This window comes from Roseateles sp. GW821-FHT09B06 (assembly GCF_059418245.1).
On record NZ_JBWKPM010000013.1, the window covers coordinates 1 to 53,571 of the forward strand.

The 53,571-nt window shown below is 67.8% G+C and carries 55 protein-coding genes, 2 tRNA genes and 2 pseudogenes (1 of these 59 only partly in view); 27 read left to right on the forward strand and 32 right to left on the reverse strand.

Annotated features, from left to right (window positions below):
- Window positions 1-87 precede the first annotated feature (87 nt).
- Both AC07OQ_RS13035 and AC07OQ_RS13040 read left to right on the forward strand, forming a co-directional pair.
- Window positions 88-177, forward strand: a pseudogene (locus AC07OQ_RS13035) (alpha/beta hydrolase); the annotation flags it as partial.
- 124 nt (window positions 178-301) lie between these two features.
- Window positions 302-1,246: a GlxA family transcriptional regulator gene (locus tag AC07OQ_RS13040; RefSeq protein ID WP_495053555.1), complete on the forward strand. Its 945-nt coding sequence runs from the start codon at window positions 302-304 to the stop codon at window positions 1,244-1,246.
- 453 nt (window positions 1,247-1,699) lie between these two features.
- On the opposite strand, the gene AC07OQ_RS13045 is transcribed toward AC07OQ_RS13040, so the two are convergent.
- Window positions 1,700-2,545: a class I SAM-dependent methyltransferase gene (locus AC07OQ_RS13045; RefSeq protein WP_495053556.1), complete on the reverse strand. Its 846-nt coding sequence runs from the start codon at window positions 2,543-2,545 to the stop codon at window positions 1,700-1,702.
- Window positions 2,546-2,685: 140 nt separating this feature from the next.
- Window positions 2,686-5,514, reverse strand: coding sequence for a phosphoenolpyruvate carboxylase (gene ppc, locus AC07OQ_RS13050; RefSeq protein ID WP_495053557.1), 2,829 nt, complete (start codon window positions 5,512-5,514; stop codon window positions 2,686-2,688).
- Window positions 5,515-5,635: 121 nt separating this feature from the next.
- Here ppc and hemC point away from each other — a divergent pair, with 121 nt between their 5' ends.
- The 6 genes from hemC to AC07OQ_RS13080 all read left to right on the forward strand — a co-directional run bounded on the left by hemC (window position 5,636) and on the right by AC07OQ_RS13080 (window position 10,063).
- Window positions 5,636-6,574 (forward strand): hydroxymethylbilane synthase, encoded by a 939-nt coding sequence (hemC, locus tag AC07OQ_RS13055; RefSeq protein ID WP_495053558.1) that lies wholly within the window; start codon window positions 5,636-5,638, stop codon window positions 6,572-6,574.
- Between the two features lies 1 nt (window position 6,575).
- Window positions 6,576-7,355: a uroporphyrinogen-III synthase gene (locus tag AC07OQ_RS13060; RefSeq protein ID WP_495053559.1), complete on the forward strand. Its 780-nt coding sequence runs from the start codon at window positions 6,576-6,578 to the stop codon at window positions 7,353-7,355.
- Window positions 7,356-7,380: 25 nt separating this feature from the next.
- On the forward strand, window positions 7,381-8,508 hold the full coding sequence (locus AC07OQ_RS13065) for a uroporphyrinogen-III C-methyltransferase (protein ID WP_495053560.1): 1,128 nt from the start codon (window positions 7,381-7,383) through the stop codon (window positions 8,506-8,508).
- A gap of 18 nt (window positions 8,509-8,526) precedes the next feature.
- On the forward strand, window positions 8,527-9,771 hold the full coding sequence (locus AC07OQ_RS13070; protein WP_495053561.1) for a heme biosynthesis HemY N-terminal domain-containing protein: 1,245 nt from the start codon (window positions 8,527-8,529) through the stop codon (window positions 9,769-9,771).
- Window positions 9,772-9,843: 72 nt separating this feature from the next.
- Window positions 9,844-9,920, forward strand: a tRNA-Arg gene (locus AC07OQ_RS13075).
- A 66-nt stretch (window positions 9,921-9,986) separates the two neighbouring features.
- Window positions 9,987-10,063: transfer RNA gene (locus tag AC07OQ_RS13080), tRNA-Arg, on the forward strand.
- Between the two features lie 39 nt (window positions 10,064-10,102).
- Here AC07OQ_RS13080 and AC07OQ_RS13085 read toward each other — a convergent pair.
- Window positions 10,103-10,417 carry a tyrosine-type recombinase/integrase gene (locus AC07OQ_RS13085; protein ID WP_495053562.1) on the reverse strand — a complete coding sequence of 105 codons (315 nt, stop codon included), beginning with the start codon at window positions 10,415-10,417 and terminating at the stop codon, window positions 10,103-10,105.
- A 234-nt stretch (window positions 10,418-10,651) separates the two neighbouring features.
- On the opposite strand from AC07OQ_RS13085, the pseudogene AC07OQ_RS13090 reads away from it, so the two are divergent.
- The 3 genes and pseudogenes from AC07OQ_RS13090 to AC07OQ_RS13100 all read left to right on the forward strand — a co-directional run bounded on the left by AC07OQ_RS13090 (window position 10,652) and on the right by AC07OQ_RS13100 (window position 15,205).
- Window positions 10,652-11,763 (forward strand): annotated as a pseudogene (locus AC07OQ_RS13090) (IS3 family transposase).
- Between the two features lie 371 nt (window positions 11,764-12,134).
- The gene (locus AC07OQ_RS13095; RefSeq protein ID WP_495053563.1) at window positions 12,135-13,673 is read left to right on the forward strand and encodes an FG-GAP repeat domain-containing protein; all 1,539 of its coding nucleotides are present in this window, start codon (window positions 12,135-12,137) and stop codon (window positions 13,671-13,673) included.
- A gap of 146 nt (window positions 13,674-13,819) precedes the next feature.
- Window positions 13,820-15,205, forward strand: a complete 1,386-nt coding sequence (locus AC07OQ_RS13100; protein WP_495053564.1) for a right-handed parallel beta-helix repeat-containing protein — start codon at window positions 13,820-13,822, stop codon at window positions 15,203-15,205.
- A 303-nt stretch (window positions 15,206-15,508) separates the two neighbouring features.
- Here the strand turns inward: AC07OQ_RS13100 and AC07OQ_RS13105 are convergent.
- From AC07OQ_RS13105 to AC07OQ_RS13120, 4 genes are all read right to left on the reverse strand, one after another.
- Window positions 15,509-16,635, reverse strand: a protein-coding gene (locus AC07OQ_RS13105) for an IS3 family transposase (RefSeq protein ID WP_495053565.1) whose coding sequence is annotated in 2 segments (ribosomal slippage) — window positions 15,509-16,392 and window positions 16,392-16,635 — 1,128 coding nt in all. Because the reading frame shifts where the segments join, the coding sequence is not laid out codon by codon here.
- Window positions 16,636-16,665: 30 nt separating this feature from the next.
- Window positions 16,666-17,139: an alpha/beta fold hydrolase gene (locus AC07OQ_RS13110; protein WP_495053566.1), complete on the reverse strand. Its 474-nt coding sequence runs from the start codon at window positions 17,137-17,139 to the stop codon at window positions 16,666-16,668.
- Between the two features lie 195 nt (window positions 17,140-17,334).
- Window positions 17,335-17,649, reverse strand: a complete 315-nt coding sequence (locus AC07OQ_RS13115) for a DUF2917 domain-containing protein (RefSeq protein WP_495053567.1) — start codon at window positions 17,647-17,649, stop codon at window positions 17,335-17,337.
- A gap of 179 nt (window positions 17,650-17,828) precedes the next feature.
- Entirely contained in the window at window positions 17,829-18,956 is a 1,128-nt protein-coding gene (locus AC07OQ_RS13120) for a CaiB/BaiF CoA transferase family protein (protein WP_495053568.1), read from the reverse strand.
- Window positions 18,957-19,002: 46 nt separating this feature from the next.
- Between AC07OQ_RS13120 and greB the strand changes: the two genes are divergently transcribed.
- Complete coding sequence (greB, locus tag AC07OQ_RS13125) at window positions 19,003-19,569, forward strand: transcription elongation factor GreB (RefSeq protein ID WP_495053569.1); 567 nt, start codon at window positions 19,003-19,005, stop codon at window positions 19,567-19,569.
- 10 nt (window positions 19,570-19,579) lie between these two features.
- Here greB and AC07OQ_RS13130 read toward each other — a convergent pair whose 3' ends face one another.
- The 3 genes from AC07OQ_RS13130 to gmk form a co-directional block, all read right to left on the reverse strand.
- Window positions 19,580-21,862, reverse strand: a complete 2,283-nt coding sequence (locus AC07OQ_RS13130; RefSeq protein ID WP_495053570.1) for a RelA/SpoT family protein — start codon at window positions 21,860-21,862, stop codon at window positions 19,580-19,582.
- A 123-nt stretch (window positions 21,863-21,985) separates the two neighbouring features.
- On the reverse strand, window positions 21,986-22,189 hold the full coding sequence (gene rpoZ, locus AC07OQ_RS13135) for a DNA-directed RNA polymerase subunit omega (protein ID WP_077036989.1): 204 nt from the start codon (window positions 22,187-22,189) through the stop codon (window positions 21,986-21,988).
- A 22-nt stretch (window positions 22,190-22,211) separates the two neighbouring features.
- Window positions 22,212-22,832, reverse strand: a complete 621-nt coding sequence (gmk, locus tag AC07OQ_RS13140) for a guanylate kinase (RefSeq protein WP_495053667.1) — start codon at window positions 22,830-22,832, stop codon at window positions 22,212-22,214.
- Between the two features lie 382 nt (window positions 22,833-23,214).
- On the opposite strand from gmk, the gene AC07OQ_RS13145 reads away from it, so the two are divergent.
- Window positions 23,215-24,486 carry an AI-2E family transporter gene (locus tag AC07OQ_RS13145; RefSeq protein WP_495053571.1) on the forward strand — a complete coding sequence of 424 codons (1,272 nt, stop codon included), beginning with the start codon at window positions 23,215-23,217 and terminating at the stop codon, window positions 24,484-24,486.
- A 152-nt stretch (window positions 24,487-24,638) separates the two neighbouring features.
- Here AC07OQ_RS13145 and AC07OQ_RS13150 read toward each other — a convergent pair whose 3' ends face one another.
- From AC07OQ_RS13150 to AC07OQ_RS13165, 4 genes are all read right to left on the reverse strand, one after another.
- Window positions 24,639-25,889 (reverse strand): M14 family zinc carboxypeptidase, encoded by a 1,251-nt coding sequence (locus AC07OQ_RS13150; RefSeq protein WP_495053572.1) that lies wholly within the window; start codon window positions 25,887-25,889, stop codon window positions 24,639-24,641.
- A 418-nt stretch (window positions 25,890-26,307) separates the two neighbouring features.
- Entirely contained in the window at window positions 26,308-26,538 is a 231-nt protein-coding gene (locus tag AC07OQ_RS13155) for a GDCCVxC domain-containing (seleno)protein (protein ID WP_495053573.1), read from the reverse strand.
- Window positions 26,535-26,816 (reverse strand): cation transporter, encoded by a 282-nt coding sequence (locus AC07OQ_RS13160; protein WP_495053574.1) that lies wholly within the window; start codon window positions 26,814-26,816, stop codon window positions 26,535-26,537. Before AC07OQ_RS13160 ends, AC07OQ_RS13155 begins: the two co-directional genes overlap by 4 nt.
- Before the next feature lie 8 nt (window positions 26,817-26,824).
- Window positions 26,825-27,172, reverse strand: a complete 348-nt coding sequence (locus AC07OQ_RS13165) for a mercuric transporter MerT family protein (RefSeq protein ID WP_495053575.1) — start codon at window positions 27,170-27,172, stop codon at window positions 26,825-26,827.
- A 72-nt stretch (window positions 27,173-27,244) separates the two neighbouring features.
- Between AC07OQ_RS13165 and merR the strand changes: the two genes are divergently transcribed.
- Window positions 27,245-27,643 carry a mercury resistance transcriptional regulator MerR gene (gene merR, locus AC07OQ_RS13170; protein WP_495053576.1) on the forward strand — a complete coding sequence of 133 codons (399 nt, stop codon included), beginning with the start codon at window positions 27,245-27,247 and terminating at the stop codon, window positions 27,641-27,643.
- 162 nt (window positions 27,644-27,805) lie between these two features.
- Here the strand turns inward: merR and pdxR are convergent, their stop codons facing one another.
- Window positions 27,806-29,281: a MocR-like pyridoxine biosynthesis transcription factor PdxR gene (gene pdxR / locus AC07OQ_RS13175; protein ID WP_495053577.1), complete on the reverse strand. Its 1,476-nt coding sequence runs from the start codon at window positions 29,279-29,281 to the stop codon at window positions 27,806-27,808.
- Window positions 29,282-29,369: 88 nt separating this feature from the next.
- Here pdxR and AC07OQ_RS13180 point away from each other — a divergent pair, with 88 nt between their 5' ends.
- The gene (locus tag AC07OQ_RS13180; protein WP_495053578.1) at window positions 29,370-29,993 is read left to right on the forward strand and encodes an FMN-binding negative transcriptional regulator; all 624 of its coding nucleotides are present in this window, start codon (window positions 29,370-29,372) and stop codon (window positions 29,991-29,993) included.
- Window positions 29,990-30,433, forward strand: coding sequence for a GNAT family N-acetyltransferase (locus tag AC07OQ_RS13185; protein WP_495053579.1), 444 nt, complete (start codon window positions 29,990-29,992; stop codon window positions 30,431-30,433). The genes AC07OQ_RS13180 and AC07OQ_RS13185 overlap by 4 nt, the downstream gene beginning before the upstream one ends.
- 12 nt (window positions 30,434-30,445) lie before the next feature.
- On the opposite strand, the gene AC07OQ_RS13190 is transcribed toward AC07OQ_RS13185, so the two are convergent.
- From AC07OQ_RS13190 to AC07OQ_RS13205, 4 genes are all read right to left on the reverse strand, one after another.
- A complete protein-coding gene (locus AC07OQ_RS13190; protein WP_495053580.1) occupies window positions 30,446-30,772 on the reverse strand; it encodes an alpha/beta hydrolase family protein in 327 nt (108 codons plus the stop codon).
- Between the two features lie 213 nt (window positions 30,773-30,985).
- On the reverse strand, window positions 30,986-32,671 hold the full coding sequence (locus AC07OQ_RS13195) for an electron transfer flavoprotein-ubiquinone oxidoreductase (protein ID WP_495053581.1): 1,686 nt from the start codon (window positions 32,669-32,671) through the stop codon (window positions 30,986-30,988).
- A gap of 124 nt (window positions 32,672-32,795) precedes the next feature.
- The gene (locus AC07OQ_RS13200; protein ID WP_495053582.1) at window positions 32,796-33,167 is read right to left on the reverse strand and encodes an NIPSNAP family protein; all 372 of its coding nucleotides are present in this window, start codon (window positions 33,165-33,167) and stop codon (window positions 32,796-32,798) included.
- Between the two features lie 32 nt (window positions 33,168-33,199).
- The gene (locus AC07OQ_RS13205; protein WP_495053583.1) at window positions 33,200-33,619 is read right to left on the reverse strand and encodes a hypothetical protein; all 420 of its coding nucleotides are present in this window, start codon (window positions 33,617-33,619) and stop codon (window positions 33,200-33,202) included.
- Between the two features lie 228 nt (window positions 33,620-33,847).
- Here AC07OQ_RS13205 and AC07OQ_RS13210 point away from each other — a divergent pair, with 228 nt between their 5' ends.
- The 4 genes from AC07OQ_RS13210 to AC07OQ_RS13225 all read left to right on the forward strand — a co-directional run bounded on the left by AC07OQ_RS13210 (window position 33,848) and on the right by AC07OQ_RS13225 (window position 36,931).
- On the forward strand, window positions 33,848-34,630 hold the full coding sequence (locus AC07OQ_RS13210; RefSeq protein WP_495053584.1) for an SDR family oxidoreductase: 783 nt from the start codon (window positions 33,848-33,850) through the stop codon (window positions 34,628-34,630).
- Window positions 34,630-35,262 carry a YceH family protein gene (locus AC07OQ_RS13215; RefSeq protein WP_495053585.1) on the forward strand — a complete coding sequence of 211 codons (633 nt, stop codon included), beginning with the start codon at window positions 34,630-34,632 and terminating at the stop codon, window positions 35,260-35,262. The genes AC07OQ_RS13210 and AC07OQ_RS13215 overlap by 1 nt, the downstream gene beginning before the upstream one ends.
- Window positions 35,259-35,678, forward strand: coding sequence for an acyl-CoA thioesterase (locus tag AC07OQ_RS13220; protein ID WP_495053586.1), 420 nt, complete (start codon window positions 35,259-35,261; stop codon window positions 35,676-35,678). Before AC07OQ_RS13215 ends, AC07OQ_RS13220 begins: the two co-directional genes overlap by 4 nt.
- A 65-nt stretch (window positions 35,679-35,743) precedes the next feature.
- Window positions 35,744-36,931, forward strand: coding sequence for a cyanophycinase (locus tag AC07OQ_RS13225; protein ID WP_495053587.1), 1,188 nt, complete (start codon window positions 35,744-35,746; stop codon window positions 36,929-36,931).
- Here the strand turns inward: AC07OQ_RS13225 and AC07OQ_RS13230 are convergent.
- A complete protein-coding gene (locus AC07OQ_RS13230; protein WP_495053588.1) occupies window positions 36,928-37,809 on the reverse strand; it encodes an MBL fold metallo-hydrolase in 882 nt (293 codons plus the stop codon). The two genes, AC07OQ_RS13225 and AC07OQ_RS13230, sit on opposite strands and share 4 nt — an antisense overlap.
- A 54-nt stretch (window positions 37,810-37,863) precedes the next feature.
- Between AC07OQ_RS13230 and AC07OQ_RS13235 the strand changes: the two genes are divergently transcribed.
- Genes AC07OQ_RS13235 through AC07OQ_RS13245 form a run of 3 tightly spaced genes read left to right on the forward strand, consistent with a single transcriptional unit; the run spans window position 37,864 to window position 39,076 of the window.
- Window positions 37,864-38,217, forward strand: coding sequence for an ArsR/SmtB family transcription factor (locus AC07OQ_RS13235; protein WP_495053589.1), 354 nt, complete (start codon window positions 37,864-37,866; stop codon window positions 38,215-38,217).
- On the forward strand, window positions 38,214-38,648 hold the full coding sequence (locus AC07OQ_RS13240; RefSeq protein ID WP_495053590.1) for a YeeE/YedE family protein: 435 nt from the start codon (window positions 38,214-38,216) through the stop codon (window positions 38,646-38,648). Before AC07OQ_RS13235 ends, AC07OQ_RS13240 begins: the two co-directional genes overlap by 4 nt.
- Window positions 38,645-39,076, forward strand: coding sequence for a DUF6691 family protein (locus tag AC07OQ_RS13245; RefSeq protein WP_495053591.1), 432 nt, complete (start codon window positions 38,645-38,647; stop codon window positions 39,074-39,076). Before AC07OQ_RS13240 ends, AC07OQ_RS13245 begins: the two co-directional genes overlap by 4 nt.
- A gap of 45 nt (window positions 39,077-39,121) precedes the next feature.
- On the opposite strand, the gene AC07OQ_RS13250 is transcribed toward AC07OQ_RS13245, so the two are convergent.
- The 4 genes from AC07OQ_RS13250 to AC07OQ_RS13265 all read right to left on the reverse strand — a co-directional run bounded on the left by AC07OQ_RS13250 (window position 39,122) and on the right by AC07OQ_RS13265 (window position 44,319).
- Complete coding sequence (locus AC07OQ_RS13250) at window positions 39,122-42,253, reverse strand: S8 family peptidase (RefSeq protein ID WP_495053592.1); 3,132 nt, start codon at window positions 42,251-42,253, stop codon at window positions 39,122-39,124.
- A gap of 22 nt (window positions 42,254-42,275) precedes the next feature.
- On the reverse strand, window positions 42,276-42,989 hold the full coding sequence (locus tag AC07OQ_RS13255) for a PEP-CTERM sorting domain-containing protein (protein WP_495053593.1): 714 nt from the start codon (window positions 42,987-42,989) through the stop codon (window positions 42,276-42,278).
- 376 nt (window positions 42,990-43,365) lie between these two features.
- Window positions 43,366-43,908 carry a LuxR C-terminal-related transcriptional regulator gene (locus tag AC07OQ_RS13260; RefSeq protein WP_495053594.1) on the reverse strand — a complete coding sequence of 181 codons (543 nt, stop codon included), beginning with the start codon at window positions 43,906-43,908 and terminating at the stop codon, window positions 43,366-43,368.
- Between the two features lie 3 nt (window positions 43,909-43,911).
- Entirely contained in the window at window positions 43,912-44,319 is a 408-nt protein-coding gene (locus AC07OQ_RS13265) for a PaaI family thioesterase (RefSeq protein WP_495053595.1), read from the reverse strand.
- A 107-nt stretch (window positions 44,320-44,426) separates the two neighbouring features.
- On the opposite strand from AC07OQ_RS13265, the gene AC07OQ_RS13270 reads away from it, so the two are divergent.
- The 4 genes from AC07OQ_RS13270 (at window position 44,427) to AC07OQ_RS13285 (ending at window position 49,085) form a co-directional block, all read left to right on the forward strand.
- Window positions 44,427-45,134, forward strand: coding sequence for a CoA transferase subunit A (locus AC07OQ_RS13270; RefSeq protein WP_495053596.1), 708 nt, complete (start codon window positions 44,427-44,429; stop codon window positions 45,132-45,134).
- 2 nt (window positions 45,135-45,136) lie between these two features.
- Complete coding sequence (locus AC07OQ_RS13275) at window positions 45,137-45,775, forward strand: CoA transferase subunit B (RefSeq protein WP_495053597.1); 639 nt, start codon at window positions 45,137-45,139, stop codon at window positions 45,773-45,775.
- 204 nt (window positions 45,776-45,979) lie between these two features.
- Complete coding sequence (locus AC07OQ_RS13280) at window positions 45,980-47,689, forward strand: DUF1800 domain-containing protein (protein ID WP_495053598.1); 1,710 nt, start codon at window positions 45,980-45,982, stop codon at window positions 47,687-47,689.
- 4 nt (window positions 47,690-47,693) lie between these two features.
- Window positions 47,694-49,085 carry a DUF1501 domain-containing protein gene (locus tag AC07OQ_RS13285; RefSeq protein WP_495053599.1) on the forward strand — a complete coding sequence of 464 codons (1,392 nt, stop codon included), beginning with the start codon at window positions 47,694-47,696 and terminating at the stop codon, window positions 49,083-49,085.
- Window positions 49,086-49,176: 91 nt separating this feature from the next.
- Here AC07OQ_RS13285 and ubiM read toward each other — a convergent pair whose 3' ends face one another.
- The 8 genes from ubiM to AC07OQ_RS13325 all read right to left on the reverse strand — a co-directional run.
- Complete coding sequence (gene ubiM, locus AC07OQ_RS13290; RefSeq protein WP_495053600.1) at window positions 49,177-50,349, reverse strand: 5-demethoxyubiquinol-8 5-hydroxylase UbiM; 1,173 nt, start codon at window positions 50,347-50,349, stop codon at window positions 49,177-49,179.
- Window positions 50,350-50,395: 46 nt separating this feature from the next.
- Entirely contained in the window at window positions 50,396-50,887 is a 492-nt protein-coding gene (locus tag AC07OQ_RS13295) for a disulfide bond formation protein B (protein WP_495053601.1), read from the reverse strand.
- Window positions 50,887-51,360 (reverse strand): RidA family protein, encoded by a 474-nt coding sequence (locus tag AC07OQ_RS13300; RefSeq protein WP_495053602.1) that lies wholly within the window; start codon window positions 51,358-51,360, stop codon window positions 50,887-50,889. The genes AC07OQ_RS13295 and AC07OQ_RS13300 overlap by 1 nt, the downstream gene beginning before the upstream one ends.
- A 132-nt stretch (window positions 51,361-51,492) precedes the next feature.
- Window positions 51,493-52,050 carry a hypothetical protein gene (locus AC07OQ_RS13305; RefSeq protein ID WP_495053603.1) on the reverse strand — a complete coding sequence of 186 codons (558 nt, stop codon included), beginning with the start codon at window positions 52,048-52,050 and terminating at the stop codon, window positions 51,493-51,495.
- Between the two features lie 33 nt (window positions 52,051-52,083).
- Window positions 52,084-52,494: a BON domain-containing protein gene (locus tag AC07OQ_RS13310; protein ID WP_495053604.1), complete on the reverse strand. Its 411-nt coding sequence runs from the start codon at window positions 52,492-52,494 to the stop codon at window positions 52,084-52,086.
- Between the two features lie 55 nt (window positions 52,495-52,549).
- The gene (locus AC07OQ_RS13315; RefSeq protein ID WP_495053605.1) at window positions 52,550-52,765 is read right to left on the reverse strand and encodes a CsbD family protein; all 216 of its coding nucleotides are present in this window, start codon (window positions 52,763-52,765) and stop codon (window positions 52,550-52,552) included.
- Window positions 52,766-52,809: 44 nt separating this feature from the next.
- Complete coding sequence (locus AC07OQ_RS13320; RefSeq protein ID WP_495053606.1) at window positions 52,810-53,127, reverse strand: BON domain-containing protein; 318 nt, start codon at window positions 53,125-53,127, stop codon at window positions 52,810-52,812.
- A 146-nt stretch (window positions 53,128-53,273) separates the two neighbouring features.
- Window positions 53,274-53,571, reverse strand: the 3' end of a protein-coding gene (locus AC07OQ_RS13325; protein ID WP_495053607.1) for a phospholipase D-like domain-containing protein. 1,157 nt of this gene lie beyond the right edge of the window; the window shows 298 of its 1,455 coding nt (coding positions 1,158-1,455); the start codon falls outside the window, past its right edge; the stop codon is at window positions 53,274-53,276.

Below are 53,571 nucleotides of genomic sequence, written 5' to 3' on the forward strand. Positions count from 1 at the left end.
CGCCGCCTGGGCTTCAAGACGCCGAGCGAAGTCTTTGCTCGGTCCTAGCGGTGTTGCACTTCAAAGTTGACTTCAAGCTTCTCCGCCAAGCTCGACAAGGGCGGCCATTTCGCGGCCTGGGAAGAGCCACTGCTGTTCGCCGCCGAGTTGCGCGCGGCGTTCGGGACGCTGCGCTAGGGCGTACGACCCACGCCCACAAAGGTTGGGCGCGCAGGCTGGCGGCTTCGAGCCCCTGCAGCCTGCGTGGATGCGGTCCGCCGCTATGCTTGGCAGGCACCAACGAATTCATCCGAGGCATCACGTGAAGACTGTCGCTCTGTTGCTCTACCCCGGCTTCGAAATCCTCGACCTCGCCGTCATCACCGTGTTCGAGCTGGCCAACCGGGAGCTCGGCCATGAGGCCTACCGACTGGCGCGGCTGTCGGAAGAGGGCGGGCCGGTCGCCAGCTACTCGGGTGCGACGGTGGACTCATGCAAGTTTCGAGAGGCGCGCTACGACACGCTGCTTGTCTTTGGCTGCTCGATTCAGCTGCCGACCGCGACCCCGCGGATGAAGGCGTACCTGAGGCGCGCCCAGCAAGCCTGCAGGCGGGTCGGCAGCCTCTGCACCGGCGCGTTCATCCTGGCCGAGGCGGGCTTGCTCGACGGACGCCGCGCCACGACGCACTGGTTCGCGGCACAGGAGCTCCAGACGCGCCACCCCGAGGTGAAGGTGCTACCGGACCGGATCTTCACGAGCGACGGCGGCGTCTGGACGTCGGCCGGGATGACCTCGTGCATCGATCTGGCTCTGGCGATGGTCGAGGAGGACCATGGCGTGGAAATCGCCAAGGCGATCGCGAAGAGGATGGTGGTCTACCACCGGCGAACCAGCGGCCAGTCTCAGTTCTCGGCGCTACTGGAACTGCAGCCCCGGTCCGATCGCATCCAGAAGACGCTGTCCTTCGCCCGCGCCAATCTGGGCAAGGACCTGTCGCTGGAGGAACTGGCGGCCGTCGCGCATGTCAGCGTCAGGCAACTGAGCCGCATCTTCAAGCTCGAGATCGGCCAATCTCCGGCGCACGCGGTGAAGAAGCTGCGTGTCGATGCGGCCCGCAGCCTCATCGACGCCGGCGAGCTTTCGCTGTCCGTGATTGCCAGGGAGACCGGCTTCGGCGACGCCGAGAGTATGCGCAGGGCATTCATCCGGACGCTGCACCAACCGCCACGAACGATCCGCCGCGCTGCCAGGCAGCAGGCCGCCTAGCGGGCCGTTGACATTCGCCCCGACGCAGTGACGGCGACGGTCTGCGCGGGTTGGAATCGGCATTCGCGGTCATGGTCGACAGCCTGCTGGGCGCTCCTTGCGCAAGGTTCAGCGACCCCGGGGAATTCGATTCGGGCGACAGGAATGCAAGCGCTTTGACCACGAAGTCGGCATGGAACTGGAACACCGCGCCGTGTGGAACAGGAACTGCTTCGGATCTTGCCCAGTGAGCAAACCTCGGATCATGTCCAAGTACGTTATTCGGGCCAGCTTGCTGATGCCTTCGCCAGACCCGGCGATGGAATTTCGGCTTCGGGATCCGGTGCCAGAGTTCATGGGAGTCTGCAGGACTAGGAGTGAATAGGCTCATTTGATCTTGATGACCACCTTGCTCTTGCCGCGGCCGTACACCCCGAGTGGAATTCAGCGCGCCGGAAGCGGGCGCGCAAGGTTTTACGGGAGCGGCCCGCGCGGGCCGCTCGATGGAGATACGGGCATCGCCGATGCGGTGGCGCGCACCGCCCATGCCCTCGCGACCAGGGACAGGGACCCGTCGGCCTGAACCGGCAACAGTTCCTGTAGCCGGTCTCTCAGTCGGCCTCTTGCCGCTGCCGTCAGCGACATTGCATAGGCGGGCGCCGGACCTTGACCGCCCAGAAAGGGCTCCCAATAGTCCTGGAAGCTGGGGAAGGGCGTCGGGACATCGATGGCGGTCACCTCCGCGTTGTGGAATCCGGCCTCGCCGACTCGCGCGCGCAACGCGTCCGGCTGACACAGGGGAAAGCGAACCCCCTCGTCGAACTCGGCGGCCGAGGGGTCGAGGGCGACCGCGGCATCCCAGAAGTAGCGGATGAGTTCCATCTTTCCCGCGTAGTCCCAGACATAGGCCCCGAGGGTCGCCCCCTCGCTGGCGACCCTGGCCATCTCTTTGAGGGCGGCGCCCAGATCCGGGATGAAGTTCAGGACCAGCCCGGACACCACGACGTCGACCGAGGCGTCGGTCAGCGGCAGGGACGCCGCATCGCCCCGACACAGGTTCACCGGGCTCGGGAGGGTTTCCCGCGCTAGCTTGAGAAAGCCTTCGGAGGGTTCAACGCCGGTCAGGGACGCCGGTGCATGGTGCTCCGCGATCGCGCCGCAAAGCGCCCCCGTACCGCACCCGACGTCCAGCCAGCGCCTGCCCGCGGGGATGTCGAGCCAGGCGAGAAAGGCCGGCGCGACGCGTCGGCTCCAGCGCCCAACGTAGCGTTCATAGGGATTCCCGAGTTGCCAGTTGTCGGACGGCCGCGGCGTTTGCATGGGCAGAGCTCTCGGTGGGTTGATCGATGCCTAGCTGCACTCTATACAGCTTTCCTGCCGCCGCTCGGGCCAGGTGTACCGAGCGCCCCGTAAAGCGCCACGCCCGACGCGGTCTGCCGCCGTCTGCCGACATTTCGCACTCAACCCGTGTTCCGCAAGCCCGCCGCGATGCCGTTGATCGACAGGTGGATGCCGCGCTGCACCCGTTCCATCGACGGGTCCTCGGTGCGCTTGTCGGCCGGCACCGCGCGGTAGCGCCGCATCAGCTCGACCTGCAGGTGGTGCAGCGGGTCGATGTAGGGGAAGCGGTGCTCGATCGAGCGGGCCAGCGCCGGGTTGGCTGCCAGGCGCTGCTGCTCGCCGGTGATCAGGGTCAGCGCCTCCTGCGTGCGCTCGAACTCGGCCTGGATGGCGGCAAAGATCTTCTTGCCCAGGCGCTTGTCCTCGACCAGCTCCACATAGCGCTGCGCGATCGACAGGTCGGTCTTGGCCAGCACCATGTCCAGATTGGACAGGAGGGTGCGGAAGAAGGGCCATTGCTTGACCATGCGGCGCAAGAGGGTCAGGTTTTGCGCGCGCTGCTCGCCCTCGCCATGTTCCCCATTGATGAACGCCAGCACGCCCGAACCGAAGCCGCACCAGCCGGGCAAGGTGACGCGGGCCTGGCCCCAGCTGAAGCCCCAGGGGATGGCGCGCAGGTCCTCGATCGCGCGGGTGGCCTTGCGCGAGGCGGGCCGCGAACCGATGTTGAGTTCGGCGATCTCGCGGATCGGCGTCGCCGCGAAGAAGTAGTCGGCGAAGCCCTTGGTGTCGTAGACCAGGCCGCGGTAGGCGCCGAAGCAGGCGTCCGACAGGGTCTGGGCGGCGTCCAGGAAGGCCTTGGGCGCATTCTTGGTGGGGTGCAGCAGGGAGGCTTCCAGCGTGGCGGCCACCAGGGTTTCCAGGTTGCGCCGGCCGATCTCGGGGTTGGCGTACTTGGAGGCGATCACCTCGCCCTGCTCGGTCAGGCGGATCTGGCCGTTCACCGTGCCGGGGGGCTGGGCCAGGATGGCCTGGTAGCTGGGGCCGCCGCCGCGGCCCACCGTGCCGCCGCGGCCGTGGAACAGGCGCAAGGTGATCGGGTGCCTGGGATCGTGCTGCTTGAGCGCCTCGAACAGCTCGACCAGGGCGATCTCGGCGCGGTAGAGCTCCCAGCTGCTGGTGAACACGCCGCCGTCCTTGTTGGAGTCGGAGTAGCCCAGCATGATGTCCTGCTCGCCGCCCGAGCGCTGCACCAGGGCGCGGATGCCCGGCAGCGCATAGAACTCGCGCATGATGTTGGACGCCTCGCGCAGATCGCCGATGGTCTCGAACAGCGGCACGACGATCAGGTCGCTCAGCGCGGGGCCGTCCAGGGTGCCGCGCATCAGCCCGACCTCCTTCAGCAGCAGCAGCACCTCGAGCAGATCGCTGACGGTCTCGGTGTGCGAGATGATGTAGTGGCGCAGGGCCTCGCGGCCGAAGCGCGACAGGGCCTCGCGGGCGGCCTCGAAGATGGCCAGTTCGGCCAGGGTCTGCTCGCTGTAGGCCGCGCCGATCACGCGCAGCGGGCGGGCGTCGCCCAGCAGCTGCAGCAGCAGCTCGCGGCGCTCGGCCTCGCCGAGCCGTGCATAGTCCGGCGCGATGCGGGCCGCGACCAGCAGCTCGGCGACCACCAGCTCATGCTGGTCGGAGCTCTGGCGCAGGTCCAGGGTGGCCAGGTGGAAACCGAACACCTGCACCGCGCGCATCAGCGGCCGCAGGCGCGGCGCGATCAGGGCCTCGGCGTGATGGCTCCTCAGCGAGGCCTCGATGATGCCCAGGTCGGCCAGCAGCTCGTCGGGCGAGCGGTAGGGGTCCTGCGGCGCCACCGCGTGGCGCAGGGCCTCGGTGCCGGTCAGCTCGTGCAGGGTGGCGGCCAGGCGCGCGTACATGCCGGTCAGCGCGCGCCGGTAGGGTTCGTCCAGGCGGTGTTCGTTGCGGTCCGGGCTGCGCTCGGCGAGCAACTGCATCGCGGGGCTGACCTGGGCCAGCAGGGCCGAGATCGACAGCTCGGCGCCCAGCTCGTGCAGCTCGGTCAGGTAATGGCGCAGCGCCACCTCGCTCTGGCGCTTCAGCGCATGGCGCAGGGTGTCGGCCGACACATTGGGGTTGCCGTCGCGGTCGCCGCCGATCCAGTGGCCCATGCGCAGGAAGCTGTTCAGCTCATGGCCGGGCAGGGCCTGCTCCAGCTCGGTGTAGAGGCGCGGGATCTGGCGCAGGAAGGTGGCGTGGTAGTAGGAGAGGGCGTTCTCGATCTCGTCGGCCACGGTCAGCTTGGAGTAGCGCAGCATGCGCGTCTGCCACAGCTGGGTGACGCGGGCGCGGATCAGTGCCTCGTTGGCCAACTTCTCGCGCTCGGTGTGCAGGCCGTCGCGCTGCTCCACAAGCTCGGCGATGGCGCGCTCGGCGTCCAGGATGCTCTTGCGCTGCACCTCGGTCGGGTGGGCGGTCAGCACCGGCGAGATGAAGCCATGCTGCAGGGTCCGGGCGATCTCGGTGGGGCGCACGCCGGCCTCGTGCAGGCGTTCCAGCGCGAAGGTCAGCGAACCCTCGGCCAGGCTGCCGGCGCGGTCATGGATCTCGCGGCGGCGCACATGGTGGCGGTCCTCGGCGATATTGGCCAGGTGCGAGAAATAGCTGAAGGCGCGGATCACGCTGACGGCCTGGTCGCCGGACAGGCTCTTCAGCAGCTTGTCGAAGCTCTTGCCGGCCTGCGCATCGCGCTTCAGGCGGAAGGCCACCGAGAGCTTGCGGATGCGTTCCACCAGCTCGTAGGCCTCGCGGCCCTCCTGTTCGCGGATCACCTCGCCGAGGATGCGCCCCAGCAGGCGGATGTCCTCCATCAGGGGCAGGTTCTTGTCGTCTCGGGCGGTCTTGCGGGTCTTCTGTGCGGCGGGTCTTGCGGGCATGGCAGGGCTCGTCAGGGTTGATGCGAACAGGAGGGGATGAAGAGGGGGTTATGTAACGAAGTTACTCGATTCCGACTGTAGCAGTTTCTCTTGCTGCGCCGCACTGCGCTAGCATGCGGGCATGACGGAAACATTGAAGACGCCGGTGGTGATCGCCACCCGCGAGAGCCGCCTGGCGCTGTGGCAGGCCGAGCATGTGAAGGCCCTGCTGGAACGCCAGGGTCTGACGGTGGCGCTGCTGGGCATGACGACGCGCGGCGACCAGATCCTCGACCGCACCCTCTCCAAGGTGGGCGGCAAGGGCCTGTTCGTGAAGGAGCTGGAAACGGCGCTGGAGGAGGGGCGGGCCCAGCTGGCCGTGCATTCGCTGAAGGACATGCCGATGGAGCTGCCCGAGGGCTTCGAGCTCACGGCCATTCTGCAGCGCGAGGACCCGCGCGACGCCTTCGTCTCGAACCGCTACGCCAGCCTGGCCGAGCTGCCGCAGGGCGCGCTGGTCGGCACCTCGTCGCTGCGCCGCGTGGTGCAGCTGAAGGCGCTGCGGCCCGATCTGCGCGTGGAGCCGGTGCGCGGCAATCTGGATACGCGCCTGCGCAAACTGGACGAGGGCGGCTATGACGCCATCGTGCTGGCTGCAGCGGGACTGAAGCGCCTGGGCCTGGGCGGGCGCATCCGCGCCTGCTTCTCCGAGGACGAGATGATCCCCTGTGCCGGCCAGGGCGCGCTGGGCCTGGAGGTGCGCGCCGACGCGACCGTCCTGAAGGCGGCGCTGGCGCCGCTGAGCGACGCCCCCACCTGGCTGGCCACCCAGGCCGAGCGCGCGGTGTCGCGCAGCCTGGGCGGCAGTTGCAGCATGCCCTTGGCCGCGCATGGGCGCTGGCAGGGCGGCGAGCTGCGCCTGGACGTGGCGCTGGGCCATGCCGAGGACCATGGCCGCCCGCTGCTGAAGGCCAGCCTGAGCGCGCCGGTGGCCGACGAGGCCCAGGCCCGCGCCCTGGGCGGGCGGGCCGCGGCCCTGTTGCACGAGCGCGGCGCGCAGGCCTACCTGCCGCCGCAGTGATGTGACGAGCGAGCGCACGCTGCTGGTGACCCGGCCGCAGGCCCAGGCGGCGGACTGGCTGCAGCGGCTGGCGCGGCAGGGCGTGGACGCGGGCCGGCTCCGGGCCTTGCCTCTGATCGAGATCGCCCCGGCCGCGGACGGCGGCCAGGCCGTCGCCCAGGCCTGGGCGGCGCTGCCCGAGGCGCGCCTGGCCATGTTTGTCAGCCCCAATGCGGTGAGCGCCTTCTTCGCCGCGCGCCCGGCGCGGGCGCCCTGGCCGGGCGGCACCCTGGCGGCCACGGTCGGCCCGGGCAGCGCCCAGGCGCTGCGCGCGGCCGGCGTGCCCGAGGCGCTGCTGGTGCAGCCGCCGCCCGAGGCGGCCAGCCTGGATTCCGAACATCTGTGGCCGCAGCTGGCGGGCGAGGACTGGCAGGGGCGCCTGGCGCTGATCCTGCGCGGCGATGGCGGCCGCGACTGGCTGGCCCGGCGCCTGCTCGAGCGTGGCGCCGAGGTGCGGCAGTACGGCCTCTACAGCCGCCGCTGCCCGCGGCCCGACGCGGCCGGCCGGGCCTTGCTGCAGGCCGCGCTGGCGCGGCCGGCCGGTTATGTTTGGCTGTTCAGCAGCGCGGAAGCCATCGATCATTTGCAAGCCCTGGCCGGCGCCGCTGCCGACTGGTCGCACGGCCTGGCCATCGCCACCCATGCCCGCATCGCGGCGCGGGCCGAGCGCCTGGGCCTGGCGCATGTGGTTTTGACGCGACCGGATGCCGCGGCCGTTGCCGAGGCCTTCTGCGCGCTCTGAGGCGACCCCTACAATCATTTTGATCGTGAGCGACAACATCTCCCCCCCCGCCATGGCCGAAGCGTCCGAAGTTCCGGCCGGCCCCAAATCCCCGCCCTGGCTGCCCGCGCTGGCCGTCGGGATGGCCGTGCTGTCGGTGGCCGCCCTGGTGCTGGCCTGGCATGGCCAGACCCGGCTCAAGGAGCTGGAGCAGGAGCTGGTGCGGCGCCAGACCGACAGCCAGAGCGAGGCCAGCGAGGCCCGTGCGCTGGCGCGGCAGGCGCAAGACCTGACCCGCGACACCGCCGCCAAGACCGCGCTGCTGGAGGCGCGTCTGGCCGAGGTGGCGCTGCAGCGCGGCCAGCTGGAAGAGCTGATCCAGTCGATGTCGCGCTCGCGTGACGAGAACGTGCTGGGCGATATCGAGGCCTCGCTGCGCGTGGCCCTGCAGCAGAGCAGCATCACCGGCAGTGCCGAGCCGCTGGTGGCGGCGTTGCGCCAGGCCGATGAGCGCCTGCAACGCCACAAGCAGCCGCGCCTGGAAGGCGTGCGCCGCGCGGTGGCGCGCGATCTTGACCGGGTCAAGGCGGTCAATGTGGCCGACGTGTCCACGCTGGCGATCCGCCTGGACGAGGTGGTGCGCCTGCTCGACGAGCTGCCGCTGCTGGCCAGCGCCGAGCGCGCCGGCAATGCCGATACCCCGGCCATGCGCCCGGCGCGCAGCGAGCGGGCAATGCCGGCCGCGTCCGCGGCCGCCGCTGCGTCCTCCGCGCGGTCCGACGGTCTGCTGAACGAATGGCTGGCCGGCGCCCGCGAACGCTGGGGCGTGTTGGGCGGCCAGGTCTGGATCGAGGCAAAGTCGCTGCTGCGCGTGACGCGCATCGAGCACCCGGAGGCCATGTTGCTGGCACCCGACCAGACCTTCTTCCTGCGCGAAAACCTCAAGCTGCGTTTGCTGAATGCCCGGCTGGCCCTGCTGAGCCGGCAGTTCGACACCGCACAGGCCGATCTGCGCGACACCCTGGCCCTGCTGGACCGCTATTTCGATGCACGCTCGCGCCGCGTGGCCTCGGCCGCCGAGCTGCTGCGTCAGGTGCAGGGGCAGGCGCGTCAGGTCAGCGTGCCGCGGCCCGACGACACGCTGGCGGCCCTGGCTGCCGCGGCCGGCCGCTGAGCGGAGGGGATCCGACCCATGCGCTCAATCATCTGGCTGGTGCTGCTGTTCGCGGTGGCCGTGGTGGCCGCCCTGACCCTGGGCAGCAACGACGGCCTGGCAAGCTTCTACTGGAAAGGCTGGCGGCTCGACATCTCGCTGAACCTGTTCTTGCTGGCGCTGGTGGGCAGCTGCTTCGCCCTCGTCACCGTGATCCACACCCTCAATGCCCTGACCAGCCTGCCGCGCCGCGCGCGCGAATGGCGGCTGGCGCAGCGCGAGCGCACCGCCCAGCTGGCGCTGCGCGATTCGCTGGCCGAGTTCTTCGGCGCCCGCTATGGCCGCGCGCAGAAGGCCGCCCAGCGCGCGCTCAACATCCAGGCCCAGGCCGGCGGGCAGCCCGACGCGGCCTTCACGGCCCTGGGGCATCTGCTGGCCGCGCACAGTGCGCATCGTCTGCAGGACAAGCGCCGCCGCGACGAGCAACTGGCCCTGGCCCTGGAGCTGTCGCGCACCGAGCCGCAGGCCAAGGCCTCGGAAGAGGGGGCGCGCCTGCTGGCGGCCGAATGGGCGCTGGAGGACCGCGATGCGCAGCGCGCGCTGCAACTGCTGGCCGAGCTGGGTCCCGGCGTGGGCCGGCGTACCCAGGCCTTGCGCCTGAAGCTGCAGGCCGCGCGCCTCGGTCAGCAGCCGCTGGAAGCGCTGCGCACCGCTCGCCTGCTGGCCAAGCACCAGGGCTTTTCCAAGGTGGCGGCGCAGGGCCTGCTGCGTTCGCTGGCCTCCGCGGCGCTGGAAGGCGCGCGCGATGTCGATCAGCTGCGCCAGGTCTGGCAGCAGCTCGACAGCGCCGACCGCCGCGATGTTTTCGTGGCCGCGCGGGCGGCACATTGCGCGGCCAGCCATGGCGCGATGGGTGATGGCCGCGGCTGGCTGCAGCCCTTCTGGGACCGCATCGATGAGTTGGGCAACGACGAACGCGCCGCACTCAGCGAGGCCCTGGTGGCCGTGGCCCATGGGCTCGGGCCGGGCTGGCTGCAGCGCCTGGAGTCCGCCGTGCAGCGCTATCCGCGCGACGCGCATCTGGCCTATGCGCTGGGCCATGTGCTGGCCGAGCGCGAGCTGTGGGGCAAGGCCCGCCTGATGCTGGAGCAGGCCGCCGAGGAACGCAGCCTGCCGGTGGCCGCAAGGCGCCGCTGCTGGCTGGTGCTGGCCGAGCTGGCGCTGCATGACGGCGGCATGGAGCGCCGCGCGCGCTGCTTCGAAGCCGCCGCCACCCTGCACTGACTAGGAAAGAGCAAAGATCGGCTCAAAGATTTGCCAGAGCCAAAAATGTCATGCTATAGTAGAGGGCTTGGAGCGGCTGTAGCTCAGTTGGATAGAGTACTTGGCTACGAACCAAGGGGTCGTGGGTTCGAATCCTGCCAGCCGCACCAAAAAACATCGAATCTCACCTTGCCACGACGGGTGGGATCGGACCGGAAGAAAAAGAAGAACGTCGTGCGGCTGTAGCTCAGTTGGATAGAGTACTTGGCTACGAACCAAGGGGTCGTGGGTTCGAATCCTGCCAGCCGCACCAAAAATAAGAAGAGAATCAACGGGTTAGAAGCGCAAGCTTCTAACCCGTTTTCCGTTGCGGGGGCCTCGCATTCCCCGCCCTCTCTTCTTGCTCGCGCTTCAGCATCGCCAGACTGATGTTCCAGCGCCCACTGTCGTCCTTGATCTTCTCCAGTGCCGCGTGGATCTCCACGACCTGAGTCACCGTGTAGTGGTGGGTCATGGACGGCCGGCTGTGCCGGAGGATGTCGGCGATCGTGCTCTCCGCCACCACGGCTTCCCTCAGGCGCATGCCCACGGTATGCCGCAGGTCGTGCACATGCAGGTCACCCAGCCCTGCCTTCCCGCGCGCCGTCTGCCACGCGGTGTTGTTCATCGCCTGGATGGGGCGGTAGGGCGGTAGTCCATCACCGGTGTCTCTTCGGCGTTCGTCACCCGTTCTCGGCGGTACGAGAAGGCGAAGTCCTCGTGCTGGCCGCAAACTGATTCAATGATCGACTGGGCGACGCTGTTGCAGACCGGTACCCGCGCCTGCCGGCGTCCCTTCGTAAGTTTCCCCATTGAAGGGACGGCCTGAAAATGGAGACTTCCGCATCTTCTAGGAAGATCGATGAGGAAGTCGAGGTTCACGGAGACCCAGATCATGGCGATCCTGGACGAAAGGGGAAACGGGTCGGCCGGTGGCGGAGGCGGGGGCGTGCCGGCAGCACGGCATCAGCTCGGCGACGCACTACCAGTGGAAGAGCAAGTACGCCGGCATGTCGGTCAACGAGTTCAAGCGGAGAACGCGCGGCTCAAGAAGATGTACGCGGAACTGGCCTTGGAAAACGCCGCCATCAAGGACGTGCTGTCGCGGAATTGTGACGCCGATCGCCAGGCGAGCCGTGGCGCAGATCATGGTCGATGAACACCATCTGTCCCGAGTGCAGCCTGCAGGGCCGTGGGCCTACCGCGGTCGGCGCTGTACAAGTCCACGACAGGCCAGGCGGCGAAGGACGCGCCAGTCATCAACGCGATCAACGAAGTGTTGGAGAGACGTCCGCGTTGGGGCTTCTGGAAGTGCTTCGATCGGTTTCGGCACGACGGGCACGGCTGAAACCGCAAACTGGTCTACCGGGTGTACTGCGCGATGCGGCTGACCCTCAAGCGCAAGGTGCGGCGGCCGGGTGCTCACGCGCGAGCGCCAGCCGCTGCTGGACAGCACGGAGAGCTCAATCGGGTCTGGGCCTTGGGCTTCATGCGCGACACGCGCTACGACGGGCGCCCGTCGCGGACGCTGAACCATGATCGACGAAGGCAACCGCGAGGCACTGCGCATCGAGTGCGGCACGTCGATTCCATCGATACGCGTGGTCCGCGTGATGAACCAACTGATGGAGGTTTATGGCCAACCCGAAGCAATTCGCCCGGACGACGGGGGCAGCGCTGACGGCGGAGGCCTTCGTGGAATGGGCCAAGCGCCACGGCGTCAAGCTGCTGTTCATTCAGCCCGGCAAGCCCAACCAGAACGCGTTCATCGAACGCTTCAACCGCAGCTTCCGCCAGGAGGTGCTCGACGCCTGGCTGTTCAACGCCGTTAGCGAGGAGTAGGCGGCCGCTGACGACTGGCTCACCGACTACAACGAATTCCGGCCGCGCGATTCTCTGGGCAGCATGCCGCCGGCGGTATTCAAGCCCAGGATGTCCAACCAGGAAGTCTCTACTTCTGAACTGTCTACTTGACGGGGGGGGCTTACGTGTCCATATTGTGAATTCATCCTTTGGATGGGAGAAAAAACATGCAGCGTCGGACTTGGTGGGCGGTAGTGGGCCTTAGTGTACTGACGGGTGCATGCGGAGGAGGAGCTGAAATCCAAGATCCACCACCACAGCTTCAGGCGCAATTGGTTGCGGGCGGCACATATATACGCTGTGACAATGCCCGGGGAACCACGCTACAACTTGTACGCACGACTTCGGGGGGCACATCAACGACGAATATCCTTTGCCCCTCTAGCAAAGTTCTCGCGGGTGACTACGCGTTATCGCAATGGGCACTGCAGGCAGATCAGCGTACGCTCGCCACAACACCGACAGCCCTCCCAACTCCGACGATGCTGCGCAACGGAGATCGCTGGATCGTGTTGCAACCAGCGGCACTGTCACGAGCTAAGTTATCCGGGCTCGAACTGCAACTTGTCAACGGCAATGGCATGCCCATCATGAGTGTTACTGCTCCAAGTGAAGTCCTCGTATCGTTGGTTACAGGCGACTTGGCAACGACAGGCAGATGGCGTTGGAAAGCCACTAGCGGTAGTGTCGACCATGTTTCCGCCACCATGCATGCACTCGGCGTTGAAGAGAACGATCTTGGCTACTGGGGAGCACTCGCCGTTGGCAACACCAGCGGTGACTCGAGGAGCGAGCTTCTCGGCATGACGACGACGGACGGGGGACTTGTATACACAGGATATCCAGCTCTCGGACTTGACGCACTTTTCTCAGGTCGTGATTTTCGGGATGTACGTATTGCAGACCTTAACAATGACGGGCGCGAGGACGTAGTCGGTAACGTTTATGGCACCGGCTGCCTCCTTATTGGCCTTCGTCGAGCAGACTCAGGCTACGACTTCAGTGAGCCACTGCGAGCCGACGGTAGTTGCATCAGCGGTCATGGCGAAACGATCCTGGTTGCCGACTTTGACGGAAATGGCCTGCTGGACATCGTGTCCCCGTCTTACGAACGCTTCGACTTCCTGAAAAACCTCGGCGGTGGAAAGTTCGTCGAGATCGCTGATTCGCTTGGAATTTCGTTCCCGAACTACCTCCCGCATGTTGAAGGGGCCACGGCTATTGATCTCAATCTCGATGGGGCCGTGGAGATCGTGATCGCGAACGAAGTGCTAATTAATGATGGGGCAGGTCATTTCACCGCAATGCCCAGCCCCTTCGGTGCGACGAGAATCGCTGACGAGGGGCAGTCGGTGTTCGACCTCGATGGTGATGGGATTTACGACATCATCAAAAACCACCCGAGCCGTGGCCTGCGCCCATACTGGGGCAGCATTGACCGGCTGCACTTCACCGATGGTGGCTGGCTGTTTGGAGGGGATCCAGTGATGAATTCGTCGTACGGCCTCGCGGTGGGCTACTACAGCGGGCATGACCTGCCGGACGTGATCTACGCCGGGGGTAACCCGGCTGGATTGCCTCCCCGCATCTGCGTTCAACCCCAGCCACGACAACTCAGCTGTCTCGATCAGGTATTCCCCTCCCATGAGGGTCTCTTTCAGGATCTGCTGATGCTCACGGACTTGAACGGCACCGGCGCAATGCAGTTGGTAGCTCGTTACGGAACGATCCGTACCTATTCCGGCGCTCCGGCCCCAGTCCAAGTGTTCCGGATCGACTTGCGCGATGCCGTAGGGCGCCGCACCAAGTACGGCCATTCAATGCGCGCAAGTTGCGTAGTGGACAACTCGCCACTGGGACTGAAGTTCGTAGACGGTGGCAATGGCTACATGGCCCAGAGCGATTACATCGTCTCCTTTGGCTCGTCGTGGTGCCCGGCAATCTGGCTCGACGTCGCCACGACGCATGGCATGCAACGCGTTGGCCCCTTGTCCCCCGGCACCCATGTGTTAAATATGTAATTGAATGCGGGCTGTCAGAGATTTTTTGCGTCGCAAAGCCAACATGCACCCGAAACGGAGGTACCGACATGTCACGCGCTCACTGCGCACGAGAGACCTGCGTCAAGGGGACTAAGACGTCTGGCTGCATGTCCAGGCGTGCACTCTTGCCCCTACTCGTCTGCGGCGGCGCAACTCTTTCCTGGGTTCCGCAAGCATTTGGCCAAAGCGGAACAACCAAACGCAGCGGCACCGTGCTGGAGTTGGGGGCCGATCCGAGCGGGGTAAAGGACAGTTCAGCTGCATTCTCCGAAGCGATCAGGCAGTTTGACGTCGTCGAAGTGCCTGTCGGTCGCTTCTTGGTCGGCAACGTGCTTCTGCGCGCAGGAATCACGATCACCGGCACCGGCGAACGCTCGGTTATTGTTCAGAAGCCTGGGGCCAACTATGTGCTGACTTGCGACAGCGGCTCGTCCGACCCGGCAAACAACTTGCGCGGCGTCACATTGAAGAATTTCCAGTTGCGCGGCAGTTGCGATATGGATGGGTTCTCGGAATTCATCCATCTGCTGAGCCTCAATGGGGTATCGGATACCATCATTGACAAAGTCGTTTTTCGAGGATTTCGTGGCGATGGTTTCTATCTAGGCAGCTCAAACAAAGCCAAGACCGAACGGCATAATTTTCGCATCACAGTTCGCAACTGCCTGTTTGATGGAATTAATCGGGAGAACCGCAACGCCATCAGCGTGATCGATTGTGATGGGCTGGTTGTCTTGAAGTGTCAATTCACAAACACCAGTCGCCCCAATATGCCCGGTGCGATCGATCTTGAACCCAACGCCTCGCCCTTTCACGTAATTCGCAACATCCGTATTGTTGACAACATCTTCAATAACATCGGCGGAAACGTGGGAGTAATTTCTATGTATGTCCCAATCCTGCTGACCACCATGCCGTCGAATATTTTAGTGGAAGGCAATACGATCGAGAGCGCGGCTGCTGCGGTATTTAGTTTTGTACAGAGAATTCCTCCGTCTGAAAGAGCACCCACTCAATTGATTCTGGTCCGTAAGAACCGCATAGTAGACAAGCACGCCCGGCCCTTCGATCTGCGCGGAGTAGTTGGAATCGAAATTTCAGATAATCAATTTTATAACTCGGCGCAATCGGGACTTATTGGCTATCGCGAGGATGGCGCAATTGTTCGAGATATCACGCTGCGCAGCAATTTATTTCAGCGATGTGGGTCTGAAGGAGGTGTCGGAATCTCGGTCTTTACCGTTAGTGGCTTGCAATTCATCAAAAACGAATGGAAGGACTGCGGCAATGGCAAGCCGGGCTCTTATGGCGTTGATTTCAATGCCGGGAAGTCGGAGCGTGTAGTATTCACTGGCAATAAATTCACGTCCCCCGATGGCAAATCGTTGATTGCCATCCAGAAGGAGTCGACCCACACCTTCAGCACGGATAGCAATATTTTTGCAGCGGACAATGTCCTGGAGGCGGGGATGCGTAACGCCTTTGAGGCTAAAGGGATGCAATCCCGTTAAGAAGTCGGCCATGCAAAACCCCGCGAGCCCGCATGAATAATGGCTTAACGGGGTGAATGCTGGTAGGTTGATTCCGGTTTGCGACGGTACCCGTTTTTCTTTTCAAGACATGCGCGGGCAATGCAAAAGCGCAATTTCGCCGGAAAGCCGGGCCGAAGCAGGAAATAGTGCCGACTACTTATTATCCACAGGCTCCGAAGGCGGCAGAAAATTGCGATCGAAGACGCGCCTTGCGCGCATGGTCGCGGGCGCATGACCTGCCCCCTCCCGCCGTACCAGTCAGGCGGAAGTCCGGGTTGAAGGTTACTTGATCTCGTTGCTTGAAGCCCGTGGCAGCCGGTTGTTGTTCCGGTGGCGTTGAGCAAACTCCGCCGGCGGTATCCGTCCAAGGCTGCTGTGGGGGTGCACCTCGTTGTAGTCCTGGCGCCAGCTGGCGATCACTGATCGCGCCTGCGGCAGCGTCTCGAACCAGTGCTCGTTCAGGCACTCGTCGCGGAACCTGCCGTTGAAGCTCTCGATGTAGCCGTTCTGCATGGGACGGCCCGGTTGGATCAGGATGTGGCGCACGCTGTGGGACTGCGCCCAGGCAATGAAGGCCCGGCAGATGAACTCCGGCCCGTTGTCGGTTCTCACCGCCGCGGGGTAGCCGCGGAAGAGCGCAGCCCGGTCCAGCAGCCGCGTCACGTACTTGCCCGAGATGCCGTAGTCCACTGCGATGTCCACACACTCGTGCGAGAAATCGTCGGCCACGGTCAGACACTTGATGCGTCGGCCATTTGCCAGGCTGTCGGAAACGAAGTCCATGCTCCACACCTCATTGACGCGGCTGGCCACCGTGAGCGGCACCCGCTCGCTGGCCGCGCGTCTGACCTTCTTGCGCTTGCGCACCGCCAGCTGCGCCTGGCTGTACAGCCGATAGACGCGCTTGTGGTTCACGCCCGGGAACTGCGGGCGCAGCAGGTCGTGGATGCGGCGATAGCCCCGCAGGTCAGGCGCGTAGCGGCGGCCCAGATGATTTCCCAGCATCATCTGTCCGAACGCCGCGCGTGCCGCCTGGTGGGGCTCTCCAGAGACAGCTATCGCAACCCGCCCGTGGTCGATGAAGCCACGCGACAACTCAGCGCCAAGATCGTCGAGATCGCACAGGTACGGCGGCGCTTCGGCTATGGCTTTACGCCGAAGACGTCCTTGAGCGCGTGGATGTCGAGGTGAGCTTCGGCCAGCAGGCGCTTGAGCTTGGCGTTCTCGGATTCGAGTTCCCGCAGCCTCTTGGCGTCCGTGGCCTGCATGCCGCCGAACTTGGCCCGCCACTTGTAGAACGTCGCGTCGCTGAAGCCGCCTTGCCGACACAACTCCTTGACCGGCATACCAGCCTCGGCCTGCCTGAGGAACCCGATGATCTGCTCCTCGGTGAATCTGCTCTTCTTCATGTCCATCATTCTCCTGGTTGATGGACTTCACTACCTTTGCGTTGGTACGGCAGGGAGGGTGCAGGTCAGCCGCATGCGCTCGCCGATCGCCTGGCGCGCCGGCGCTTCGGCCGCCTCGGCACCCAGCATTTGAGCGATGAATATCTGGCGGAATGGCGATTTCTCGTGTGCCCAGCCCTGGCGCGCGCTCGCCAGCAGCAGCTTGGCTTCCTCCAGCAGGTGCGGCGGGCACGTCGCGGCGCTGAAGTACGAGCGGCCGTAGCCATTGAGGATCACGAGCGATGTGACGCGCTCCGGGTGGCGCGCGGCGTACGCGATCGCGATCGGAGCGCCGCACGAGATGCCCAGGAGCGTCGCGGGTTGCGGCGCCCAGGCGTCCATCACGGCCTCGAAGTCGGACAGCATCGTCGCGAAGTCGAATGCCGGAACCTGCCGCGTGGATAGACCGCAGCCGCGCAGATCGTAGCGGATGAAACTGTGCTGCGCGCTGATCGCCTCGATCATCGACCATGTATGAGGCTCGCGCAGATCGCACTCCAGGTGGCTCATCTACGTGCCCACGCGCACCAGCGGCGGTCCGCTGCCCGTCACGGCACCGGCGATCATGACCCGGTCGCCGGTCGTGAGGAAGCGCAGTTGCTGGCGAGGTTCCATGGGCACGGTTCTCGGGCAGACGGTGCGGCGATGGTACGCACCGGTTCAGTCGCGGGCAAGCTCGAGTCGTTCATCCTCGAGCGCGTGCACGAGGACGCGTGCGCCGGGCGCATGGAGGAACTGCTGCCCGGCTTCGAGCACGATGTCCTCTGGGGCGCCGTCGCGCGTAATCCAGACGTAACCATGCTGCACCCGGACGCGGGAATCGCTTCGGGCCAGTTGCAGCGTCCGGTGCCGCTCCAGGAGCATCGAACGCATCACGACGCCTTGTTGAGGGGCGGCCGCGGCGCGGCTGGCGAAGAGACACAGGATCCAGTGTGGGACGGCGAGCGGCGGCGTGAAGTCGGGCGAAACATGCATGGCGGGCTCCGTCGTGAGGAACCCAGTGTTGCGCGCTGCCGGTCGCCAGCCCAGTCGGAGGGCTACGGTACCGGGCCGGTGCGACTACGGTATGGATACCGTAGCGCCGGAATGCGGGCAGGGAATCCGTCTTTGATGCCAACCGCGTTTGTGCCTTCGCCTTGTTTGCCTTCGCAGTTTCAGGCGCTCGCCAGGCGTTCGACCATGGCGGCATCCAGCCCCAGCTCATCCAGCACCTCGCGCGTCTGCGCGCCCGGTTCGGGCGCGGCCCGTGGCGAACGCGCCGGCGTGCGCGAGAAACGCGGCGCGGCCGCGGGCTGCAGGCGGCCCTCCACCTCGACGAAATTGCCGCGCGCGCGCTGGTGCGGGTGCTCGGCGGCCTCGTCCAGGCTCAGCACCGGCGCGGCGCAGGCATCGCTGCCCTCCAGCAGCGTGGCCCAGGCATCGCGCGGCCGCTCGCGGAGGCGCGCTGCCACGCGCTCGCGCAGCGCGGGCCAGTCCTGCACCATGTACTGACGTCCCGGATCGACATCGTCCAGCCCCAGGCGCTGCAGCAGCTCGCGGTAGAAGGGGGGCTCGATCGCGCCCAGGCTCAGATAGCGACCGTCGGCGCATTCGAAGCAATCGTAGAAGGGCGACTCGTGCAGGAAGAAGTTCTGCGCCGGCGCGTCGCTCCACAGCCCGCCACCGCGCAGCGAATGGATCAGCGCGGTGAGGCAGGACACGCCGTCCACCATCGCCGCATCCACCACCTGGCCGCGCCCCGAGCCCCTGGCCTCCAGCAGCGCGCAGACCAGGCCGAAGACCAGGAACATCGCACCACCGGCCATGTCGCCCAGCAGCGTGGCCGGCAGGCTGGGTGGCACGCCGGCGCGTGTGGCGACCGAGAGCGCACCGGTCAGCGCGACATAGTTGAGATCGTGGCCGGCCGACTGGGCCAGCGGACCGGTCTGGCCCCAGCCGGTGACGCGGCCGTAGACCAGGCGTGGGTTGCCCGCCTCGAAGGCCTCGGGCCCCAGGCCCAGGCGCTCCATCACGCCGGGGCGGTAGCCCTCGATCAGCGCGTCGGCGCCCATGATCAGCGCCTTGGCGGCGGCCAGGGCCTCGGGCTGTTTCAGATCCAGGCAGATCGAGCGCTTGCCCCGGTTCATCGCATCGCCGCCGCCGAGCGTGCGCAGTTGCGCCGGGCGCTCGATCACGATCACCTCGGCGCCCATGTCGGCCAGCAGCATGCCGGCGAAGGGGCCGGGGCCGATGCCGGCGAACTCGATCACGCGCAAACCGTTCAAGGGACCGCTCGATGCCATCTCTGCGCCTCCTCAGGGGCCTTTTGATGGCGACACAATACACGCCATGAGCAAGGCATTCACCAAGGAAAGCACGCAGGACGACGAGGACGGCGACGATATCGGCCTGCCGCCTCTGCCCCAGGGCATGCGCAACTACATGACGCCGGCCGGCTATGCGCGGTTGCGCGCCGAGTTCATGGAGCTGCTCGATGTGGAGCGCCCCAAGATTGTCGAGATCGTCTCCTGGGCCGCGAAGAATGGCGACCGCTCGGAGAACGGCGACTACCTCTATGGCAAGAAGCGCCTGCGCGAGATCGACCGGCGCCTGCGCTTCCTGACCAAGCGCCTGGATATTGCCGAGGTGGCCGATCCCAGCGCCCACCATGGCAGCGACCAGATCTTCTTCGGTGCCACCGTCAGCTATGCCAACAGCAAGGGCGAGGAGCGCACCATCACGATCAAGGGCATCGATGAAAGCGACAGCCTGGCGGGCGAGGTGAGCTGGATCTCGCCGATCGCACGGGCGCTGCTGAAGGCGCGCGAGGGCGACGAGGTGCAGCTGATGACGCCGGGTGGTATCGAGAAGCTGGAGATTCTCGAGGTGTCCTATCCGGTGCCGGCCAAGGCTTGACCGGGTTTGATCAGGGCTTGACCCGCCAGACACGCAGCACCGAGGGGCTGCGCTTCAGGGTGCGCAGCACGTCGGCCAGGTGCAAGCGGTCGCGCACCGACAGCAGCAGGTTCATTTCGGCCGTCTCCTGCTGCTGCGATTCCTCGCTCATCGAGATATGGGTGATGTCGGCCTCGGCGCTGCTGACCGCCTGGGCCACCTGTGCGAGCACGCCCTTGCCGTTGTTCAGCAGCATGGCCACGCCGGCCTCGAAGGGGCGGCTCAGCTCCTCGGCCCAGCTGACGGCGATCCAATGCTCGGCGTCGCGCTGGAACAGGCGCCGGCCCACCGAACATTCGGCGGTGTGCACCATCAGGCCCTCGCCGCGGCCCAGATAGCCCTTGATCTCGTCGCCCGGGATGGGGCGGCAGCAGGGGGCCAGGCGCACCGAGGCACCTTCGCTGCCGTCCAGCATGACCTGACCCTGGGACGGCGCATCGTCGCTGACGAAGCGGCCCATCGACAGCATCACCGCGTCGGGCCGCTGGCCCTGTTCGGCCAGCATGCGGGCCAGCTTCTTGGCCACGATGGAGGCAATCTTTCGGCCCAGGCCCACCTCGACCAGCAGTTCGTCCACATGGCGGTTGCCGGCCCAGCGCGCCAACTGCTGCCAGAGCTGGGCAGCCTCGGCGTCCTCGTCATCCAGACTGGGCAGGGCCAGGCCTTCCGCGCGCAGCGCCTGGGCCAGCATCTTCTGACCGAGCTCGCGCGATTCCTCCTGCTCCAGGTTCTTCAGGAAATGGCGGATCTTGGAGCGTGCCCGGCCGGTGCGCACGAAGCTCAGCCAGGCCGGATTGGGTCGCGCGCCGGTCGCGGTGACGATCTCGATCACGTCGCCGCTGCGCAGTTCGGTGCGCAGCGGCACGGGCTCGCCGTTGATCTGGGCGGCCACGCAATGGTCGCCGACGTCGGAGTGGATCGCGTAGGCGAAGTCCACCGGCGTCGCGCCCTTGGGCAGGGCCATGATCTTGGACTTGGGCGTGAAGACATAGACCGCGTCCGGGAACAGATCGATCTTGACATGCTCCAGGAACTCGTTGGCGTCGCGGGTCTCGTCCTGGATGTCTATCAGCGACTGCAGCCAATGCGCGCCCAGCTGCTGGGTGGCCTGCGCATCATTGCGGCTCTTGTACATCCAGTGCGCGGCCACGCCCTTCTCGGCCACCAGGTGCATGGTCTCGGTGCGCATCTGGAACTCCACCGGCGTACCCAGCGGGCTGACCAGGGTGGTGTGCAGCGACTGATAGCCGTTGGGCTTGGGGATCGCGATGTAGTCCTTGAAGCGGCCCGGCTGCGGCTTGTAGAGCTGGTGCAGCACGCCCAGGGACAGGTAGCAGGTCGGCAGCTCGTCGACGATGATGCGGAAACCGAAGATGTCGCTCACCTGGGCGAAGCTCAGGTGCTTGTCCTTCATCTTCTTGTAGATCGAGAACAGGGTCTTCTCGCGACCCTGGATCTCGACCTTGATGCCGGCCTCGGCGAAGGCCTTGATCACGTCGCGCTCGATGCGCGAGACCAGGTCGCGGCGGTTGCCGCGCGCCTTGGCGATGGCCTTGGCCAGGGCGGCGTGGCGCCAGGGATTGATGAAGCTGAAGGACAGCTCCTGCAGCTCGCGGTAGATCTGATTCAGGCCCAGGCGGTGGGCGATCGGCGCGTAGATATCCAGGGTCTCGCGGGCGATGCGGCGGCGCTTCTCGGGCGCCATGGCCTGCATCGTGCGCATATTGTGCAGACGGTCGGCCAGCTTGATCAGGATCACGCGCACGTCGCGCGCCATCGCCAGCAGCATCTTGCGGAAGCTCTCGGCCTGCGACTCTTCCTTGGTGGAGAACTGCAGCTTGTCCAGTTTGGTCAGACCATCCACCAGCTCGGCGGTGGGGGCCTCGAAACGCTCGATCAGCTCGGATTTGGTGACGCCGCAGTCCTCCATCGAGTCGTGCATCAGCGCCGCCATGATGGCCTGGGCATCGAGCCGCCATTCGGCGCAGATGCCGGCCACTGCGATCGGATGGGTGATATAGGGCTCGCCGCTGGCTCGCATCTGGCCCAGATGGGCCTCGTCGGCGAACTTGTAAGCCTCGCGGATGCGTTTGATGTCGGCCTTGGGCAGGTAAGCCAGGCGGTGCACCAGGGCATCGAAGGAGGCCGCCTCGGCCAGGCTCGGTTCGCTGGGCGCACGCAGGCCCGGCAGCCCGCCGGACAGTCCGGACAGGGCGGCAGGCAGATGAGTGGCGGCGAAAGATCTCAGACCCATGCTGTGAATTTAACCGATCGCCGTCGGTGCGATCGGCAACGGGTCTTGAGCGGGCGCCCGAAAACGACAACGGGCACCCGAAGGTGCCCGCGATGTGCATGCCCCGGAAGGGGCAGGGCGGTCTTAGACCGGCACCTTGCGCAGCATTTCCACGCCCACTTCGCCGGCGGCGATCTCGCGCAGCGCGGTCACGCCGGGCTTGTTCTTGCTTTCGATCTTGGGCGTGTGGCCCTGGCTCAGCATGCGGGCGCGGTAGGTGGCGGCCAGAACCAGCTGGAAGCGGTTGGGGATCTTGGTCAGGCAGTCTTCGACGGTGATGCGGGCCATGGCGGTTTCCAGGTCGGGTGGTTCAGGGGAGGTCGAGCGCGCGGAACACGGCGGAGCGGTTGCGGCGCTGAGCGGCGTATTTTAACCGCTGTGCGTGGACGATGGCTTTCAGGTCGAAGACAGCAGTGTCAAACACCGCATTGACGACCACAAAATCGAAATGCTGGGCCTGTGCCACCTCGATGCGCGCATTGGCCATGCGCTGCTCGATCACCTCGGGCGCGGTGTCGCCGCGGCGGTTCAGGCGCTGCATCAGTTCCTCCCAGGAGGGGGGCAGGATGAAGATCAGCACCGCGTGCGGAAACAACTGCTTGATCTGCAATGCGCCCTGGAAGTCGATCTCCAGCACCACGTCTTCGCCATCCGCCAGACGTTTTTCGATGCCGGCGCGCGAGGTGCCGTAGAGATTGCCGTGCACCTCGGCCCATTCGAAGAAATCGCCATGCTCGACCTTGGCGCGGAATTCCTCGGGCGTGATGAACCAGTACTCGCGGCCATGCTGTTCCTGGCCGCGCGGCGCACGCGAGGTGTGGGAGATGGACACGGCCAGCTTGGCATCCAGCTCCAGCAGGGCCTTGACCAGGCTGGACTTGCCGGCCCCACTGGGGGCGGCCACGACGAACAGATTGCCCGGATATTCCATCAGCTTTGCTAAATCTTTGATTTGCAAGATATTTTAACCTGGCTGATGAGGGGTGTTTGCTGCATTGCAACAAGAGTCGGGCGAAACGGCCTACCGCCACCTTGTTCGCTCGAGCCCCGGTGATGGCTTCCGCATCCTCCGCTGTGCTGGTTGAGGCCGCCGCCGCTGCCCTTCTCGACGCGCTCGCCCTGTGCAACCTTCCCCACGGCTTCCTCCATGGGTCTCCACCGGCCGGATCGGCGCGTTGCTGGCGCTGGCCGGGCCGAGCATTGCATGCACGACGGGCGCCTACGCGGCGACGAGCGGCCCACCTACACGCCGTGCGCCGCGGGCATCGCACAGTGGCATCGGCGGCCGGCATGGTGTCGGCGGCAAGGAGGGCATGATGCCTGGGAGCAGCGCGGACCTGCGTGCGGCCGCTCCGGCCGGCGGTCGGGACGAGGTGGACGATGCGCCGAGGGCCGACCGGGTTTCGGACCCGTCGGCCGGAGCGACAGGGGGCGCGGCGGGCCGGCCGACCGGGGCGGTCCAGCCCGCCTTGGTGGATGCGCGCGGCCTGAGCCTGAGCTGCATCGCGCTGATCCTGTCGCTGCATCTGCTGGACTGGGCCGGCGCGATCTTCGTGCCCGTGCTGCTGAGCATCGTCGCCAGCTACGCGCTGACGCCGCCGATGCTCTGGCTGGAGCGCATCCGCATACCGCGCTGGATCGGGGCCGGGCTGGTGGTGGGGCTGCTGGTGGCGAGCCTGGGCACTGGCACTTATGCGCTCGCCGACGATGCCGCGGAGTTCATGGATTCCCTGCCGATCGCGGCCCAGAAGCTGCGTCAGTCCCTGAAGACCCGCCAGCTGTCGGGATCGGCCGCACTGGACAAGGTGCAGAAGGCCGCAATCCAGCTGGAGCAGGCCGCGGCGGAGAACGCGCCGGGCGGCGCGGCGCAGGTTTCCAAGGGCGTGATGCGGGTGCAGATCGTGCGGCCGCAGTTCAGCATCCAGGAATACCTGTGGTCCGGCACGGTCGGTCTGCTGGGCTTCGTCGGCCAATGCCTGTCGGTGGGCCTGCTGACCTATTTTCTGCTGGCGTCCGGCCGGAGCTTTCGTCGCAAGTTCGTGAGCATTGCCGGCCCCACGCTGCGCCGCAAGCGCCTGACCGTCGAGGCGCTGGACGAGGTGAACGAGCAGATCCAGCGCTACCTGCTGGTTCAAATGCTGCTGAGTGCCCTGGTCGGCCTGTGCAGCTGGCTGGTGTTCCTGTGGATCGGCCTCGAGCAGGCCGGTATCTGGGGGCTGGCCGCGGCGCTGCTCAACCTCGTGCCCTATGTGGGCGGCCTGCTGTTGTCCGGCACGGCGGCCCTGGTGGCCCTGGTGCAGTTGGGCACGCCGGAGGCGGCCCTGCTTGTGCTGGTCTCGTCGCTGGGCATCCGGTTCGTGACCGGCTATCTGCTCACGCCCTGGCTGACCAGCCGTGCCAGCCGCCTGAATCCGGTGGCGGTGTTCGTCGGCGTGCTGTTCTGGGGCTGGCTGTGGGGCATTGCCGGGGTGTTGCTGGCGGTGCCGCTGCTGATGATCGCCAAGGCCTTTTGCGACCGCATCGCCTCGCTGGAACCGGTGGGCGAACTGCTGGGCAGCGTTCCTTCGGACCACGGGCCGCCGTAGAGGCTCGGCCGGTGGCCATTCAGGAACTCAAGAAGGGCGGGCGTGTTGCAACAGCTGGCGACAACTCGGCGAGTCTTCGATGCGGGGCGCCGGCCGAACCTCCTTGAGGCTTGCCGGGCCCCGCATGAAGCTGATGCGATCCCTGCGCTAGCTCAGTTGCCCAGGTGATCGGGGTCGTCTTCTTCCGTTTCGCCCGGGCCGGTGCTCGGCGGCTGGCCATTGGCCGGCACTACCAGCACGTCGGCCAGGTCGGGGCTGAAGCCGGCCAGAGTGGGGTCCTTGGCCAGCTCTTCTACGATGGCCATCGAGGCGTGGTAGCCAATCTTTTGGATGTAGCCGCCCGACTTGGTGCCGATGCCGCCGCGCAGTTCCAGCAGCACCGAACCCGAGCCCAGCAGACCATAGGCGTTGCGCGAGATGCCGGGCTCCGTGCCACCGGGGTAGCGGCTCAGATTGGCGTAGGGGTACTTGGCCAGGGTCTGCGCAATGATCACCACCACTCGCTTGGCCATGGTTTTGCCGGCATTGAAGCGCGCCAGGGCCGTCGGGTCCACCGCCTGCAGCCGCACCGCGGTGCCGTCGGCCGTGGGGTAGAGCGTGGAGGCGGTCACCAAGCGGCCGTCATGCACGCGGTCGCCCTGGTGGTGCATATCGAGCGCCAGCGCCGGCTTGAACCGGTCGTTGAGCCAGCGGATGTTCTTCGCCTCGGGCACGGGGTTGCCTTCGGACACCAGGTAGGGTCCGGTGCTGTCGATGTCCTTGGTCTCGCAGCTGGTGACGCCGGTGGTGAGGTTCGGGTAGTTCGGGTTGTCTAAGGGGCACTCGGGCCGGAAAGCGTGATACCGATTGATGTCGTAGCCGCGGCCGCGCTGGTAGAAGGCCGGTAGCGGACTCACGGTGAAGCGCGGGTCGTAGTTCTGGCGCCAGGGCACCTGGTTGCCGGTGGTGTCGGTGAGCGGCGTCCCGTCGGGCTTCTCGCCGTCGAAGCCGTCGACGTTGACGCGCGGCACCACCACCACGGTGAGCGAGTTGCGTATCACCTTCGAGGCCGTCGAGTTGTTCGCCAGGGTGCGCACGAGGTTGACCGCCGAGTCGCTGGTCTCCATTTCGTCGCCGTGCTGCTGCGCGATGATGAGCGCGGCGGTGGGGCCGTTGCCGATCACCACATAAGGCACCTGACGACCGGTGTTGCTCTTGTAGGGCGCGTAGCGGAGGGTAGCGACGCCATTGGAGGTATGGACCGCGCTTTCTAGCGCCTTCAGCATCTGTGCATAGCTGCGCAGCGAGGCCAGGCTCTCGTTCTCCTCGTTGGGTCCGTTCGGAATGGTGGTGGGCTGGGCCCAGGCCAGGCTTGCGCAGAAAGCTGCGGCGGCGCCGACGACCGCCACTCGGGACTTGAGCATCGCTGACTCCTTCTGATGGCATATCCCGACGGGACGGCGGGTGAGGCGGATCCTAAGCGGGCCGCGCGGGGCCGCAAGCAATGACCCGGCGCGCGGGATGGTCGAACGTCGGTGCTGCGTAGCGAGGTGGCATGACCGCCTCCGTGCGCCGCGAACCGACGGAGGATCGGGCCGCTCGTCGGCTACTTTCCGGTCGCGCGCATCGAGACCATTGGCAAGTGCGGTGGCCATGCGGCGGCTCCTGATGGCCGGCCAATCTTTTCCATTTCGCTGCGGATTCGATCGACGATCGGCTTGGGCGTACTGCTCAAAACCGTGACACCGACGCTTGCATGAGGAAGGACAAAGGAAGGACAAAATCCGGCACTGCCCATGTGGCCCGCCACTGAAGGTTTTCCTGCCACGCCGCGGGCAGGCATCAGGCGCCGCAGCTGGAACAGCCCCCCAGCATCTGCACCGGCGGGCACTTGACCGAGCCATAGGAGCAGAACACGCAGCAGTCGCCGGCCTTCGGCCGCAGCACCGCCTTGCACCGCTCGCAATCGTAGAAATACTGGCAGGCATCGGTTGGCATGCGCTCGCGCCTGGCGTGCCCGCAATGAGGGCATGTCAAAACGGAGTCCAGCAAGGGCCTGGTCGTCGCCGTCACTGGCGCACCATCGAGGGATAGCCTGCTTCGGTGGCGGCCTTGGCCAGCGCTGCGGGGGATGTCTTGTCGGCGTCGAAGGTGACCATGGCCGTCTTCTTCTCGAAATCGATCTGCGCCTGGCTGACGCCGGGCACATGCGTGAGCGCCTTCTTGACGGTGACGGTGCACAGCTTGCACGTCATGTTCTGGACGTCGAGCACGGCGGTCTGCGGCGTCGCGGCGATCGCGGCCACCGGCATCAAGGCGATCGTCAAAGTGGAGAGCAGCAAACTTCGCATGGGGCCTCTCAGAGGAAGAACGGCGCCAGCCACGGCACCGACAGCAACGCGGCGAGCGCCGGCGCGACGATCCAGAAGATCCTGCGCTGACGCCCGAGTACGACCGGTTCGGCACATGCCGCCCCCGGCTCGCAGACCTGCGGCCGCAAGTGCAGCTGTCGGAACGCCAGGCCGAGGAACAGCAGCGTCGCACCGATGAGCCAGGGGCGAAGCGGCTCCAGCGCGGTAAGCCTGGCGACCCAGGCGCCGCCGATGCCGAGCATCAGCAGCACGAGCGGGCCGACACAGCAGAGCGAAGCACCGATCGCGGCCAGCGCACCGGCGAAGAGGGAACCCTTGACGTTGAACGATGCCATCTGCGGAGTGAACTGGTTCGATGACAGATAGTCTAAAGTCCGTACCATGGTACGGAGTCAAGAGGAATTGTGATGACCGAGCTGACCATCGGACGTCTGGCCGCCGCGGCAGGCGTGAACGTCGAGACAATCCGCTACTACCAGCGACGCGGACTGATGCCCGAGCCGGACAAGCCGGTCAACGGGCAGCGGCGCTACGCGGTCGATGCGGTCAGGCGGGTGCGGTTCATCAAGCGGGCGCAGGTGCTGGGCTTCACGCTGGAAGAGATCGCTAGCCTGCTAGCGCTCGATGAGGCGCATGCCTGCGCCGAGACTCGCGAACTCGCCGCACACAAGCTGGAGATCATCGAGGGCAAGCTTGCCGATCTGAAGGCGATGCGCAAGGCATTGACCGCGCTGCTGCGTGAGTGCGACACGGGCGCGACCCAGGGCGCCTGCCCGATCATCCATGCGCTCGCGGCAGACTTCTGAGCGCCGCGGCAATGCTCTTGGAGGCCTCCGGGGCGGTTCCGGAGCGCGGTGAGATTGAGCGCGGGGGCGGCCTTGCCTGGCCTTCGGCCCTGTGCCGGTCCCTGGCTGCTCAGGTGCTTCGCTATTCGTCGCCAGTTCTGAACCGCCGCTGCCGGCAAGAACTCATCGCGCGGGGCTCCGCTTCCAGACGCGGACCAAGGTCTGCACCGCCGTGTCGATCTGCGCCGGTGTCACCGCCGCGAAACCCAGCAGCAGGCCGGCGCGGCCGCTGGCCGGCAGCACCTGGCCGACCTGGCGCAGCCGCCCCAGTTCGATGCCGGCCGCCTCGCCGAGATCGGCCAGGCGCTGCTCCTCGGCGGCGCTCTCCAGCGGCAGCAGCGCATGCAGGCCGGCATGCGGCGATGGCAACGGCAGCGCGGCGCCGAAGGCGCGCTGCCAGGCCGTCAGCAGCGCATCGCGGCGCTGTTCGGCGGCCCGGCGCGCACGCCGCACATGGCGCAAGAACTGACCCTGCTCGATGAAATCGGCCAGCACGCTCTGCTCGGCCACCGAGGCATGGCGGTCCAGCGCCCAGCGCAGCCGTGCCAATGCCGGCGCCAGGACCGGGGGCACCACCAGATAGCCCAGACGCAGGCCCGGGAACAGCAGCTTGGAGAAGGTGCCGACGTAGAGCGTGCGGCCGGCCGGATCCAGCGAGGCCAGCGGCGCCAGCGGCACACCGCTGAAGCGGTACTCGCCGTCATAGTCGTCCTCCAGCAGCCAGGCCGCGTGGCGGTGCGCCCAGGCCAGCAGATCCAGGCGGCGCTGCAGACTCATCACCGCGCCGCCGGGAAACTGGTGCGAGGGCGTCACATGCACCAGCCGGCAGGGCCCCAGCGCCTCCAGCGCCGCCACCCGCAGGCCCTGCTCGTCCACCGGCACCGGCAAGACCTGGCCCCCGGCCAGGGCGAGGGCCGCCGCGGCAGCGCGGTAGCCGGGCGACTCGATCGCGGCGCGCTCGCCCGGGCCCAGCAGGGCCAGCGCCGCCATCGCGATGGCCTGCTGCGAACCGCTGGTGACGATCACCTGCTCGGCCGTGCAGGGCAGGTCGCGACCATGGCGCAGGTAGGCGGCGATCATCTCGCGCAGGCGCGGCAGGCCGGCGGGATCCGAGTAGCCCAGCGGCTGCCGCGCGGCATGGCGCCAGAAGCGCGCCTGCAGCCGCGCCCAGACCGCATGCGGGAACAGATCCAGCGCCGGGACGCCATGGCGGAAGGCGCGCGGCGGACCTTCGACCACGCGCGCCGGCGCGAAGTCCTGCAGGCGCTGCCACAGCGGGGTGGCCGGCAGCGCCAGCACCGGGGCGGTCGCCGGCGTCGGTCGCGGCGCCGTCTCGCCCCGCAAGGCCGCGACATAGCTGCCGTCGCCGGTGCGCGCCTCCAGAAAGCCTTCGGCCAGCAACTGTTCGTAGGCCCGCACCACGGTGTTGCGCGAGACCTTCAGGGCCAGGGCCAGCTCGCGCGTCGTCGGCAGGCGCAGCGCGGCCGGCAGCCGGCCTTGCAGGATGCGCGCCTTCAGCTGGGCGTGGATCTGCTGGGTCAGGCCCTGGCCCGGCCGCAGTTGCATGCCGGCCGGATCCAGGCCGAGGATTGGTTCCATCAAATTACCGACAATTGGAGCTTTCATCGTACCAGGCGGGCGCATAGAGTGCGCTGCATCACCGCCCACCGCAAGGCCTCGACCCGTCATGTACAAGCCCGCGCATTTCGTCCTGCCTGAACTGGATCTGGCCCGCCAACTGATCGACGAGCAGCCGCTGGCCCTGCTGATCGGCCCCGATGAGCAGGGGCGCAGCTTCGTCTCCCATCTGCCGCTGTCCTGGGGCGCGGCCGAGGCGGGCGGCGACGGCTGGTGGCTGGAAGGCCATATGGCGCGCGCCAATCCGCATTGGACCTGGCTGGCCGCGCAGCGCGAGGTGCTGGCCGTGTTCAGCGGCCCCGATGCCTATGTATCGCCGCGCCATTACGAGCATGAGCGCAATGTACCCACCTGGAACTATCTGGCCGTCCATGTCTATGGCGAACTGGAGCTGATCGACGCCGCCGCGGCCAAGGATGGGCTGCTGAAGCGCCTGATCGCGCGCCACGAGCCGGACTACGCCGCCCAGTGGCGCGCGCTGCCGGAGGACTTCCAGCACAAGCTGCTGGGAGCGATCGTCGGCTTCCGCATCCATGTGACGGGCTGGGAGGCCAAGGCCAAGATCAGCCAGAACCGCGCGCCCGCTGAACGTGCGCGCATTGCCGCCGAGTTCGCCCAGGGCTCGGCCAAGCAGCGCGAATTGGCGCTGTGGATGCAGAGGCTCGGGCAGTGAGCGGGCTGGAGCTGCGGCCGCTGCGCCCCGAGGACCGGGCCGGCTGGGAACCGCTGGCGCGCGGCTACAAGGCCTTCTACAGGACCGAGCATCCCGCCGAGGTCTACGACACGACCTGGGCGCGCCTGCTGGCCGGCCGCGAGGTCGCGGGGCTGGCGGCGCTGCGCGACGGCCGCTTGCTGGGCATTGCCCATTACTTCTTCCACACCAGCGTCTGGACCGGCGAGGCCTGCTATCTGCAGGATTTGTTTGTCGACGAGGCAGCGCGCGGCCGTGGCGTGGCGCGTGCCTTGATCGAGGCGGCGGCCGAGCGCGCCCGTGCGCACGGCGCCACGCGCTACTACTGGCTCACCCATGTCGACAATGCGCGGGCCCGCGCGCTCTACGACAAGCTGGCCGGGCACCGCGGCATGCTCCGCTATGACTATGTGATCGCCTGAGCCCCGGCCGCGCTAGTCGCGGCCGGACCGGTCCGCCGCCAGCTGCTCCCGCAGGAAGCGCTCCAGCAGCGTCAGCATCTCGTCGTGGTTGCGGGTCAGGCCAAGGCCATGGCCCTCGCCGTATTTGGCCATCCACAGCGGCTCGTTGCCGGCGCGCTGCAGCGCGCGGCGCATGCCCTCGGACTGCTCCAGCGGCGTGCGCGCGTCGGCGATCCCGGCGTAGAGCATCACCCTGGCCTTGATGCGCGCGGCCAGGTAGACCGGCGACACGGCCTGCAGCGCCGCGCGCTGCTGCTCGGGGTCGCCGACCATGTCGATCCAGAGGAGCAGACGAAGCATCAAGGGCTGGATGGAAGTGAAACAGCCCGCGGCAGGGCGGGCTGGAGCGCTGCGGCGCACGGCCCCCTCGGGCGCCGCTCGGTGCCGGGTCAGTGGATCGGTGCGAAGCGCGCCAGCGGCCGCCCTTCCGGGATCGCGTGCACCGGGCGCGCACCCGGCCCGACCGGACAAGAAAAAGCCCGCCGGGCGGCGGGCTGGGTCCGAGGGCTCGGCTTACATGCCGGCGTAGTTCGGGCCGCCCCCACCTTCGGGCGTGACCCAGACGATGTTCTGCGTCGGGTCCTTGATGTCGCAGGTCTTGCAGTGCACGCAGTTCTGCGCGTTGATCTGCAGGCGGTCCTCGCCGGCATCGGTCTTGACGAACTCGTAGACCCCGGCCGGGCAGTAGCGGCTCTCGGGGCCGGCGAACTTGGCCAGATTGATCGCCACCGGCACCGAGGCATCCTTCAGCGTCAGGTGGGCCGGCTGGTTCTCTGCATGGTTGGTGTTCGAGACGAACACCGAGGACAGGCGGTCGAACGTCAGCTTGCCGTCGGGCTTCGGATAGTCGATCTTGGCGCAGTCGGCTGCCGGCTTCAGATAGACATGGTCCGGCAGCTGGCGGTGGATGGTCCAGGGCGGGCTCTTGATACCCAGCTTGGGCAGCAGCCAGAACTCGATGCCGGTCATCAGCGCGCCGACGGTGTTGCCCTTCTTGAACCACTGCTTGAAATTGCGCGATTGGTCCAGCTCGGCCTTCAACCAGCTCTGCTCAAAGGCCGCGGGGTAGGCGGTCAGCTCGTCGTGCTGGCGGCCGGCGGCCAGGGCCTCGGAGGCGGCCTCGGCGGCGAGCATGCCGGTCTTGATCGCGGCATGGCTGCCCTTGATGCGGGCCGCGTTCAGGTAGCCTGCATCGCAGCCGACCAGCGCTCCGCCGGGGAACACGGTCTTGGGCAGCGAGAGCAGGCCGCCCGCGGTGATCGCGCGTGCGCCGTAGGAGATGCGCTTGCCGCCCTCGATGTGCTTGCGGATGCTGGGGTGGGTCTTCCAGCGCTGCATCTCTTCGAAGGGCGAGAGCCAGGGGTTCTTGTAGTCCAGGCCGGTGACGAAGCCCAGCGTGACCTTGTTGCCCTCCAGGTGGTAGAGGAATCCGCCGCCATAGGTCTCACCATCCATCGGCCAGCCGGCGGTGTGCACAACCAATCCGGGCTTGGCCTGCTCGGCCGGCACTTCCCACAGCTCCTTGATGCCGATCGCATAGCTCTGCGGGTCCTTGCCGGCGTCGAGCTGGTACTTGGCGATCAGCTGCTTGCCAAGGTGGCCGCGCGAACCTTCGGCGAAGATGGTGTACTTGCCCAGCAGTTCCATGCCCAGCTGGAACTCGCCGGTGGGTTCGCCGTCCTTGCCGACGCCCATATTGCCGGTTGCCACGCCGCGCACCGCGCCATCCTCGCCGTAGACGATCTCGGCCGCGGTGAAGCCCGGGAAGATCTCGACGCCCAGCGCTTCGGCCTGTTCGGCCAGCCATTTGGTGACCGAGCCCAGCGCGATCACGTAGTTGCCGTGGTTGTGCAGGCATTCCGGGATCAGCCATTGCGGCGTCTGGGTGGCGCCGGTCTCGCTGAGGAACAGCACCTCGTCGCCTGACACCGCCTGCCGCAGCGGGGCGCCCAGTTCCTGCCAGTTCGGGAACAGCTCGGTGATGGCCCTGGGGTCCATCACGGCCCCCGAGAGGATGTGGGCACCCGGCTCCGAACCCTTCTCCAGCACGACAACCGAGATCTCCTGGCCCTTCTCGGCCGCCAGCTGCTTGAGCCGGATCGCGGTGGACAGGCCGGCGGGGCCGCCGCCCACCACCACCACGTCGTACTCCATGTTCTCGCGCGGGCCGTACTGGGCCACCAGTTCTTCGGAAGTCATGTCTGTCCTTGCTTGCTTATTTATCCTGGGGCGAGCGCGGACGGCCGCGCCTTGTCGCGCCGCATTCTACTGGTGTGCCATGGAAAAAAGAACGATCGTGCTATTTTGACCTGGAGGCGCCGCTCTAAGGCCGGGTGCTGGAGGTATTGGACCGCCGCAGGTCCTCGATCGATACGGGCGACAGCCACAGCACGGTGTTCAGATAGCTCTCGATCAGGCCGACCACCGCCTCGCGCGGTCCCGAGCGCCAGGCCTCGGAGCCGTAGAACTCGGCCTGGCGGCGCTGCAGATCGGCCAGGTCGTCATAGGCGCGCAGCAGGTAATAGCAATCGGCCTCATGCTCCGACGGACCGAACGAGACGACCTCGGTGCCCCAGTCGCGCAGCATCGGCACGGCGCGCTCCTGCACCGTGGCATGAAAGGCCGCCAGGCTGCCGGGCTTGAGCTTGTAGGCGCGGATCTCGAGCAGGCGCGGCTTGGGCGGCTTGTTCATCATGCGGCGGGCTCTCGCAGGGGCGGTGGCCGCGCTCAGCGCGACCGGGCCTGCAGATGCTGGCGCAGCCGCAGCAGTTCGTCCTGGATCGGGGCGGCGAAGCCCATGCGCTGGCCGCGCCGGTCGCACAGCAGGTCGTTCAGCAAGGCCATGCTTTCAAGCAGGTCGGGCCAGTCCTCGGCGATCCGGTTGACGAGGCGCGGGTAGCGGTCGCTCAGCTCGGTCGGCCGCAGTTCCGGCGGCAGGGCCAGCAGCCAGTCGATCGCCGCGCCGGTCAGGGCGCGGTCGGTGGGCAGCGGCTTGCGGCGGCGGCCCTCCCAGCCGCCGGCCCGAACATGAGCCATCTGCTCGATGCCCGGCGGCAGCGTGTCGAGCGAGCCGCGCGCGTCGTTCAGGTCGACCAACTCGAAATCGAAGGTGTCGGGGGGGGAGCGATTCGATGTGGCGTCAAGCATGTCGGGCCTCTCTTGCGAAACCGGTGGCGGCCGGGGCGCCAAGGGCCCTGGTCGCGAGCGCGCCGGTGCCGTGATTGTGAGCCAGTCACCGCCTGCCTGTACATGGCCCGGCCCTCGTTCGAGGGGCAGGGTGGCGCGCCCGGTCGGCGCGCGCCCTGGACATCGAAGGCCGTCCGCCGCGTGCTATCGTTTCTCTCAGGCAGTACGACAGGACGAGAAGGACGAGACATGAGCTACAGCATCGATTTGTCGGGTCGCGTGGCCCTGGTGACCGGCGCCTCCAGCGGCCTGGGGGCACAGTTCGCCCGCACGCTGAGCAAGGCCGGAGCCTGCGTGGTGTTGGCGGGGCGCCGCGTCGAGCGGCTGAAGTCGCTGCGCGCCGAGATCGAGGCCAGTGGCGGTGACGCCCATGTGGTGGCTCTGGACGTTACCGACCTGGACAGCATCAAGTCCGGGGTGGCGCATGCCGAGACCGAGGTCGGCACCCTGGACATCCTGATCAACAACTCCGGCGTCAGCACCACGCAGAAGCTGACCGAGGTCAGCGGCGACGACTACGACTATGTGATGGACACCAATGTGCGCGGGGCCTTCTTCGTCGCGCAGGAGGTCGGCAAGCGCATGCTGGCGCGCGCGCGCGGCGCGGCACCGGGCACCTTCATCGGCGGACGCATCGTCAACATCGCCTCGATGGCCGGCCTGCGCGTGCTGAGCCAGATCGGCGTCTACTCGATGAGCAAGGCCGCGGTGATCCACATGACCAAGGCGATGGCGCTGGAATGGGGCAAGTACGGCATCAATGTCAGCGCGATCTGCCCCGGCTATATCGATACCGAGATCAACCACCACCACTGGAGCACCGAGCAGGGCAAGAAGCTCGTCGACCTGCTGCCGCGCAAGCGCGTGGGCCATCCGCGCGATCTCGACACCTCGCTGCTGATGCTGTGCGCCAACGAGAGCCATTTCATCAACGGGGCCGTGATCCAGGCCGATGACGGGTTCGGTGTCTGATGGCCTTGCGTGAACTGAGCGCGCTGGAAGCGCGCGTGCTGGCCGTGCTGGTGGAGAAGCAGCACACGGTGCCGGACAGCTATCCGATGTCGCTGAACAGCCTGACCCTGGGTTGCAACCAGAAGACCGCGCGCGATCCGGTGATGAACGCGAGCGAATCCGAAGTGCTGCAGGCGCTGGACGAACTGAAGGCCATGCATCTGGTGAACGAGGTCAGCGGCAGCCGTGTCGTGCGCTTCGAGCACAACGCGGCGCGTGTGCTGGGCGTTCCCGGCGCGGCGCTGGCTTGTCTGACGCAGTTGATGCTGCGCGGCCCGCAGACCACGGCCGAGCTGCGCCTGAACACCGAGCGGCTGCACCGCTTCGCGGACATCTCCTCGGTGGAGGGGTTTCTGGAGGAGTTGGCGGCGCGCGAACCGCAGCCCTATGCCCAGAAGCTGGCGCGCGCCGCCGGGGCCCGCGAGCCGCGCTGGGCTCACCTGCTCGGCGGCGAGGTGGCCCAGCCGGTCGCGTCCGTGGCGGCCCCCGTTCCGGCGCGCGACGAGGAGCTCGCCGCGCTGCGCGCCGAGCTCGAGCAGCTGAAGGCCCAGGTGGCGCGCATCCAGGCCGAACTGGGGATTCCCGCGTCATGAGATTCGAGATTCCCGACGCGAAGAAGCTGGTGCATGAGACCCGCATCCCGATACGCTGGGGCGATATGGATGCGATGGGCCATGTCAACAACGCCATCTACTTCCGCTACCTGGAGATCGCGCGGGTCGAATGGCTGGACAGCCTGGGCGGCGCGCCCAACCCGGACGGGCAGGGCCCGGTGATCGTCAATGCCTTCTGCAACTTCTACAAGCAGCTGGAGTACCCCGGCGAGGTCATTGCGAAACACTATGTCAGCAACCCCGGCCGCTCCAGCTTCGACACCTGGATCATCCTGGAGCGCAGCGACCGGCCGGGCGTGGTCTACGCGGCGGGTGGGGCCACCACCGTGTGGATGGACTTCCCGGCGCAGAAGTCGACCGCGCTGCCGGACTGGCTGCGCGAGAAGCTCGTCTAGGGCCGCCGGGCGGCCGACACAGCTTGTAGCCGACATGGCGGGCCTATAGTGCCAGCATGCCAGCCATGCATCTCGCCTACATCGTCGCCGTCCTGTTGTGGGGCATGCTCTGGCTGCGGCCCTTGGAGGCTTCCGCGCAGACCGCGATCGCGATCGGTGGCGCCCTGCGCTTCGATCACCAGGCGGTATGGCGCCGCATCGTCGACGAGGCGGGCGGTCCGGGCGCGCGCTTCGCCGTGTTCGCCACCGCGGCGGGCAATCCGGCGCGCGCGGCCGAACGGGTGATCGAGGCCCTGCGGGCGCAGGGCGCCGATGCCACGCTGGTGCCGGTGGCGCCGGCCTTGCCCGGCGTGGACCTGCAGCAGGAGCTGCACAGTGCCGAGAACCTGGCCCTGGTGCGGCGGGCCGATGGCGTGTTCTTCACCGGTGGCGCGCAGGCCCTGATCGTCGACACCTTGCAGCCCGACGGGCAGCCCACCGAACTGCTGCAGGCGATCTGGGCGCTGTACCGGCGCGGCGGCGTGATCGCCGGCACCAGCGCCGGCGCCGCCGTGATGAGCACGACCATGTTCCGCGATGCGCCGGATGCCTTGCAGGCCTTGCGCGGCCGCTTGCGCGAGGGGCGGGAGATCGACCGCGGCCTGGGTTTCGTGGGGCCGGCGCTGCTGATCGACCAGCATTTCCTGCGCCGCGGCCGCATCGGCCGCCTGCTGCCGTTGATGCGGGCCAAGGGCTACCGCCTGGGCCTGGGCATCGAGGAGAACAGCGCCGTGGTGATCAAGGGGGGCACGCTGGAAGTGATTGGCGGCAGAGGGGCGCTGCTGGTGGACCTGGGGCAGGCAAGACATGACCCCGAGGTGGCGCAGTTCAATGTGCAGGGCGCGCTGCTGAGCTTTCTGGCGCCGGGCGACCGGCACGACCTGGCCAGCGGGCAGAGCCTGCCGGCGGCGCGCAGGCGCGTCGGTCGTCGGCTCCCACGGGAGCATGGGGACCCGGATCCCCAGCGCCCGCCCGTCGTGCCGGACATCCTGGCCGACAACGCCATCGTCGCCGCGATGAGTTCGCTGCTGGACAGTCCGGCTCGCGAAGCCTACGGGCTGGCCGGCGCCGGGGCCGCGCCCCCGGGCTTCGAATTCCGGCTCTACAAGACCGCGGCGACCTCGGCCTGGCAGGCCGAGGAGGCGGGTGGCGACACCACGATGCTGCGACTGGGCCTGGACGTGCGGCCCCTGCAGGCCGAATCCGCGCGCTAGCTGGTCTTGCCCGGCAGGGCGTTCAAGGGGATGCGCAGATAGGACACGCCGTTGTCGTCGGCCGGCGGCAGCTGGCCGGCGCGCACATTGACCTGGATGGACGGCAGGATCAGGGTGGGCACCTCCAGCGTGGCGTCGCGGGCCTGGCGCATCGCGACGAACTCGTCCTCGCCGATGCCGTCGCGCACGTGGATATTGTGTTTGCGCTGTGCCGCCACCGTGCTCTGCCATTGCGGGTCGCGGCCGGCGGGCGGGTAGTCGTGGCAGACGAAGATGCGGGTGGCCGGCGGCAGGTCCAGCAGGCGGCGCATCGAGCGGTAGAGCTGGTGGGCATCGCCGCCCGGAAAATCGGCGCGGGCGCTGCCCACATCGGGCATGAACAGGGTGTCGCCGACGAAGACCGCATCGCCGGCCAGATAGGCCATATCGGCCGGCGTGTGGCCCGGCACCAGCAGGGCGGTGAGCTCGATCTCACCGACCCGGAAGCGCTCGCCATCGCTGAACAGATGATCGAACTGCTTGCCATCGGGCAGGAAACTGCGCTCCAGGTTGTAGAGCTTCTTGAAGGTGGCCTGGACCTGCCGGATGTTCTCGCCGATGGCGATGCGGCCACCGACCCGGCCCTGCAGATAGCGGGCGGCGGAGAGATGGTCGGCGTGGGCATGGGTTTCCAGGATCCACTCCACCGTCAGGCCCTGGGCGCGCACATGGGCCAGCATCTTGTCGGCCGAGTCGGTGCAGGTGCGGGCGGACCTGAAGTTGTAGTCCAGCACCGGGTCGATCAGCGCGGCGCGCCGGGTTGCCGGATCGGCCAGCACATAGGACACGGTGCCGGTCTGCGGGTCGAAGAAGGCGTCGATCTGTGGCTGGCTGCTCATGCTGGTCTTTTCAATCTATTGAATGACATTTTATTTTTATATATATTGTTGTCGATGAAATCAAGAAAACCTGCGGCGCTGACGAGCGAAGCCCTGAGCATAGACATGGAACGGCTGCGCGGCGCGGCCGCCCGTGCCGTGGCCGCGCTGAAGCTGCTGGCCAACGAGGACCGGCTGCTGCTGCTGTGCCAGCTTTCCCAAGGGGAGGCCTGCGTCAGCGATCTGGAGGCGGGCCTGGGCATACGTCAGCCGACCCTGTCGCAGCAGCTGGCGGTGCTGCGCAACGAGGGCGTGGTCGAAACCCGCCGCGCAGGCAAGAACATCCACTACCGCGTGGCCGATCCGGCCCTGCTGGAGATCCTGGCGACGTTGTACCGCCTCTACTGTCCCGAAGGAGATGCACGATGACGATCACGCTGGCCTGGGCCCAGTTCACGCCCTGGGCGGCGCTGACCGGCGGTGCGCTGATCGGCCTGGCGGCGGCGCTGTTCGCGCTGCTGAACGGTCGCATCGCCGGCATCAGCGGCATCCTGGGCGGCTTGCTGCGGGCGGAGCGGCGCGACATCGGCTGGCGCCTGGCCTTCCTGGCGGGGCTGATCGGCGCGCCCTTGCTCTATGGCCTGCCGGCCGCGCCGCCGCTGCCGCGCATCGAGGCCGGCAGCGGCGTGCTGATCGCGGCCGGCCTGCTGGTGGGGGCCGGTACCCGCTATGGCGCCGGCTGCACCAGCGGCCATGGGGTCTGCGGCCTGGCGCGGCGGTCGCCGCGCTCCCTGGTGGCCACGCTGAGCTTCATGGCGGCGGGCTTCGCGACCGTGTATGTGGGGAGGCATCTGCTGTGACGACGACCTTGGGCGCCTGGCTGGCCGGCCTGCTGTTCGGCCTGGGCCTGCTCGTGTCCGGCATGGCCGATCCGGCCAAGGTGCTGGGCTTCCTGGATCTGGCCGGGGCCTGGGATCCCTCGTTGGCCCTGGTGATGGTCGCAGCCATCGCCGTGGGGCTGCCGGCCTTTCGCCTCAGCGCTGCGCGAGACCGGTCCTGGCTGGGCGAGGCGATGCGCATGCCGACGGCCCGCGGCATCGACCGCCGCCTGGTGCTGGGCAGCCTGGCCTTCGGCATCGGCTGGGGGCTGGCCGGTTTCTGCCCGGGCCCGGCCCTGGTGGCGCTGGGCCTGGGCGAGGCCAAGGCACTGATCTTCGTCGCGGCCATGCTGGCCGGCATGGGACTGTTCGAGCTGATCGAGCGCCTGAGGCAGCGCCGGGCCCCATGAAAAAAGCCACCGCCGTGGCGGTGGCTTGCGCGGGCGCCGTGCCGCTCAGGGGCTGATCATGAGCACATCGGCCTCGCGGCCGATCTTGGCCGTGCCGTGCAGCAGCAGCAGACCGGTCTGCGACGGCGAGGCCGTCGCGCCGGCCGGATTGTGCGCCACCGGCAGGCTGCCGTTGAAGCCGACCGGCACGCTCAGCGAGCTGCCCAAGGTGCTGCTGAAGCGCGGCGTCGCCGGCGTGTACCGCATGTTGACGATGGCGTCGGTCAGGTTGCCGGTGAAGTAGTTGTCGAAGGCATAGACCGAGAAGTTGATCTGCTGGCTGGCGCTGGTGACGCCCAGATCGCTGGCCAGCACCGTCATCACCATATTGCCGGACATCAGGTCGGCGGCCGCGAAGAAACGCGCCACCGCCGCACCGTTGCTCGAGCCGTTGGGATTGAGCCGCTGTACCCAGACCAGGGTCTGACCGCTGCTCGCGAAGCTGCCGTTCTCGGCGTTGTAGACCACCGCGTCGGCGATGCCATCGCCGTTGGCATCGACATAGATGTCGAACTCGGCCGGGTAGGCCGGATGGGCACGCTCGCCATAGGTCGAGATGCCGAACTGCAGCAGCAGCTGGCCGCCGCTGCTGACCGGCCGCACGCCCGCCGCGCGCAGATCCACGATGGCCTGGCCGCCGCCATAGGCCGGCTGCTGGGCGCTGATCTGCGGACTGGTGCCGGTCAGCGCGAAGATCTCCAACGCGCCGGAGACCGCGCCGCCGACATTGCCGATGGGCAGATTGCCCGCGGCCGCACCGCCCAGCGCCAAGCTGGTGGCGGCGACGACGTTGGCGCTCTTGCGCGGCAGGATGTGCCAGGGCACGCTGGCCCCATCGATGCCGTCGGCCACGGTGATATGGCCGTCGAACTCGACGCCCTGCAGCAAGGCGCCGGTGCCCTGGTTGGAGGCCGAGCCGAGATTCCAGGCGGGCAGCTTGGCGGCATCCAGGGTCAGGCTCAGCGTGAAGGCCGCCGTACCGTTGGCCGGCACCGCGATCGTCGCCGGGGCATTCAGCACCACCGCGCCGCTGGCCGCGTCGTCGGCATAGCGGAAGCTGCGGGTGATGGTGTAGGTGCGCGGCGAGGCGCTGTAGTTGCGCACCGCCACCTTCTTGCTCAGGGTCGTCACGCCGGTGGCGCGCGGGCTGCCGAAGGACAGGGCCGGGCTGTAGGTGTTGCTGGCGTCCCAGAGTCCGGTGCTCAGCGCGGCCGAGGCATTGGCGCGCAGTTCGCCGGCGCCGATGCGCGAGATCGGGGCCAGCACGCCCGGCTGGGTGGCGGGGTTGGTGAACACCTGCGGGTTGGCCGCGTTCATCAACCTGGCCTTGATCTCGGGCGGAGTGGCGGCCGGGAATTTCTGCAGCAGCAGGGCGGCCGCGCCGGCGATCACCGGGGTCGCGCCCGAGGTGCCGCCGAAGCTCTCGGTGCCCGTGCCGCTGCCGTTGACCGCCGAGACCGAGGCGCCGGGCGCCCCGATCTCGGGCTTGAGGGCCGCGAAGTTGAAGGCCGGGCCACGCGCCGAGGTGGCGACCATGCTGCCGGCCAGCGGAATGCTGTTGGCCGAGCTGACGGTGACCGAGACCGGGCCGGTCCCGAGTGCGGTCTTGACGGTGTTGCCGATGGCCTGCGTGACCACCAGGGTCTGCACCAGGGGCGAGCCGCCGCCGAAGCTGAAGCTGGGCGCATCGCCGCTGACGTTGTTGGCGAGCACGACGCCGATGGCGCCCGCGCCGGCCGCATAGGCCACCTTCAGGCTGATCGAGCAGCCCCCGCGGTCGATCAGGGCCACCAGGCCGCCGAGGGCGGGCAGCGGGTCGGGCGGGTTGTTGTTGCCCGGAGAGACCGAATTGGCCGGGCAGGCGCGTCCCGCGTTGACGATATTGCCCGTGAAGCCGGCGACGATCGGCGCCCAGTCGACCGTGGCGGTGTTGCTGTAGACGCCTGCGACCGCCGGGGGCGAGTTGATCACCAGCGGGATGGAGCCGGCATTGGGCATGCTCGTCTGGGCCACGCTGATGGCTTCGGCCGCATTGGAGGGCGAGCTGACGATGAAGGGCCGGTCGGCCGAGTTGCCGGCGGCCACGACCGCGACGATGCCGAAGCGCACGACATTGCTGATCGCCTCGGTCGAGGGGTTCTCGCGCTGGCCGTAGCTGGCGCCCAGCGAGAGGTTGACGATGTCGGCGGCGTCGGAGAAGTCCAGATTGCCGTCCGGGTCCATCGACCAATCCAGGCCTTGCAGAATGGCCAGACCGCTGCAGCTGGTGGCGACGCTGCTGCAGACCTTGACCGCATACAGCGAGGCGCCGGGGGCCATGCCCTTGTGCAGTCCATCCTGGCTGGCGCCGGCGGCGATGTCGGCCACATGGGTGCCGTGGCCGGAGCCGACGCCCGCATCGATCGGGTTGGGGTCGGGGGCGAGCGCGCCGTTGGGCCAGGTCTCGCCGACGAAGTCGTAGCCGTTGATCACCTTGGCGCTGGGGAACAGGCCGGCCGGCGCGATGCCGGCGGCGGCGGCCTGGGCGGCGCCGAAGTCCGCCGTCAGGCCCGAGCCACCCAGGTTGCGGTGGGTGTAGTCGATGCCCGAATCGAGCACCGCGATCTTCACGCCCTGGCCCGTCAGGCCGAGATCCTGCAAGGCCTTGGCGCCCACATAGGGCACGGTGCTGGTCAGGGATTTCTGGTGATCCACCACCGGGCGCAGCGCAGAGACGCCCGGCAGGGCGGCGATCTGGGGCAGCTTGGATGCGTCGGCCGAGATCACCAGCGCGTTGTAGGCCTTGCCGACACGGGCCAGTTCCTGTCCACCCAGGGCCTGGATCTGGCTCATCAGCGCGTCCTGCTTGCTCTTCAGCGCGGCCATATAGGCCTGGCGCTGGGCCAGCGACATCAGGCTGCCGGTCTTCTTGGCATTGGCGCCCACCGCCACGGCCAAGGGCGGGTCGACCAGGCGCACGGCCACCTGGACCGTGCCGGTCTGCAGGCGCAGCTGCGAACTGCGCTGCTGGGTCTGCGGGCCGGGCAGCGGCTGAACCGTGCTCTGTTCGGCGGACTGCAGCGAGCCCTGAGCCAGCGCCGGGCCGAGCGCGGCCGCGGCAGCCAGCAGGACGCCCTTCGCAATCAAGGGGTAGTTCATGGCGATCTCCTGGGTCGAGGGCTCAACGGCCTTGCGGGCGGGATTGGGGCGGGGCGCGGCGGCGCGAGGCCCACAGCCCCAGGCCCGCAACGGCCAGCAGGGCAAGCGTGTCGGGCTCGGGCAGTTCGGCGTTGGTGGCGCCGGTCAGCTCGATGACGTAGCCCAGCGGCTGCTCGCTGAAGCTGTCGAAGCCGCTCCAGCCGGCCAGCGCGCCCGCAGCCGGGTCGCGCCCCAGCACATCGGTGAAGGCGCCGGTCAGAAAGACCGAGAGATTGCTCGCATCCTGGGCCATGAAGCCGCCCAGGGCCACGGCCAGGTAGAAGATGCCGTCGCTGACGGGGCCGTTGGCGTCGCCGCTGGGCAGCAGCGATGTCAGGCCCAGGCCGTCGTCGTCATTCGTGTAGACGCCCAGACCGCCGTCATCGAAGAGGTAGAGCGCGGTGTCGACGCCGGTGTCCAGGGTCTTGGCGGAGAAGGCGGCCGCATTGCTGATGCGGATCTTGTAGAGATCGACCTGGTAGAGGGGATTGCCGCCGATCGGCACGGTGGCGGTCAGGAAGCCCTGGATGCCGCTGAGCGTGTTGAAGCTGCTGTCGTAGGTGGTCTGGGCCGTGGGCAGCAGGCTGCCGGCGCCGCTCGGCCCCGACTCGGTCCAGACGAATCCGGCCAGGGCGCTGCCGGGCAGGCTGAGGGCGGCGGCGGCCCATAGCGCGGCGATCTTCTTGAGGTGCTTCATCGGTGGACTCCTGCGAGGGCTTGTGGCAAGCCATGACCATGTGCTCAGGCACCGTGATCGAGCCACACAGCCCACCCCGACAAGGCCCCCGTACTGCTCCTCCGGTTCCCGTCCCAGGATCTTGCGCCGCCCGTTTGCCGCTTGTTCAGCCGCAGTTCACCATGCCGCGAAGCGCGACGATACGTGGCCGCCCGCGGATTGCGTGCGCCCGGCCCACCCTGCATTCCTGGGACAGGGATAACCCGCTGCTCGGTTCGCGAACCGTGACTCTGGGCATGGTTTTCAGAGAGCGGGAGCACGGCGGCGGCGGTCGGGAGCGCGGCGCGGGCAGGCCCCGACCTAGGGAATGTCCTAGTCGGCGTGCGCTGGGGAGGAATCAGGCCAGCAGCTTGTTCACCAGTTCCGGCGTGGTCGCGGCCTCGTACTTCTTCATCAGCCGGGCGCGATAGACATCGACGGTGCGCGGGCTGATGCCCAGGCGCTTGCCGATCAGCTTGCTGGTCAGGCCCTCGATCAGCAGCGCGGCGATCTCGCGCTCGCGCGCGGTCAGCTCGGCCTTCAGCTGGCGGCGGCGCGACAGGTCCTCGAAGCTCCAGATGCCTTCGGCATGCGGGTCGCTGGGGTCCAGCGCGCGGCCCGATACATGGCACCAGAACAGCTCGCGATTGCCGACCCGGCGCATCACGCGGTCGTCGACGTAGTAACCCTGTTCGTCGAGCGTGGCGACGATGCGCTCGCCGGTATGTTCGAACTCGGCCGGGCTGGGATAGAGCACGGCAAAGCTCTGGCCGATCAGCTGCTCGCGGCTGGCGCCGAAGATGGCCAGCAGGTGGCGGTTGCAGTCGACGATCAGGCGTTTGCGAGACAGCACCATGCCGGTCGGGGCCATCTCGAAGGCCGTGCGGTAGTCGAGGGTCATCGATCAGAGCAGGGCGTAGGTGGTGGTGGCCTGCACGGCCAGGCGACCGTCCGGGTTGGCGATGTCGATGTGGCCGAAGGCCAGGCTCTTGCCGCTGCGCAGCACCTTGGCCGTCACCAGGCAATGGTCGGCCGAGATGGGCCGCAGGAAGCTGGTCTGCAACTGCACCGTCGTCATCGGCCTGAACTCGCCGAGCTCGGCCATCATCGCCAGCACCATCGCGGTGTCGGCCGCGGCCATCGCGGCCTGGCCGCACATCACGCCGCCCACATGGACATAGTCGCGCTTGACCGGCAGCCGCAGCCGCACCTCGCCGGGCGCGGTGTCCAGCACCTGCAGATCCATCGCCGCGATCCAGGGCGCAAAGATGGTGGGGATGGCGGCTTGCAGGTCGCTGGCGGCTAGAGGCATGCGAAGGTTCTCCGATGTACTTAGGCGATTCTACGTAACGACTACGTATTCGATTAAGTAGTACGCTGTGGCCCGTCCGATTCGATCCAAGACGGAGACATTCCCCCATGAACAAGCTTTACCCGAGCGCCGCCGAGGCGCTGAAGGGCATCGTGGCCGACGGCCAGTTGCTGGCGGTCGGCGGCTTCGGCCTGTGCGGCATTCCCGAGGCCCTGATCGCGGCGCTGCGCGACAGCGCGGTCAAGAACCTGACGGTGATCTCCAACAACGCCGGCGTCGATGGCTTCGGCCTCGGCCAGCTGCTGGAGACGCGCCAGATCAGGAAGATGATCTCCAGCTATGTGGGCGAGAACAAGGAGTTCGAGCGCCAGTACCTGGCCGGCGAACTGGAGCTGGAATTCACGCCGCAGGGCACGCTGGCCGAGAAGCTGCGCGCCGGCGGCGCCGGCATCCCGGCCTTCTTCACGCGCACCGGCGTCGGCACCATCGTCGCCGAGGGCAAGGAACTGCGCGAGTTCGATGGCCATACCTATGTGATGGAGCGTGCGCTCAATCCCGACGTGGCCCTGGTCAAGGCCTACAAGGCCGACAAGAGCGGCAACCTGGTGTTCCGCCGCACCGCTCGCAACTTCAACCCGGCCTGCGCGATGGCCGGCAAGCTGACGGTGGTCGAGGTCGAGCAGTTGGTCGAGACCGGCGCGATCGATCCGGACGACGTGCACCTGCCCGGCATCTATGTGCACCGCATCGTCGTCAACGCCAACCCCGAGAAGCGCATCGAGAAGCGCACGCTCAGCGAAAAGAAGGGAGCCTGATCATGGCCTGGACGCAAGACCAAATGGCGGCCCGCGCCGCGCAGGAGCTGGAAGACGGCTTCTATGTGAACCTCGGCATCGGCATCCCGACCCTGGTGGCCAACTTCGTGCCGGCCGACAAGGAGGTCTGGCTGCAGAGCGAGAACGGCATGCTCGGCATCGGCCCCTTCCCGACCGAGGACGAGGTCGACGCCGACCTGATCAACGCCGGCAAGCAGACGGTCACGACCATCAAGGGCTCGTCGATCTTCGGCAGCCATGACAGCTTCGCGATGATCCGCGGCGGCAAGATCAACCTCTCGATCCTGGGTGCGATGCAGGTCAGCGAGCAGGGCGACCTGGCCAACTGGATGATCCCCGGCAAGATGGTCAAGGGCATGGGCGGCGCGATGGACCTGGTGGCCGGCGTCAAGCGCGTGATCGTGCTGATGGAGCATGTCGCGAAGAAGAAGGACGGCAGCGAAGACCTGAAGATCATCCCCAAGTGCACCCTGCCGCTGACCGGCGTCGGCGTCGTCAACCGCATCATCACCGACCTGGCGGTGATGGACGTGACGCCGCAGGGGCTCAAGCTGGTCGAGCTGGCCGAGGGCGTGACGCGCGAGTTCGTGCAGGGCAAGACGGGCGTGCCACTGATCTGATTGCAGCGCATCCCAGACTCCGTGGAGGCCGGCTTTGCCGGCCTTTTTTCATGGCAACGCGCATGCGGAAATCACACGCGGCTTCCGGCGCTGCCGTGACTTAAGACCTGACCCTTACGCACGCTTGCACAAAAGGGCCGGTCCGTTACCGGGCTGCGCCCGCCTGGCCCTTAGATTCGCGCTCGCGTCAATCCGAGAGCCCTCATGAGTCGTAGCAGCAGCATCGTCCTGGAACCCGTCATCGAACCCGCCGTGCCGGGGGGCGTCGTACCGGGATCGTCGGCGGTGCCCCTGCTGGCCGCGATGGGCCTGAGCGCCTGCGGCGGCGGTGGCGGCAGCGATGCGTCTGAGGCCGGCAATGCGCCGGCGGGGGGGCCGCCGACGCAGAGTCCGGCCGTGCCCATCCTCGACGGCGAGGCCGCGCGCTTCCTGGCCCAGGCCGGCTTCGCGGCCGGCATGGCCGACATCGCCGCGGTCAAGGCCGGCGGCTATGCCGGCTGGCTGGATCGGCAGTTCGCGCTGCCCGTCGGCGGCGCCCACTTCGACTGGCTGCTCGCCAAGGGCTATGGCGCCGAGAGCTACAAGCACAGCTTCGCCGGCGTTGACGGCACGCTGTGGCGCAAATGGCTGTCGGCCCCGGACCAGCTGCGTCAGCGCGTGGTGCTGGCGCTCAGCGAGATCTTCGTCGTCTCGATCACCGGCCTGCCGGTGGCCTGGGGCAACTTCGCCCTGGCCGCCTATGTGGACATGCTGGAGCAGCGCGCCTTCGGGAGCTTTCGCAAGCTGCTGGAGGGCGTGACCCTGTCCTGCGGCATGGGCGTCTACCTGAACATGCGCGGCAACAAGAAGGAGGACGGCAAGGGCAGCACGCCGGACGAAAACTATGCGCGCGAGGTGATGCAGCTGTTCACGATCGGCCTGCACGAGCTGAACGCCGATGGCACGCCGCTGCTGGACGCCACGGGCCGGCCCAGGGAAAGCTACAGCCAGGCCAGCATCACCGAGCTGGCGCGGGTCTTCACCGGCTGGGACTTCGACGGCCGCAGCGATACCGATCCGGCCTTCATGCGCCGGCCGATGAGCCACAACGCCGCGCGCTTCGCCGGCGGCGCCAAGAAGGTGCTGGATGTCGACATCCCGGCCGGTGCCGACGGCCCCGCCGCGCTGAAGACCGCGCTGGACACCCTGGCGAACCATCCCAACGTCGGCCCCTTCATCGGCCGCCAGCTGATCCAGCGCCTGGTCTGCTCGCATCCCAGCGCCGCCTATGTGCGACGCGTGGCCGCGGCGTTCGCCGACAACGGCCACGGCCAGCGCGGCGACATGCCGGCCGTGATCCGCGCCATCCTGCTGGACACCGAGGCGCGCAGCCTCGGCGTCGGCCCCGCCGCGGGCCGCCTGCGCGAGCCGGTGCTGCGCTTCATCCAGTGGGGGCGCAGTTTCGGTGTGAGCTCGCCCACCGAGCTGTGGAACGTGGGCGACACCTCCAATCCCGCGACCCGCCTGGGGCAGAGCCCGCTGCGCAGCCCTTCGGTGTTCAATTTCTTCCGGCCCGGCTATGTGCCTCCCAACTCCCAGCTGGGCAGCATGGGCATCACGGCGCCCGAATTCCAGCTTTGCAACGAGAGCACGGTGGCCGGCTACCTGAACTTCATGCAGGGCGTGATCGCCAATGGCATCGGCGAGCTCCGGCCCGACTACACGGAGGAGCTGGCGCTGGCGGCCGATGCGACGGCCCTGGTCGAACGCATCGCGCTGCGTCTGGCCGGCGACGGTCTCGCGGCCGCCACCAAGGCCACCATCGCCACCGCGGTGGCCAGCATCAAGGCCGACACCGAGGCGCGCAGGCTGCAGCGCGTGCAGGCCGCCGTGCTGCTGGTGATGGCCAGCCCCGATTACCTCGTCCAGAAGTGAAGCCATGCATCCGAGCCAACTGAAGAACCTGCAGCGGCGCGAGTTCCTGCGCCGCGCCTCGGCGCTGGGCGTGGCGGGGGCCGCCGCACCCTGGGCCCTGAGCCTGGCCGCCATCGGCGAGGCCGCGGCCGCCACGGCGCCGGGCGACTACAAGGCCCTGGTCTGCGTGTTCCTGCATGGCGGCAACGACCATGCGAACACCGTCGTGCCCTACGACCCGGCCAGCCACAGCGCCTATCAGGGCATCCGCCCCTCGATCGCGACGCCGCGCGACCAGCTTGCCGCCAGCGCGCTGAGCAATGCCCGCGTGGCCCTGCCCGATGGCCGCCAGTACGCGCTGGCACCGCAGCTCGGCCGGCTGAAAAGCCTGTTCGATGCCGGCCGGCTCGGCGTGCAGCTCAATGTCGGCCCGCTGGTGCAGCCCACCACCTTGGCGCAGTACAAGGCCAAGAGCGTGCCGCTGCCGCCCAAGCTGTTCTCGCACAACGACCAGTCCAGCCTCTGGCAGTCCAGCCATCCGGAGGGCGCCAGCTCGGGCTGGGGCGGCCGCCTCGGCGACCAGTTCCTCTCGTCCAACGGCAACACCACCTTCACCTGCATCAATGTCTCGGGCAATGCGGTCTTCATGGCCGGACAGCAGGCGGTGCAGTACCAGGTGTCCAGCGGCGGCGCGGTCGCGATCAACGGCATCGCCAGGCCGCTCTACGGCTCGCAGGCCTGTGCCGATGCGCTGCGCAGCCTGATCACGGCCGAGCGCAGCCACTGGATGGAGCAGGAGCTGAATCGCGTGGTGGCGCGCTCGGTCAGTGCCCAGGCCATCGTGGCCGGCGCGCTGTCCAGCCTGCCGGCCTTGGCCACGCCCTTCGACGGCGGCGGCAGCCTGGCCAACCAGCTGCAGATGGTCGCCAGGCTGATCGCCGCACGCGCCAGCCTGGGCGTCAGCCGCCAGGTGTTCTTTGTCTCGCTGGGCGGTTTCGACCACCACGACTTCCTGCCCACCCAGCATCCGGCCCTGCTGACCCAGCTGGGCAATGCGCTGGCCGCCTTCCACGACGCGACCGTCGAGCTGGGCGTGGCCGGGCAGGTGACGGCCTTCACCGCCTCGGACTTCGGCCGCACCCTGACCAGCAACGGCGACGGCTCCGACCATGGCTGGGGCAGCCATCACTTCGTGCTGGGTGGCGCGGTGCAGGGCGGCCGCTGCTGGGGCCAGGCGCCCCTGACCGCGATCAACGGCCCCGACGACGTGGGCCAGGGGCGATTGCTGCCGACCAGCTCGGTCGACCAGCTGGCCGCGACCCTGGCGAGCTGGATGGGCGTCGGCGCCAGCGAGCTGCCGCGCCTGCTGCCACAGATCGCCAACTACAGCCAGCGCGATCTGGGCTACTTCGTTTGACGCGCGACGGCCGTCGGACGCCCCGTGGCAGTGGCAGCTCGGCGGCTCGGTCGGCACCGCGCTCGGCAGCGAGCCCCTGCAAGGCCCGGCTCTAGGCTTCCTGCGTCAACTGGGCGGTGATCAGCGCCTTCAACGGCGGCAGGCGCTGGGCCAGGTCCAGCACGCCCTGGCGCAGCAGCCGGGCCGGCGCCCGCTCGTCGGTGAAGAGTTGCACCACCGCATTGGTGCCGCGGTAGAGGCTCCGGGTGTCGCGCCGGTGGCCCCGGTCGTAGCGGAGCAGGGCCGCGGCGGGATCGCCGCTCATGCCGTCGCGGCGCAGTTCCTCGGCCAGGCGCTGGGCGCCGTAGAGCCCGAAGTTGTAGCCATGCGCGGTCACCGGGTGCATGCCCACCGCGGCATCGCCCGCCAGCGCGAAGCGGGTCGCGGTGAAGCGCCGTGCATAGCTCGCCACCAGCGGGTACTGGTGGCGCGGCCCGGCCAGCCGCAGCCGGCCCAGGCGGCCCAGGCTGCGGGCCTGCACCCAGGCCAGCCAGCGTGCATCGTCCCAGCCGCGCATCGCCTCGGCCTGGTCGGCCGGCAGGGTCAGCACCAGGGAACTGAGCCGGGCCGAGCGGCCGCCCAGCGGCAGCCAGGCCATCGTGTGGCCATGGTGGAAGCATTCCAGCGCCTGGTCCTGGTGCGGGCATTCATGCTCGATGCGCGCCAGCTGCACGCTGCGGCCGAAGTCCAGCATTTCGGTGGCGATGCCGGCCAGCCGGCGCAGGCCGGAGAAACGGCTGTCGGCCGCCACCAGCAGCGGCGCGCCGAGGCGCTCGCCGCCCTCGAGCGTGACGTTGGCGGCCTCGGGCCCCAGGTCCAGCGCGGCCACGCGAGCCATGCCGCGCAGCTCGATCAGGCCGGCACGCCGCCGCACGCCGGCGAAGGCGATGCGGCGCAGGGCCTGGTTGGGCACCAGGGTGCCGAGCTCGGCCCCGGATTCGAACAGCAGCGAACGCGCCGCCTGGCCGTTGAAGACGCGGGCGCGGCGCAGCGGCGAGCGCTCCACCGGGGCCAGGTCTTGCCAGGCACCCAGGCGCCGCAGGATCGCGATGCCGCGCTGCGTCAGCGCGATCTCGCGGCCGTCCTCGGCCGGCTCGGCCAGCTTGTCGAGCGGCTGGGCCTCCAGCACGGTGCTGCGCAGGCCGGCATCGGCCAGCGCGCAGGCCAGCGACAGGCCCACCGGGCCGCCGCCGACGATCAGGATGGGGGAAGAGGAGGAAGACATGGCCGCCGAGCCTAGCCTGCGGCCGGGCGCGGCGGCTTGATCCTGCTCAGCGCTTCTTCAGTCCCAGCAGGGCCAGCAGGCCGAGGGCCGTGAACAGCAGGGCGCTCCAGATCTCGTAGGGCAGGCCCAGCAGGCGGTAGGCCGCGGCCTCGGCGCAGCTGGCCGTGACCATGAAGACCGGCGGCCACAGCTCCTCCAGGTTCAGCGCGGTGATCACCTTGTCGGCCAGGGTCATGTCGCAGGAGGCCAGCTTGGCGGCGACATCGTGCTGGTAATAGGCCGAGGCCAGGCCCGCCAGCGCCAGCAGCACGACCAGCACCAGGCTGAGCAGGCGCAGGGGTTGCAGGCTCCTGAACAGCCAGCCGAGCGCCGCGACGACGCCGATCAGCAGAAACAGGCCGCGCTGCATCACGCACCAGGGGCAGGGCTTGACGTTGAACAGGTGCTGGGCGATCAGCGCGACGGCCACGCCGGCGAAGGCGGCCACGGCGATGCCGGCCAGCACGCGCGCCGGCAGCTTTGAGGCAGGCAGGAACATCAGTCGGGTTCCACTTCGGCGATCAGCTCGATCTCGACGCAGGCGCCCATCGGGATCTGGGCCACGCCGAAGGCGCTGCGCGCATGCGCGCCGGCCGCACCGAACACCTCGCCGATCAGCTCGGAGGCACCATTGGTCACCAGGTGCTGCTCGGTGAAGTCGCCGGTGCTGTTGACCAGGCTCATCAGCTTGACGATGCGCGTGACCTTGCCAAGGTCGCCGATGGCGGCCTGCAGGCTGCCCATCAGGTCGATCGCGATCGCGCGCGCCGCCAGCTTGCCGGTGGCGGTGTCGACATCGCGACCCAGCTGCCCCACCCAGGGCTTGCCGTCCTTCTTGGCGATATGGCCGGACAGAAAGACCAGATTGCCCGTGCGCACGAAGGGCACATAGGCGGCGGCCGGCGCCGACACCGGCGGCAGCTCGATGCCCAGGCTCTTCAGACGCTCGTAGACGGGGGAGGAATTGCTCATGGCGGGGACTCGCGGCAAGGGGTGGAAGAGACGGTGGCGCGCATCCTACACCTTGGCTTGCCGCCCCGCTGCGCTGCGGCCGGGCGCGACGAGGCCCGCCAGCGGCGGGCCCGGTTCCCGAGCAGGGACGGCTTACCAGTTCTCGCGGTAGCGCGCCTTGGCGGAAGCCATGCAGGCGTCCTTGGCGTCACCCGACAGGGCGTCGCAGCGCGTCTTGGCGAGCTGGTAGTCGGCCTTCATCTGCGCCGTCTCGGCGTCCTCCGCCGCGGCGCTCATCTTCTTGCCTTCCTTCACCTCGGCCCTGGCCTTGTCGCGGTCCGTCTTGGCCTCGCGAATGCAGACATCCTTGGCATTGCCGGACAGATCGTCGCAGCGTTCCTTGGCGACCTCGTAACGGGCCTCGTAGCGTGCTTCCATCAGCCTGAACTGGTCCTTCTCGGTGCCGCTGTAGTTGAACTCCAGCTGGGCCCTGGCGACCTTCTCGCGCCCCTTGGCCGATTCGAGGCAGACATCCTTGGCGTTGCCGGCCAGGGAGCCGCAGGTCTCGCGCTCGGTCTTGTAGGCGGACTCGATGTCGGCCTTGGCGGCGTCATAGGCGCTCTTGGAGAAATTGGCGGCCTGGGCCATGCCGGCTGCGCCCAGCAGCAGGGCGAGGACCAGCGGCGCAAGGCGGCGGTGCGGGTGAGTCATGGCGTGCTCCTTGTCGCTGTCTGGATCACGGGCTCAAGCGCGCACTTCCAGCTGGTTGTCGACGCTCATCACGCCCTGGACGGCCATGGCGAGCTGGGTCGCGCGTTCGCGTGCCGTCGCATCGGGTGCGGTGCCGCGCAGCGCGACATGGCCGTTCACCGTGTCCACATTGATGCGCATGGCGCTGAGCTTGGGATCCTTGGCCAGTTCGGCATTGACGTTGGCGGTGATCGCCGCGTCCTCGACCTTGGATTCCATCTTGCCGACCGCGGCGTCGGTGGCGGCCCTGGCCTTGTCGGCCTGCTGCTCGGTCTTGGCGATGGTGTCGTCCACGCGCTGGCCCGCGGTGCGCTCTTCCTCGCCCGGGCGGTTGCAGGCGCTCAGCAACAAGGCGGTCGCCGCGACGACCATGCCGACCTTGAGATGGTGATGATGACGTTTCATGATGATTGCCTTTCTCGGCGAGTGGGGGTTGATGACGATGTGATGACGAGGCGGCTCAACGGAACCAGTGCTGGTCCACGTAGTCCTCCCAGGCGCGCAGCTGGCGCTCGGCCTCGTCCTTGGCGATGCCGTAACGCTGCTGCAGCTTGCCGCTGAGCTGCTCGCGCTGGCCGCCGATGACGGTGAGGTCGTCGTGCGTCAGACGCCCCCACTGCTCATGGACACTGCCTGCGAACTGTCTCCAGTTGCCTTGGATGCGGTCCCAGTTCATCGCGTGGCCTTCTTGACCGTGACATTGAGCGTTACGGCCGACGCTTACTGACGCACGACGACCTCGTTCTTGACGCTCTTGACGCCCTTGACCTCGCTGGCCAGACGGCCGGCATCGCTGCGCTCGGTGCCGTTCTTGGCGAAGCCGGACAGCATCACCTCGCCGTTCAAGGTCTCGACCTTGATGGCCGCGGCGTCGACGGTCTTGGCCTCGATGAACTTGGTCTTCACCGCGGTGGTGATCGCGGCGTCATCGATGTATTCGCCCACCGTGGACTGGCCGCGCGACACGGCGCAGCCGGGCAGGACGGTCAGCGCCACCAGGGCGGTGATGGCGGCGGCGAGGGCATGACGTGCAAACATATCGAGCTCCTTGTCTTGGGTTGGTATCGGAACTTGCTTGTTCGTCCGATGAAATCAGTCTAGGAAGACGCTATGGCGGCGGGCATCGGCGCTTCGCTTGCGCCGCTGTAGGACGGAGGCGCATGGCGGCGTCGGCGCCGCCGGGCTCACCACCAGCGCTCGAACAGGCGCGCCGCGGTCTCGCGCAGGCGCTGCCAGAGCGGGCGGCGGGCCCAGGCGGCAGCTTCGATGGGCTGCGAGGCCTGCAGGTCGCGCTCGAACATGCGGGTCATGGCGCCGCCGAAGTCCTCGCCGATCACGACCGCGTTGACCTCGTTGTTGCCGGTGAAGCTGCGCCAGTCCAGATTGCTGGAACCCACGGTGGAGACCACGCCGTCGATCACCGCGGTCTTGGCGTGCAGCACCGCATCCTGCAGTTCGTGGATCTTGACGCCGGCCTGCAGC

Bases quoted from the DNA above. Each gene is read 5' to 3' on its own strand.
- AC07OQ_RS13045 (WP_495053556.1), bottom strand. From the start codon at position 2,545: ATGCAAACGCCGCGGCCGTCCGACAACTGGCAACTCGGGAATCCCTAT.
- ppc (WP_495053557.1), bottom strand. From the start codon at position 5,514: ATGCCCGCAAGACCCGCCGCACAGAAGACCCGCAAGACCGCCCGAGAC.
- hemC (WP_495053558.1), top strand. From the start codon at position 5,636: ATGACGGAAACATTGAAGACGCCGGTGGTGATCGCCACCCGCGAGAGC.
- AC07OQ_RS13070 (WP_495053561.1), top strand. From the start codon at position 8,527: ATGCGCTCAATCATCTGGCTGGTGCTGCTGTTCGCGGTGGCCGTGGTG.
- AC07OQ_RS13085 (WP_495053562.1), bottom strand. From the start codon at position 10,417: ATGAACAACACCGCGTGGCAGACGGCGCGCGGGAAGGCAGGGCTGGGT.
- AC07OQ_RS13095 (WP_495053563.1), top strand. From the start codon at position 12,135: ATGCTGCGCAACGGAGATCGCTGGATCGTGTTGCAACCAGCGGCACTG.
- AC07OQ_RS13110 (WP_495053566.1), bottom strand. From the start codon at position 17,139: ATGATCGAGGCGATCAGCGCGCAGCACAGTTTCATCCGCTACGATCTG.
- AC07OQ_RS13115 (WP_495053567.1), bottom strand. From the start codon at position 17,649: ATGCATGTTTCGCCCGACTTCACGCCGCCGCTCGCCGTCCCACACTGG.
- AC07OQ_RS13120 (WP_495053568.1), bottom strand. From the start codon at position 18,956: ATGGCATCGAGCGGTCCCTTGAACGGTTTGCGCGTGATCGAGTTCGCC.
- greB (WP_495053569.1), top strand. From the start codon at position 19,003: ATGAGCAAGGCATTCACCAAGGAAAGCACGCAGGACGACGAGGACGGC.
- AC07OQ_RS13130 (WP_495053570.1), bottom strand. From the start codon at position 21,862: ATGGGTCTGAGATCTTTCGCCGCCACTCATCTGCCTGCCGCCCTGTCC.
- rpoZ (WP_077036989.1), bottom strand. From the start codon at position 22,189: ATGGCCCGCATCACCGTCGAAGACTGCCTGACCAAGATCCCCAACCGC.
- gmk (WP_495053667.1), bottom strand. From the start codon at position 22,832: ATGGAATATCCGGGCAATCTGTTCGTCGTGGCCGCCCCCAGTGGGGCC.
- AC07OQ_RS13145 (WP_495053571.1), top strand. From the start codon at position 23,215: ATGATGCCTGGGAGCAGCGCGGACCTGCGTGCGGCCGCTCCGGCCGGC.
- AC07OQ_RS13150 (WP_495053572.1), bottom strand. From the start codon at position 25,889: ATGCTCAAGTCCCGAGTGGCGGTCGTCGGCGCCGCCGCAGCTTTCTGC.
- AC07OQ_RS13160 (WP_495053574.1), bottom strand. From the start codon at position 26,816: ATGCGAAGTTTGCTGCTCTCCACTTTGACGATCGCCTTGATGCCGGTG.
- AC07OQ_RS13165 (WP_495053575.1), bottom strand. From the start codon at position 27,172: ATGGCATCGTTCAACGTCAAGGGTTCCCTCTTCGCCGGTGCGCTGGCC.
- merR (WP_495053576.1), top strand. From the start codon at position 27,245: ATGACCGAGCTGACCATCGGACGTCTGGCCGCCGCGGCAGGCGTGAAC.
- pdxR (WP_495053577.1), bottom strand. From the start codon at position 29,281: ATGGAACCAATCCTCGGCCTGGATCCGGCCGGCATGCAACTGCGGCCG.
- AC07OQ_RS13180 (WP_495053578.1), top strand. From the start codon at position 29,370: ATGTACAAGCCCGCGCATTTCGTCCTGCCTGAACTGGATCTGGCCCGC.
- AC07OQ_RS13190 (WP_495053580.1), bottom strand. From the start codon at position 30,772: ATGCTTCGTCTGCTCCTCTGGATCGACATGGTCGGCGACCCCGAGCAG.
- AC07OQ_RS13195 (WP_495053581.1), bottom strand. From the start codon at position 32,671: ATGACTTCCGAAGAACTGGTGGCCCAGTACGGCCCGCGCGAGAACATG.
- AC07OQ_RS13200 (WP_495053582.1), bottom strand. From the start codon at position 33,167: ATGATGAACAAGCCGCCCAAGCCGCGCCTGCTCGAGATCCGCGCCTAC.
- AC07OQ_RS13205 (WP_495053583.1), bottom strand. From the start codon at position 33,619: ATGCTTGACGCCACATCGAATCGCTCCCCCCCCGACACCTTCGATTTC.
- AC07OQ_RS13210 (WP_495053584.1), top strand. From the start codon at position 33,848: ATGAGCTACAGCATCGATTTGTCGGGTCGCGTGGCCCTGGTGACCGGC.
- AC07OQ_RS13215 (WP_495053585.1), top strand. From the start codon at position 34,630: ATGGCCTTGCGTGAACTGAGCGCGCTGGAAGCGCGCGTGCTGGCCGTG.
- AC07OQ_RS13220 (WP_495053586.1), top strand. From the start codon at position 35,259: ATGAGATTCGAGATTCCCGACGCGAAGAAGCTGGTGCATGAGACCCGC.
- AC07OQ_RS13225 (WP_495053587.1), top strand. From the start codon at position 35,744: ATGCATCTCGCCTACATCGTCGCCGTCCTGTTGTGGGGCATGCTCTGG.
- AC07OQ_RS13230 (WP_495053588.1), bottom strand. From the start codon at position 37,809: ATGAGCAGCCAGCCACAGATCGACGCCTTCTTCGACCCGCAGACCGGC.
- AC07OQ_RS13235 (WP_495053589.1), top strand. From the start codon at position 37,864: ATGAAATCAAGAAAACCTGCGGCGCTGACGAGCGAAGCCCTGAGCATA.
- AC07OQ_RS13240 (WP_495053590.1), top strand. From the start codon at position 38,214: ATGACGATCACGCTGGCCTGGGCCCAGTTCACGCCCTGGGCGGCGCTG.
- AC07OQ_RS13250 (WP_495053592.1), bottom strand. From the start codon at position 42,253: ATGAACTACCCCTTGATTGCGAAGGGCGTCCTGCTGGCTGCCGCGGCC.
- AC07OQ_RS13255 (WP_495053593.1), bottom strand. From the start codon at position 42,989: ATGAAGCACCTCAAGAAGATCGCCGCGCTATGGGCCGCCGCCGCCCTC.
- AC07OQ_RS13260 (WP_495053594.1), bottom strand. From the start codon at position 43,908: ATGACCCTCGACTACCGCACGGCCTTCGAGATGGCCCCGACCGGCATG.
- AC07OQ_RS13265 (WP_495053595.1), bottom strand. From the start codon at position 44,319: ATGCCTCTAGCCGCCAGCGACCTGCAAGCCGCCATCCCCACCATCTTT.
- AC07OQ_RS13270 (WP_495053596.1), top strand. From the start codon at position 44,427: ATGAACAAGCTTTACCCGAGCGCCGCCGAGGCGCTGAAGGGCATCGTG.
- AC07OQ_RS13275 (WP_495053597.1), top strand. From the start codon at position 45,137: ATGGCCTGGACGCAAGACCAAATGGCGGCCCGCGCCGCGCAGGAGCTG.
- AC07OQ_RS13280 (WP_495053598.1), top strand. From the start codon at position 45,980: ATGAGTCGTAGCAGCAGCATCGTCCTGGAACCCGTCATCGAACCCGCC.
- AC07OQ_RS13285 (WP_495053599.1), top strand. From the start codon at position 47,694: ATGCATCCGAGCCAACTGAAGAACCTGCAGCGGCGCGAGTTCCTGCGC.
- ubiM (WP_495053600.1), bottom strand. From the start codon at position 50,349: ATGTCTTCCTCCTCTTCCCCCATCCTGATCGTCGGCGGCGGCCCGGTG.
- AC07OQ_RS13295 (WP_495053601.1), bottom strand. From the start codon at position 50,887: ATGTTCCTGCCTGCCTCAAAGCTGCCGGCGCGCGTGCTGGCCGGCATC.
- AC07OQ_RS13300 (WP_495053602.1), bottom strand. From the start codon at position 51,360: ATGAGCAATTCCTCCCCCGTCTACGAGCGTCTGAAGAGCCTGGGCATC.
- AC07OQ_RS13305 (WP_495053603.1), bottom strand. From the start codon at position 52,050: ATGACTCACCCGCACCGCCGCCTTGCGCCGCTGGTCCTCGCCCTGCTG.
- AC07OQ_RS13310 (WP_495053604.1), bottom strand. From the start codon at position 52,494: ATGAAACGTCATCATCACCATCTCAAGGTCGGCATGGTCGTCGCGGCG.
- AC07OQ_RS13315 (WP_495053605.1), bottom strand. From the start codon at position 52,765: ATGAACTGGGACCGCATCCAAGGCAACTGGAGACAGTTCGCAGGCAGT.
- AC07OQ_RS13320 (WP_495053606.1), bottom strand. From the start codon at position 53,127: ATGTTTGCACGTCATGCCCTCGCCGCCGCCATCACCGCCCTGGTGGCG.